39 protein-coding genes (1 of these 39 running past the window's edge) are annotated in these 47,430 nt (G+C 61.9%); 20 read left to right on the top strand and 19 right to left on the bottom strand.

The genetic code is table 11. From position 1 onward, the window contains the following. From DFO47_RS16305 to DFO47_RS16240, 14 genes are all read right to left on the bottom strand, one after another. Positions 1-863 (bottom strand): Gfo/Idh/MocA family oxidoreductase (locus DFO47_RS16305; protein WP_133832314.1); only part of this gene is annotated, 863 nt, incomplete at its 3' end. Positions 864-2,284: 1,421 nt separating this feature from the next. Further along, the gene (locus tag DFO47_RS16300; protein WP_133832313.1) at positions 2,285-6,238 is read right to left on the bottom strand and encodes a Tat pathway signal protein; all 3,954 of its coding nucleotides are present in this window, start codon (positions 6,236-6,238) and stop codon (positions 2,285-2,287) included. A gap of 127 nt (positions 6,239-6,365) precedes the next feature. Then, positions 6,366-7,994, bottom strand: a complete 1,629-nt coding sequence (locus DFO47_RS16295; protein ID WP_133832312.1) for a hypothetical protein — start codon at positions 7,992-7,994, stop codon at positions 6,366-6,368. Between the two features lie 47 nt (positions 7,995-8,041). Continuing rightward, positions 8,042-8,980 (bottom strand): carbohydrate ABC transporter permease, encoded by a 939-nt coding sequence (locus DFO47_RS16290; RefSeq protein ID WP_133832311.1) that lies wholly within the window; start codon positions 8,978-8,980, stop codon positions 8,042-8,044. Continuing rightward, entirely contained in the window at positions 8,977-9,849 is an 873-nt protein-coding gene (locus DFO47_RS16285; protein WP_243835509.1) for an ABC transporter permease subunit, read from the bottom strand. The genes DFO47_RS16290 and DFO47_RS16285 overlap by 4 nt, the downstream gene beginning before the upstream one ends. A gap of 296 nt (positions 9,850-10,145) precedes the next feature. Next, positions 10,146-12,074 carry a beta-L-arabinofuranosidase domain-containing protein gene (locus DFO47_RS16280; RefSeq protein WP_133832309.1) on the bottom strand — a complete coding sequence of 643 codons (1,929 nt, stop codon included), beginning with the start codon at positions 12,072-12,074 and terminating at the stop codon, positions 10,146-10,148. Positions 12,075-12,149: 75 nt separating this feature from the next. After that, positions 12,150-13,103: a BadF/BadG/BcrA/BcrD ATPase family protein gene (locus tag DFO47_RS16275; protein WP_133832308.1), complete on the bottom strand. Its 954-nt coding sequence runs from the start codon at positions 13,101-13,103 to the stop codon at positions 12,150-12,152. Positions 13,104-13,154: 51 nt separating this feature from the next. Then, on the bottom strand, positions 13,155-14,408 hold the full coding sequence (gene manA, locus DFO47_RS16270; protein ID WP_133832307.1) for a mannose-6-phosphate isomerase, class I: 1,254 nt from the start codon (positions 14,406-14,408) through the stop codon (positions 13,155-13,157). Positions 14,409-14,513: 105 nt separating this feature from the next. After that, entirely contained in the window at positions 14,514-16,613 is a 2,100-nt protein-coding gene (locus DFO47_RS16265) for a glycoside hydrolase family 36 protein (protein WP_133832306.1), read from the bottom strand. 3 nt (positions 16,614-16,616) lie between these two features. Continuing rightward, positions 16,617-17,597, bottom strand: a complete 981-nt coding sequence (locus DFO47_RS16260; RefSeq protein WP_133832305.1) for a hydroxyacid dehydrogenase — start codon at positions 17,595-17,597, stop codon at positions 16,617-16,619. A 65-nt stretch (positions 17,598-17,662) separates the two neighbouring features. Next, entirely contained in the window at positions 17,663-18,508 is an 846-nt protein-coding gene (locus DFO47_RS16255) for a sugar phosphate isomerase/epimerase family protein (RefSeq protein WP_133832304.1), read from the bottom strand. Positions 18,509-18,541: 33 nt separating this feature from the next. Beyond that, positions 18,542-19,414, bottom strand: coding sequence for a carbohydrate ABC transporter permease (locus tag DFO47_RS16250; protein ID WP_133832303.1), 873 nt, complete (start codon positions 19,412-19,414; stop codon positions 18,542-18,544). Continuing rightward, positions 19,404-20,366, bottom strand: coding sequence for a sugar ABC transporter permease (locus tag DFO47_RS16245; protein WP_208294423.1), 963 nt, complete (start codon positions 20,364-20,366; stop codon positions 19,404-19,406). Before DFO47_RS16245 ends, DFO47_RS16250 begins: the two co-directional genes overlap by 11 nt. Beyond that, positions 20,363-21,640 (bottom strand): extracellular solute-binding protein, encoded by a 1,278-nt coding sequence (locus DFO47_RS16240; protein ID WP_133832302.1) that lies wholly within the window; start codon positions 21,638-21,640, stop codon positions 20,363-20,365. The genes DFO47_RS16245 and DFO47_RS16240 overlap by 4 nt, the downstream gene beginning before the upstream one ends. A gap of 103 nt (positions 21,641-21,743) precedes the next feature. Between DFO47_RS16240 and DFO47_RS16235 the strand changes: the two genes are divergently transcribed. Both DFO47_RS16235 and DFO47_RS16230 read left to right on the top strand, forming a co-directional pair. After that, on the top strand, positions 21,744-22,421 hold the full coding sequence (locus tag DFO47_RS16235; RefSeq protein ID WP_133832301.1) for a DUF624 domain-containing protein: 678 nt from the start codon (positions 21,744-21,746) through the stop codon (positions 22,419-22,421). A 39-nt stretch (positions 22,422-22,460) separates the two neighbouring features. Beyond that, a complete protein-coding gene (locus DFO47_RS16230; RefSeq protein ID WP_166651738.1) occupies positions 22,461-23,531 on the top strand; it encodes a LacI family DNA-binding transcriptional regulator in 1,071 nt (356 codons plus the stop codon). Between the two features lie 205 nt (positions 23,532-23,736). On the opposite strand, the gene DFO47_RS16225 is transcribed toward DFO47_RS16230, so the two are convergent. Beyond that, positions 23,737-24,435 (bottom strand): GntR family transcriptional regulator, encoded by a 699-nt coding sequence (locus DFO47_RS16225; protein WP_133832299.1) that lies wholly within the window; start codon positions 24,433-24,435, stop codon positions 23,737-23,739. 229 nt (positions 24,436-24,664) lie between these two features. On the opposite strand from DFO47_RS16225, the gene DFO47_RS16220 reads away from it, so the two are divergent. The 7 genes from DFO47_RS16220 to DFO47_RS16190 all read left to right on the top strand — a co-directional run bounded on the left by DFO47_RS16220 (position 24,665) and on the right by DFO47_RS16190 (position 31,624). Further along, on the top strand, positions 24,665-25,831 hold the full coding sequence (locus DFO47_RS16220) for a mandelate racemase/muconate lactonizing enzyme family protein (protein ID WP_133832298.1): 1,167 nt from the start codon (positions 24,665-24,667) through the stop codon (positions 25,829-25,831). A 95-nt stretch (positions 25,832-25,926) separates the two neighbouring features. Then, positions 25,927-27,300 (top strand): cation:dicarboxylase symporter family transporter, encoded by a 1,374-nt coding sequence (locus DFO47_RS16215; protein ID WP_133832297.1) that lies wholly within the window; start codon positions 25,927-25,929, stop codon positions 27,298-27,300. 97 nt (positions 27,301-27,397) lie between these two features. Next, positions 27,398-28,345: a phosphoglycerate dehydrogenase gene (locus DFO47_RS16210; protein WP_133832296.1), complete on the top strand. Its 948-nt coding sequence runs from the start codon at positions 27,398-27,400 to the stop codon at positions 28,343-28,345. Between the two features lie 34 nt (positions 28,346-28,379). Next, positions 28,380-29,459: a tartrate dehydrogenase gene (locus DFO47_RS16205; protein ID WP_133832295.1), complete on the top strand. Its 1,080-nt coding sequence runs from the start codon at positions 28,380-28,382 to the stop codon at positions 29,457-29,459. Then, a complete protein-coding gene (locus tag DFO47_RS16200; protein WP_133832294.1) occupies positions 29,456-29,767 on the top strand; it encodes a hypothetical protein in 312 nt (103 codons plus the stop codon). The genes DFO47_RS16205 and DFO47_RS16200 overlap by 4 nt, the downstream gene beginning before the upstream one ends. 16 nt (positions 29,768-29,783) lie before the next feature. Beyond that, complete coding sequence (locus DFO47_RS16195; RefSeq protein WP_243835507.1) at positions 29,784-30,701, top strand: CoA ester lyase; 918 nt, start codon at positions 29,784-29,786, stop codon at positions 30,699-30,701. A 101-nt stretch (positions 30,702-30,802) separates the two neighbouring features. Continuing rightward, positions 30,803-31,624, top strand: coding sequence for a fumarylacetoacetate hydrolase family protein (locus DFO47_RS16190; RefSeq protein WP_133832293.1), 822 nt, complete (start codon positions 30,803-30,805; stop codon positions 31,622-31,624). Between the two features lie 719 nt (positions 31,625-32,343). Here DFO47_RS16190 and DFO47_RS16185 read toward each other — a convergent pair. The 3 genes from DFO47_RS16185 to DFO47_RS16175 form a co-directional block, all read right to left on the bottom strand. Beyond that, positions 32,344-33,186: an SDR family oxidoreductase gene (locus DFO47_RS16185; protein ID WP_133832292.1), complete on the bottom strand. Its 843-nt coding sequence runs from the start codon at positions 33,184-33,186 to the stop codon at positions 32,344-32,346. Positions 33,187-33,374: 188 nt separating this feature from the next. Further along, entirely contained in the window at positions 33,375-34,826 is a 1,452-nt protein-coding gene (locus tag DFO47_RS16180; protein ID WP_018771069.1) for an APC family permease, read from the bottom strand. Between the two features lie 49 nt (positions 34,827-34,875). Then, positions 34,876-35,673 (bottom strand): tyrosine-protein phosphatase, encoded by a 798-nt coding sequence (locus tag DFO47_RS16175; RefSeq protein WP_081620239.1) that lies wholly within the window; start codon positions 35,671-35,673, stop codon positions 34,876-34,878. Between the two features lie 218 nt (positions 35,674-35,891). Here DFO47_RS16175 and DFO47_RS16170 point away from each other — a divergent pair, with 218 nt between their 5' ends. The 9 genes from DFO47_RS16170 to DFO47_RS16130 all read left to right on the top strand — a co-directional run bounded on the left by DFO47_RS16170 (position 35,892) and on the right by DFO47_RS16130 (position 44,258). After that, positions 35,892-36,506, top strand: coding sequence for a TetR/AcrR family transcriptional regulator (locus DFO47_RS16170; protein ID WP_056390044.1), 615 nt, complete (start codon positions 35,892-35,894; stop codon positions 36,504-36,506). Between the two features lie 37 nt (positions 36,507-36,543). Further along, the gene (solA, locus tag DFO47_RS16165) at positions 36,544-37,671 is read left to right on the top strand and encodes an N-methyl-L-tryptophan oxidase (protein ID WP_133832291.1); all 1,128 of its coding nucleotides are present in this window, start codon (positions 36,544-36,546) and stop codon (positions 37,669-37,671) included. A gap of 142 nt (positions 37,672-37,813) precedes the next feature. Beyond that, complete coding sequence (locus tag DFO47_RS16160; RefSeq protein WP_056390041.1) at positions 37,814-38,767, top strand: phosphotransferase; 954 nt, start codon at positions 37,814-37,816, stop codon at positions 38,765-38,767. Positions 38,768-38,862: 95 nt separating this feature from the next. Then, the gene (locus DFO47_RS16155; RefSeq protein ID WP_133832290.1) at positions 38,863-39,261 is read left to right on the top strand and encodes a heme-binding protein; all 399 of its coding nucleotides are present in this window, start codon (positions 38,863-38,865) and stop codon (positions 39,259-39,261) included. Positions 39,262-39,356: 95 nt separating this feature from the next. Beyond that, a complete protein-coding gene (locus DFO47_RS16150) occupies positions 39,357-40,697 on the top strand; it encodes an aspartate aminotransferase family protein (RefSeq protein ID WP_133832289.1) in 1,341 nt (446 codons plus the stop codon). A 52-nt stretch (positions 40,698-40,749) separates the two neighbouring features. Beyond that, positions 40,750-42,147: an aldehyde dehydrogenase family protein gene (locus DFO47_RS16145; protein ID WP_133832288.1), complete on the top strand. Its 1,398-nt coding sequence runs from the start codon at positions 40,750-40,752 to the stop codon at positions 42,145-42,147. Positions 42,148-42,240: 93 nt separating this feature from the next. Further along, positions 42,241-42,492 (top strand): hypothetical protein, encoded by a 252-nt coding sequence (locus tag DFO47_RS16140; RefSeq protein WP_133832287.1) that lies wholly within the window; start codon positions 42,241-42,243, stop codon positions 42,490-42,492. 45 nt (positions 42,493-42,537) lie between these two features. Further along, complete coding sequence (locus DFO47_RS16135; RefSeq protein WP_133832286.1) at positions 42,538-43,644, top strand: S-(hydroxymethyl)mycothiol dehydrogenase; 1,107 nt, start codon at positions 42,538-42,540, stop codon at positions 43,642-43,644. Then, positions 43,641-44,258 (top strand): MBL fold metallo-hydrolase, encoded by a 618-nt coding sequence (locus tag DFO47_RS16130; protein ID WP_133832285.1) that lies wholly within the window; start codon positions 43,641-43,643, stop codon positions 44,256-44,258. Before DFO47_RS16135 ends, DFO47_RS16130 begins: the two co-directional genes overlap by 4 nt. Positions 44,259-44,302: 44 nt before the next feature. Here DFO47_RS16130 and DFO47_RS16125 read toward each other — a convergent pair whose 3' ends face one another. Next, positions 44,303-45,301, bottom strand: a complete 999-nt coding sequence (locus DFO47_RS16125) for an AsnC family transcriptional regulator (RefSeq protein WP_133832328.1) — start codon at positions 45,299-45,301, stop codon at positions 44,303-44,305. 155 nt (positions 45,302-45,456) lie between these two features. Between DFO47_RS16125 and DFO47_RS16120 the strand changes: the two genes are divergently transcribed. After that, entirely contained in the window at positions 45,457-46,992 is a 1,536-nt protein-coding gene (locus DFO47_RS16120; protein ID WP_133832284.1) for a carboxylesterase/lipase family protein, read from the top strand. A gap of 20 nt (positions 46,993-47,012) precedes the next feature. Next, a protein-coding gene (locus tag DFO47_RS16115; RefSeq protein WP_166651737.1) for an MFS transporter crosses the window boundary here: on the top strand, positions 47,013-47,430 show its beginning. It continues 962 nt past the right edge of the window; only the first 418 of its 1,380 coding nucleotides appear in the window; its start codon is at positions 47,013-47,015; the stop codon falls past the right edge of the window.

Raw genomic sequence — 47,430 nt, 5'->3', positions numbered from 1 at the left:
TGGGTGCCGTCCACCTGGAATTCCACCAGTTCGTCGCGGTATACCCGGACGGCCCAGGAGGAGTTGATCTGGCCGATGACGTCGTCCCCGGCCGGTGTCTCGAGTTCGAAGATGCCGTAGGAGGCGTCGTCGGCGGTGGCCTTGTACTCCTTGCCGGCTTCGTCCCAGCGTGCCGGGATGTGGGTGGCGGTCTTGGCGTTGACGCTCTTGACCTTGCCGATGATGCCTTCGAGCACGTAGTTCCAGTGGCAGAACATGTCGGTGGTCATTCCGCCGCCGTCTTCCTTGCGGTAGTTCCAGGACGGGCGCTGGGCCGCCTGGACGTCGCCCTCGAAGACCCAGTAGCCAAATTCGCCGCGGATGGACAGGATGCGGCCGAAGAAGCCTTCGTCCACCAGCCGGCGGAGCTTGACCAGGCCGGGGAGGTACAGCTTGTCGTGGACAACGCCGGCGGTGACGCCGGCTTCCTTGCCGATGCGGGCCAGTTCGATGGCCTCTTCCAGGGTTTCGGCCGTCGGCTTCTCCGTGAAGATGTGCTTGCCGGCCAGCATGGCCTTCTTGAGGGTGGCGGCGCGGAGGCTGGTCATGGAAGCGTCAAACACGATGTCCACGGTGGGGTCCGCGATGACCGCGTCCAGGTCGGTGGTCCATTCGGAGACCTTGTGCTTTTCCGCAAGTTCGCGGATCTTCGCTTCATTGCGGCCCACCAGGATCGGTTCGACCTGCACGCGCGTCCCGTCTTCAAGCGTGAAGCCACCGGCGTCACGGATAGGCAGGATCGACCGCAGCAGGTGCTGGCGGTAGCCCATCCGGCCGGTGATGCCGTTCATGGCAACGCGGATAGGTTTCTTTTCCGAGCCCATAAATCCTCCAGGGTGAGTGAGCATTTTTATTGAGGTGCATAGATGTGGCGCATGAAAGGCGTGGAGAGTCATCTTCGAATCGTTGCCTGCGTTTTGCAGGCGCATCAGTTTGCTACCGACAGACATCATGAGTCAGTGCGGTGATCGGCGGGGCTCTGTGCCGGCATCTCACTGCAAAAATCCGAAAGCTGCCCAAGCCGTTGTCCGCAGGGATGAGCCGGGAAATGCGGAGCTGCCAAGGATAGCTGGTCGCTTGCTTCCCGTTTTGAAACTGGCCGGTTGATCGCAGCCAGGGGCCCTTAGGGCTGTTCCTGCCCGTCGGGACTAGCTGCAAAAGTTCCGGTACTCGGAGAGCTTCTCTGGAACCGCACTACTCCATATCTAGGTGTCGCAGACGGTGTAGCCGCAGGGGACGTCCGGATCGGTTAGCACCTGGTATTCCCCGGGTCCCAGCCGCATTACCCTGAGGCCATGCTGCATTGCTAGTGCATCGGGGATAGCAGCTTCAACGGCAGCACTTAGCGCAGCCTCAAGCGCTGCGACTTCAACGGCTGACACGCGACGAATGGTTGATGTTGTTGAGCTCATTTTTCTCCTGCGGATGAGGGGTGTCCGTCAGCAGTTGGTCCGGCTGAAACGGCGGCCAAGCGAGCCGGAACTTCGTTGCTTGCGCGCTGTATAAGTGGCCGCTGGCTGTCTTTTTTACATAACTGCTTTTCCCCCGATGCCCCTTGGACAAAATTTGCGGCGTGACACTTCAGTCATACGGGCTCCTATGGCCGGTGACGGGAAGTAAGACCAGCTGCGGCGACCGAGCCGCTAACACAGAATATGATATCGATTTCAGAGATGCAAGTCACAATTTTTCGCTTTCGGCGCTTCCGGGTTCACCCGCCCTTCGGCTGTGCCTGGTCAGGATGCTCACCTCCGCGGATCAGCGCAGCGCTCGGATGGCCTCGACGAAGGCAGAGTCTCCTGCGACTGGCCGCCCGAGCACCAAGAGTGGCTGCAGCTTGACCAACCTGGTGGAACAGACCGCACGGTCTTGTTCCAGCCACGGGCAAAGGACGGAAAACCCATGGAAACTATCGAACGCGGAACCGGCTCAGGGACCCTCAAAGCGTTAGAACTTTCGCTGCCAACGGAGAGCGTGCCCTGGTTGTCCTCAATAGCGGCGACGCGACCGCCAGTCCAACGAGAACGGCTTCATCAACGGCGCCGCCTTGAACGTCAGCGCTCATCAGGCTCTGGTCCTCATAAAGGCCTCGTGAAGCCGCGAACGCGAAAGGATTAGCTGAGGCGTGACTGTGACAGTCCGCCTCAGCTAACCTTCAGAACTCAAAACTGACACAGCGCACAAAAAGGCCGGTGGAAATGGCATCATCACCCGTCAACACCGGCCTTCCTGCATCCCAGCAAGATCACGTCCCTTCGCATGCACCCCGGTCCGGGCCGTCAGGAATTCCCAGCAGGAACTCACTGCTACCGACAGACCGGCCGCCTGGCCCCCTGCCAACAACCTTGTACCTGCAAGGCCTTGAGGGCGGGGGCAGGATAATGGAGGTCTGCCACAGACTCTCGCCTGCCAATGACGTGCCATCCTCATCAACACGATAAACATCGAAGACGGTCACCGCCTTGGGTTTGGTCCACATGAGCTGAACGCTCGATCCCCCGTAGGCAGCCGTCAGCACCGGGATGTCCCGCGGAAGGCAGGAGATGCCCACGGCCTCAAACACTGCGTCATCGGTTACACAGACGCCCGCGTGCACAATTTGCGCCATGGGCACTATGTCTAGGGCGGCCCGCTGCCACAACCTGCCATCAGCCGAAGCAAGTGCCGTGATTTGGTGGCCCTCAGCGTCGCGCTGCAGGCGGAGCCACGGCCGGGCAGGAACCGGCAGGCCGTGGACCTCCCGCGTGTAGGGGCTTCGCGTCTGCCCTCCGCCGGCGTCGTCCCCGGGGTTTCCTGCGCCGAAGTCTTCGCGGGTATCCAGGGTGCGTGTGCGCAGCACGAGGGAGCCGTGGTCGAGTCCGAAGAAGACGTAGCGGGACCGTCCTGTCAGGTTCTCCCGCAGCCACACCCCTGCTGTCGTTGCAGCATCGGTTAGACGGGCCGTGACCTGGAACGACCCTTCTGCCAGAGCCGTTGCGGCCGCCACGGCGTCGGCCTCGCCGCGCAGATACAGGTTCGCGTCATCGCCACCGGCAAACCCAGCGGCTGTTACTTCTCTGAATTCATAGCGGTCTTTGACGGCTGTGATCAGGGCAGCAGTCCCCCGCCCTATCAGGGCCGGCTGCAGGCTTGAGCCCCCGGTGCTCGGCAAGGCCGTACACCGCACCGGCTGGGAAGGCAGCCCGGTCCCAAGGGTGCCGTTTGCGGTGACGGTATAGTCAGCCGCTGTCTGGTCGTCGGCGTCAAAAATTGCCGAAGTACCCGGGATTCCTTGGGCCAAAATTTCCGGTTCGGAGTGTCCCCCCGTCCTCGCCACGGTGTAGCTGGACGCTCCTGCAACTGGTTTCCAGCTCAGCCCGATTTTTCCGTGCCCGGGCGTGGCGATGACCGCGGGGACGCGGGCGGGAGGGACAGGCGCACCGGATGGTGACATTCGTATTTTGAGGACGACGGCGGACAACGGCTGAAGCGTCAATTGACCGTTTGCCACGGCAAGACGTGCCCCGCTGACCAAGTCCTGAACGCCGGCTTGGTCGTGTTCGAAGGGCAACGTGACAGCAATGGAGCGCCTGTTTCCGTAGCTGGTCCGGGTGGTGTTGATCGCGATGAAGTACTCCCCCAGGCAGGCGGTGGCAAGCTCCGGATAGGCCGAATAGGGGTTGTCTTCGACGAAGTTGTCGCGCCGGATCTCCCCGGCGCCGTGCTGGGCGGCCACGGGGAGGAGTTCCCCGGTGAGGGCGAAAGGCCGGCCTTCTATAACTTCGTCTTGGGCCTTTTGCCGGTATTCCTCACGGGTTGTGCCGCGGATGGCCACGTAGCTGTTGGTCATGTCGACGTCGGCCTGGAAGTGGAGGAGCTGTTCGGTGCTTCCGTACTGCAGGTGTGCCCTGCTTGCGCCCGACATTCCAGTGTTTCGTTCCAGCAGGTTTGCAAAGAGGTGGGTGTCGCCGTCGCGCGCAGAGACCAGCAAATTGTCGATGTCGACCCACGCGAAGGAGGTGTTGTCCCAGCCCGGCTCAACGCCGAGTTCCTTCAGCTCGTGTGCGGAGAAGGCGTCCAGATGCGCATGGGGCAGGATGCGGCCGGCACCGGTAGACCCGAGAAGGGCTTCCCTGCCTCCGGTGAGGTAGTGGAAGGTTTCCTGGATCCGGAGATCATATTTGAGCTTACGGTCGAGCCAGCGCCGCTGGAATGAGTCAAAGAATTGCGTGTCCAGTAGTTGCTGTTGGGCGTAACCGGTCGCTTCCCTTGCATACTCGCGGTAATCTTCCCATTCCGGTGCGGAGTACCGGTCCGGGTTCCGTGCCATGAATTCTTCCAGCGCCGCGTAGCGCAGGGCGGCGCCGGATTCTTCGTCGGTGCCGTAGGCCGGGCGGCCAGGGTAGTCGCTGTTCCGGTCGTCGATCACCTGCTGCATGAACATGGCCCGGTGTCCCGCCGCTGTTTGTCCCTGATACCGGGTGAATCCCCGCGCGTGCAGGTTCTTCAAGGCCACTTTCAGGATGTCGTCGTTCAGTTCTTCGTCGCCTGAGTGTCCGAGAGTTCGAAAGAACCAGCAGGGGAAGTAGTTTGTTGATTCTCCGTACACTCCGACGTAGCCGTTTTCACGTGTAAGCCCGGCCAGGGTCAGTCCGTAGTAGTGTGGCCCGTACGGCATCCTGCGGACCTGGCTGCCGTCGTCGGTGAGTTTGCTTTGGGCCAGGCCCTTCATGATGATCTGGGCGTAGTCTTCGGTGTATTCGGCGTTGCCGTCGTGATGGAAAAGCGAGTGATGCACCTCCAGTTCGCGGCCGTCGGGTCCGACCAGCACTTCCTCGCCAGGGAACGGCGCTATCCCCAGGAACTCGCGGACGATGTGGTGGCTGCGTTCCTTTCCCTGGTAGAAGGGCGAGCCAATGATGCGCAGCCCTTCGTGCGCTTTCCAAGCACCTTCGTAGGTGTACATCACTTGGTTGTAGATGTAGCTGAGCCGGGAGCGGGCGAAATCAAAGTTTGCTTTCAGGACGCGTTCCCATGCCGCCTTCCGCGTCAGTGGGCCGCCGTCCCAGCCGGTGTCCGCAAGTGAGGTTCTGCCCTCTGTGCTGCCGGTGGAAAATGGCTCCGTCAGAAGAGATTCGAACTCTTCGGAACCGTACACGTCCTGGTCAGCAATCAGGTTCTCGACGATGTACAGCGCCTCACCGAGGGCCGCATAGTAGCCGCCCCAGTCTGATTGGTGTCCCCCCGTTCCGAGCAGGAGGACGTTTCCGTAGTATTCACGGGTGTAGTGGTCGATGGTTGCAAAGATCCGCCGTAGACCCTGCCGCTTATGCTCCTTGCTTGTGGCGGGTGACCATTCCAGCAGGAGCGCTTCGGCATAAAAGCGGAGGTCGTCCTCGTACCTGCTGATCGGCAGCGGCTCGCCCCGATCAGTACGGGCTTCCAGCTCGTTGAAGTGGTTCTTTTGCCACCGGCGGAAGCCGTGCACCATCGCGGTTTCCTGCTCAAGCGGCGCTCGTTTTGGCTTGAGGTAGGAAGGCTGCGGTGCATTGTCTGCTGAGGAGTGCGGGCCGGCCAGCAGGGTTGAGGGGGGCAGTGCAGGGACGGTGTGTGTACCGGCGGAGAAAAACCGACGCGAGATATTGGTGGCCTTTTCAAACCCAGTCTCTCCCGCGAGGGTCCGGTAGGACAGGGCGTATGTCCTCAGGGTGATGTCGACGATCTGCTGCCCGGTGGTTGAAGCCAGCGGAAGCGCGGCGGTCGAATGGAAGAACCGGCCGGGGAGGCCGCCCCGTGTTCCAACGTTGATTGGCTCGTAGTCCCCACCGGTTCGGTACGCTGCCTGCTCGCCGTTAACGAGGACCAGGGTCTTATAGGCCGATGAATCCTCGCCCCAGAACTTGACCGTCAGGTAGTTCTGCTGGAGCGGGTCGACCTTCATCGTGAAGCGCAGGTCTGCGAGCCTGGTCGCTGCCGGTTGAAGCGGCAGTGCTATCCTGGCCGGCTCACCGGGTTGCCCGATGAGTGTCGTGTCAGCACCCGTGGGGAGCACGCGGATGTCAACATCCATGCCATCTTCGATGACGATGCTCGCCTCACTGTTGAGCGCGTGCTCGGCTTCGGATTGTTCGTGGCCGAAGTGTACGAAATCAAGCCAGTGGTCGGGGTGAGCTCCTCCGGTGTCCTGCGCGTGGGCGTTCAGGCCGATGGCGGATGACATGGGGTCCTTTCGGGACTAATAATGCGGATTGGAGTGAATAGATGTTGGCCCGGGTCGCCGTCCGGTGGCCTGGTGCGCGGGAAAGGCCTTCCACGAGACCGTTTCCCGCACGCCGCCTGCGAAGGGCCTACGCAGTGGCGAAGGCTTCCTCGAATTCCTTGCGCGCCTGGTCTCCCCCGGCAGCCTTCCATGCCGGAACCAATTCGGACTTGATCGCCGTCACGGGCTTACGGCCGAGCACCACGTCATTGATGGCGGTAGTGATCAGCGTGTTCAGCTGGGCCTTCTTGTTGCTCCATGTGTCGGAGAAGAGAACAAGGCTGGGGTCATTGATCAGCATGGGTTCCGTCTTGGTCTGGAATTCGTGGATGAGCTTGGTGCCCTCCTCGAAGCCGGGGTTGAACTGCGGTATGGGTGCATTACTGAGGTAGCTGAAGCTGATGCCTTTTTCGGTTTTTGCCAGGTCCGTGGGGGTGATGACGCCGTTTTTGTCTGTCCAGTGGAGGTCCTTGACACCGTAGGTGACGTTGAGGTGTTCCTGGCTGCCAAAGGGCGAAGCCATGTAGTTGGCGATTCGAAGCATTTCCTTGATGCGCTCGGCGTCGTCGGTCTTTGCGAATGCGGTGAAAAACCCGTACGGGCTGCCGGCATGAAGTACGGCTGACTTTCCTTCAGCGGCGGGGGCCACCCAAGGCGCAACCTTGGTGCCAGCTTTGACCGCTGCAGCGTACACACCGGGCCAGCCGGTGGCGCTGCCAAGAGTGGTGGCTACGTTGCGGGCGGCAAAGAGCCGGTTGCCATCCTCCACGGTGATCCCGTCGGGATGTATTGATCCGTCCTGTTTGACCTGGGCGGCCCACGCCAATGCCGCTTCGAACTCTTCGGTTTCGATCTCGTGGGTGAACTTGCCGCCCTCTTCACGCCAGTTGTTTGGAGATCCATTGCCAAGACGCCCGTAGTACGCGGCGGAGAAGGGATTTGAGACGCCCCAGAGAGACTTTCCGGGGTCGGTCACGGCTTTGAGTGCCTTCCGGAGGTCTTCGAGGTTCTTAGGCGCTGCCGTGACACCGGCCGCGTTGAAGCTGTCGGTGTAGGCAAGAATGGGAGCACCGCCCGTCGGCCGCGGGCAGGGGACGCCGTAGATGCCGCCGTTGAAGACGGTTGCCTGCCACGCCTCGGTGGGGATGTTGGCCAGGTTCGGGTAGTCCTTGATGGCATCGCCCGAGACGTGGGTTGTGATGTCGGTGAATTTGGACTTCAGGAGGGCAGGCGTCTGCGGGATCGGGTAGTTGCTGCCGAAGGTGACCATGTCGGGTATTTGGCCGCCGGCGACAACGGTCTGGACTTTCTGCAGGAACGAGTCCGCAAGAGTGGTCTGGACGTCCATGTCTGCGTTCAGCTCCTTGTTCATGAACTGCCAGTATTTGTTCTGCTCTTTCGCGGTTCCGACCGCTCCAAAGGTCAGGGTGAGGAAGCTGAGGCTATTGCCGTTGCCCGGGGCAGCCGCCACGGTCTTCCTCAGATTATCGAGGGGATACTTGAAAAATCCGGCCTGGATCGCGGCGCCCTTGCCGGGCAGATCCGCCTCAACCAGGGAAGAGGGAATATAAGCGGGGAGGGCCACTTTACTGTTGGCAGCAGTGTTGCCGGTGGAGGAACCACCGCTGCAGCCGGAGAGAAGCCCGGTCCCAACTGCTCCTCCCAGCAGGACGGCTGCGCTGAGGAACCCACGTCGGGATGGTTTGAGTGCTGTCATGTTATTTCTCCTTTGAAAAGTGATGCGGGCCTGGCCCGAAGCGGGGGTCAGCCCTTGACGGCTCCGGTGAGCATGCCTTTGGCGAAGTGTTTTTGCAGGAAGGGGTAAACGATCAGGATGGGCACGATGGAAACCACAAGGATGGCCATCTGCAGTGCTGCCTGTGGAGGTGGTACGGAGCCGTCGAGGGACTGCTGGTAGGTCTGGCCCTGCACAACGAAGGTGCGCAGAACGAGCTGTAGAGGCCATTTGGAGTTGTCGTTGAGATAGAGGACGGCGTTGAAGAAGGCATTCCAGTAGCCCACTGCATAGAAGAGGGAGACCACGGCGATCACAGCACGGGACAACGGCAGAATAATCTTGTTAAGGATGGTGAACTCCGAAGCGCCGTCAATCCGTGCACTGTCGATAAGTTCCTGTGGGATGTCCATAAAAAAGGACCGCACAACGATCACATTAAAGGCGTTCACGCAGACCGGAAGGATCAGTGCCCAGTAGGAATCAATCAGCCCGAGTTCTTTCACCATCAGGTAGGACGGAATCAGTCCCGGAGCGAAGAGAAGGGTAAAGAGGACGGTCATCAACAGCGGTTTCGCGCCCAGGGTCTTGGGCCGGGCCAACCCGTATGCGAGGGCCACGGTCGTCACAATGCTGATGAATGTGCCGACCAGGGTTACCCCGGTGCTGACCAGCACTGAGCGGGTGACAACCCCGCCGGAGAATATTTGCTGGTACGCGGCAAAAGTAGGCTCGGTAGTCCACAGGACGAATCCGCCGGCCTGCCGGACCGTCTCCTCATTGGACAGGCTTGTTGAAATCACCGCAATAAAAGGCAGAATCACCAGCACGCAGGCGAGGGTCAGGACGACAGCCTTCAGAGCTTGCACGGCCGGGCTCGGCCTGCCCATCCACATCGGACGCTCGGTACCGGCAAGTCGCCGCTCCCGCGCCGAGGCCTTGCGCTGGGTAAGAGTGGAATTGGTCATGATTGGTATACGCCCCTTTCGCCGAACATGTGGGCGATTTTGTTGGCTCCGAGAACCAGGGCCAGGCCCACGATTCCCTTGACCAGTCCTACTGCCGCGCTTACACCCCAGGCGCCGCCGATGACGCCGTTGTTGAATACGTAGGTATCCAGTACTTCCGAAACTTCCAACCCGACGTGTTGCTGCTGGAGGATGATTTGCTCGAACCCGACCGTCAGGGCGTCGCCCAGACGGAGGATGAGCAACAGGATGATCAGCCCGCGCAGTCCAGGGAGCGTGACGTGCCAGGTTCGGCGCCAGGGGGAGGCCCCGTCCACTGCGGCCGCTTCATGTAGGGACTGGTCGATTCCAGCCAGCGCCGCCAGGAAGAGGATGGTGGCCCACCCGGTGTCCTTCCAGATCACCTGGGATGTGATCAGGACCTTGAAGAGGTCCGGGTTGCCGATGATTGACACTGTAGCCATGTCCGCCGAGCGGAGCATGGAGTTCAGTAATCCGCCCCCGCCGAGCATCTGCTGGAATATTGCCACAACGATGACCCACGACATGAAGTGCGGCAGGTAGAGGATGCTCTGGACCCATTGCTTGACCCGATTGGAAATGAGGCTGTTCAGGAGCAGGGCCAGTGCGATAGGTGCGGGGAAAACCAGCACCACCTGGAGCAACAGGATGATGAGCGTGTTACCCAAGGCCCTCATGAATGCGGCGTCGCCGTTGAAGAGAACGGTAAAGTTCTCGAATCCCACCCAGGGGCTGTCCCAGATGCCAATGAACGGCTGGTAGTCCTTGAAGGCAATGACGTTCCCGAGGAGCGGCACGTAATGGAAAGCCAGGATCAGCAGAATGCCTGGTGCGGCGAGGAGCAACAAGGGCCAGTCGGTGCGAAACCGCGCCCTGAAAGTGCTTTTAGTCCTGGCGGGGCCACGAGCCTCGGCTTGTGGACCTGGCCCAGTTTGCTGATCCTGCGTCCGCGCCGGATCAGCCAAAGAGCTGGTTTTAATGTTGGACATAGTTCCTGACGCCTTCGTTGGAGACGGAATTTGCTGAGCGGGGGGACGCGGCCCTGAGCGTCGAAGGAAAACTTCCCGCTGAAATCGATATCACAAACTACGCTAGAGCAGGCCGGTGTGTTGTTCAAGTCACACCGGCCTGCGTTACGTGTTTGTTAGGCAGTGTCCTGGGTGTGTGCCGGGATCCATATCCTCATGGTCGAGCTGCCGCGTTCGGCCCAGGAGTGGTAAGGCACCAGCGCCGCTTGAGCGCTGCCAGCGGCCACCGCCTCATCCTGGCTTATGAAGGGCCAGGCGAGGCTGGACTCTCCGCGGTGCAGTCTTACCAGCCGCACGGTGACAGTGCCGTCCTGTTCGCCGAGGCCTGCCGTTGTGTCTATTTGGGCGTCGGAGAGTTCCCAACCGGATGGGAGGTCAATGGATTCCAGTGCGAAGACTTCGGGGCCGCGTTCGATGGCCACGCAGCCTCGGACAGCGTCAATCCGGTCATCGGGCCAGGAGAACCTCGGGTTCATGGGAAGGTCGAGGGTGATTTGCTGGCCGGGCCGGAAAGCCCGGGTAACTGTGACCGTTCCGGGGTGGGCAGGCCTCGTGTCCTCGCCGGCATCCAGCGTTGCGCCGGTGGCCCAGGCCGGAACCCGCAGACTGATGCTGACGGGTGTATCGGGCGCGTCCGCCACGGTCAGCTTGATTCGTCCCGTTGCCGGGTAGTTTGTTTCTACGTCCAGGATCAGGGCACCGGTGGCCAGTTCGGCGCGGATGCGGCCTGCCGCATACTGGTGGATCTGCATTCCGTCGGCGTTCGTGGTTGCCACATAGGAGCTGAGGCTGGCCAGGGTCCGGGCGACGTTGGGCGGGCAGCAGGACACTTCGAACCACGCTTCGCGGCCGCTGGAGCCTCCCCGGATGCAAACACCGTCTTCGTTCAGTGGCGCCTCCCCGGCGGTGGTGCGCTGATGCAGGGTGTTGGCGTAGAAGAAGGACCTGCCGTCGGCGGAGGGCGAGGTCGCCACAATGTTGTAAAGCGTCCGCTCAATCAGGTCCGCGTATTGCGGGTCGCCGGTTGCCAACAGCAGGCGCCAGCTGAACATGATGGAGGCGACGCCAGCGCATGTTTCGCAGTACGACCGGTCCGGCGGGAGCACGAAGTCTTCCCCGTAGGCTTCGTCCATGTGGTGAGAGCCCATTCCGCCCGTGATGTAGGTGCGGCGGGCGACGGTGTTTTGCCACTGAAGCTTCAGGGCGTCCAGGAGTTCGGTGTCGTTGGTTTCAACCGCAACGTCGACGGCGCCGGCGGCGAGGTACAGGGCGCGAACGGCATGGCCGCGCAGGACGGTGGCGGCGCGGACGGGCATGTCGTCCTGCCAGTAGGCCCGGCCAAATTCAAAGAGCGGAAGTGTTCCGGTGCCTCTGCGTTCGATGAAGGTCTTGGCCTGGTCCAGGTAGTGCCGTTCATCGGTGACCCGGTAGAGCTCCACGAGGGCTACCTCGATTTCGGCGTGCCCGCATACTTTATCCAGTCCGTCGGGCCCGAACATGGTGCAGACGTGGTCGCCAAGTTTTCGGCCAACGTCCAGGAGTTTCGTCGACCCGGTGGCGCGGTAGTTGGCTACTGCGGCCTGGATTAGGTGGCCGAAACAATACAGCTCATGGCCCCACTTGAAGTCGGAATAGCGGGGTTGCTGCCAGGGCCGGCCGAACAATGTGTGGAGGTATCCATCAGGATCCTGGGCTTTGGCGAGCTTGTCGATGAAGGAATCCAGGACCTTGCTGAGGTCCGTTTCGCCTGAGCGGGCGTGTTCCCAGGACATGGCTTCGATCAGCTTATAGATTTCCGAGTCGGCGAATTCCCGTCCCCGGTGCTCGTACTTTTCCTTCGCAGCAGCGTTCTCAAGGTTGCCCAGCCAGTCAAGCCGGGTGACCCAAGAGACCGCATGGGGGATGATGGCGGCGCGGTTTAGTTCCTGGCGTTCCCCCCAGAATCCTCCCGAGAGCGACACCGCCGGCAAGGGCAGTGGCGATAGAACACCTGTTGAGGGGGCGACCGGGAAAGCGTCGGCTGCGGGGACGTTAACTGATTGCACGAGGGCCTCCTTGCCCGCTTCATGGCAGCGGGCGAAATTTCGAGAACGTTTGAGGAGTGAGAAACAGCGGTGGGGCTAGTCCAGTCGCGCCAGATGTTCCGCGACGAGTTGGGTGACCCCGAAGACAGGATCTTGGTCAACACTGCGAACATCACTTATCCCGGCCTTGGCCAAGGCTTCACGGAAAGCTGATTGAAGCTGCATTACATGCATGCCAAGACCCCCGCCCAGAACGACGGGTCCCGTGATGCCCAGTTGAGATAGTGTCTGCGCGGTCATATCAGCGAGATCCTGCCCTGCACGCTCGAGCATCTTCTGGCTGGGGAGGTGCCCAGCATCAGCGGCATCCACTACCAGACGTGCCTGCTGCGCCCAGTACCGGCGTCCTGTAGCCGCCGAATGGTACAGCGCAATCAATTGATTTGGATGATCCAGATCGCAAGCGCGTAAAAGGCTGCGGGTGAGGGCGTCCGCTTCGTAGCCCTGGTTCATTCTGCGCAGGCTGTGGCGGACAGCTTCCCGGCCGAGCCAGTATCCGCTTCCTTCGTCTCCCAGCAGGTAGCCCCAGCCCCCTGCCCGTGCTTCGACTCCGCGCGGATCGCGTCCCCAGGCCGCTGACCCCGTCCCGGCGATGACGGCGACGCCGCTGCTGACACGGCCTGCTGCAAGCAGCAACCGCGAGTCGTGGACGACGCGGGTCAGGGCTTTGGGTGCGAAAGGTGCGATGAGAGCTTGTAGGGCTTCGGCATCGGATTCCGTGTCGATTCCGCCGGCACCGGCATATACCTGCCCAACGTCTCCATACCCGATATCCGCGAAAATCTCCGCTAGGTTGGCGCGGGCAGCTTCCCGGTTGACGTTCTGGACGTTCGCACTGCCGGCGATACTTTCAGCGACGGGCACGCCATTTTCGAACCGTACGCCGTGGGTCTTGGTTCCACCAATATCCAATCCGATCAAGGCTGCCGCTGCGACGTTGGTCGTTTGGATCCCCTCGGCTGTGAACAGGGAGTTTGTTGAGTGGGTCATTTCACGCCTGACGTGGTCGTAAAGGGAACGGTCATAGGTAAGGCCAGGCCGTTAATGTGGCACTGGTTCATGGATCCCTATGGTGGCCACGAAGGCGACCAGCGGCTCCTTAGCGCCTGCCCTCAAGGTCACAGGGTTCTCCTTGGCGCCGAGAAAAGCGGTGTCGCCTTTTCCCAATTCCAATGTCTGCCGTCGTGCTTCGACCACGCCGCTGCCGGAGGCTACCAAGACAATCACCGGAACCCCTGCCGGAAGCTCCGGGTGCCGGGTTCCAGGTTCCAGCTCGATCCTCTGCAATTGGAACTCGTCGAAGGGAGGCTGCCAGATCAGGTGCCCTTTTGCGGGAGAAGTTGTGGCGAGTCTTGGAACGGGCAGGGGCGTGAAGACAACTGTTCTCAACAGTTCGTCGACGTCGATGTGTTTGGTGGTCAGTCCGCCGCGCAGCACGTTATCCGAGGAAGCCATGACTTCTATGCCCAGGCCGTGCAGGTAGGCGTGAATGTTTCCGGCCGGCAGGTATACCGCTTCGCCTGGACGCAGGGAAACCCTATTCAGCAGGAGGGATATCAGGACCCCGGGGTCCCCCGGGTACGCTTCGTTGAGCATCAGCGCCGTCTTCATAGCCGCCGCGTGGGGGCCCTCGGGAATGCTGGAGGCCAGCATCAGTGCCACGGCGCTAACCGTCCCGGAGACTTCATCGCCGCCCCTGATCAGCCCGGCGAAGGCTTGCTGGATGGCAGTTGGTTCATCTGGGCGGGCAAGCGTGGAGCTTAGGTGGGGCAGGAGCCTGGGGACGTCAGCCCCTGTCTCCTGGAAAAATGTCACGAGCGTATCGACAATCTCTTTGGCCTCGGTTGCGGACCGGAACCCGCACAAAGCCTCGAAGTCCGTCAAGGCCAGAATCATTTCCGGCTTGTGGTTGGGGTCTTTATAGTTGCGTGTCGGGGCATCTTTGGGAACACGGAGGGCCTCTTCGGCTGCAAAGCCGGTTGCGGCCTGTTCCCGGGTTGGGTGCACCTGAAGTGACAGCGGAGATTCAGCAGCCAGGACCTTCATTAGAAATGGCAGTGCATTCCCAAAGGCGGCCCGGCTATCCGGCCCCAGCAGACCTTCCGGGTCAGCATCTATCAGCTCATCCAGGCGGGCGTGACCGCGGTTTAAGAGTGCCACCGACGGCGCTCCCGGGTGGGCGCCCATCCACATCTCCGCTTCGGGAGCACCTGACGGGCGGCGGCCAAGGTAGTCGGCGATGAGTGTCTTGGATCCCCAGGCGTAATCCCTGACCCTGTTGTTCAGTTTGTACATAGCTTCTTTCTCCCGAGTCAGGAATCGCAAATGCTTCGACGAAACCGGCGGCGGGGCTATCAGCTATCGAGCAACCGGTGCCGACACGTCCCCGAATGCCCTTTTCTAGGCAGCCTGAACGGTGAAGGTCGCCGCGTACGGATGTCGGCTGCCCGTCGTGTCAGTGAGGAACAGGTACCCGGATGGGTCCCACTTTGTCTCGAAACCTCTACCCGATACCAGCCAGCGAATCGTGATGTCCTGCCCGGTCCAGCGAGGCAAATGCAGGGTGAACTCGTTCTGCTCGTGACCGCGCTGCCATACGGTTACCAGGTCCCTTTCGGAAGCCCGGAGTCCCACGGATAGCCACTGGTCATCCCAGAGGGGTATTCCTGAGGGATAGAAGGCGCTGGACGCTTCGATTTCCGGAAGTAGTGCCTTGTGGACCGATACGGCTTCACGTACCAACGCAAGCTGACCCGGCGTCATCCGGTCGAGGAAGCCCGAGAGGCACATCCGGCCGAGCATTCCGGTTGCCATGGTGAAGCGGATTTCATCATCGCCCATCCCGGGTTGTGGGTAGGACCAGTGTGCTGCCTGCTCCGGCAGGACACTGACGAAGGCATTGGCGGCGATGGGCGGGTATCGGAGCAGGTCCTGCTGGTCGGACGTGGACTGAAGATCCAGGCGGGACAGAAGAGCGTAGTCCTGCCGCATAGCCCCCGAAGCGCAATTTTCGATCGTCACCAGCGGGTGCCGGGTTTTTATCCCGTCGAGCCAGTCAAGGTAGGCGCGGTTGTGCCCGAGCAGGCCGGCGCCGGTGGAGTTGGCGCCGACGTCTGTTCCTGGGCCGGCCGTGATGTTGTAGTCAAGCTTGAAATAGCTCACTCCGAAGTCGTGGACGAGCCGGTCCACGGTCTGGTCCAGATGTGCCCTCGCGGCCGGGTGGCGGAAGTCCAGGTGGTACCTGCCGTGCTCCACCACGCGAGTACCGTTGCGTTGCAGGAAGGCCGCGTCGGGCAGCGCATCAGCCATGGGGCTGCGGACTCCGATGACTTCAGGCTCAAGCCAGATGCCCACGCCCATGCCATGGAGTCCAATGGCGTCGGTGACTTCGCTTAGCCCGTTGGGAAAGCGGCCGGCGCTCGGCTCCCATTCCCCTACCGCGTCCCACCAGTCTGTCCCGTCGTCGTACCAGCCTGCGTCGATGCAGAACACGTCTGCACCGGCCGACTTGGCACTCTTGATCAGGGGCAGGAGCTTTTCAGTGGTGGGGTCACCCATGAGGGTATTCATGAAATCGTTGTAGATTACTGCCGGTCCGGTGGTCACGGGGGTGCCACGGAGTGCCCGGCGGTGTGACGTCATTTCAGCGAGTGCACCCTGAAGACCGTCGTCGCTGACAGCCAACGAGGCAGGAACTGACGTGAACGCCTGGTCTGGCTGAAGCAGGTGCAGCCACTGGTGCTGGTCGTCGGTGGGCCCCAGCAGGGCCAGGTTGGCGCCTCGGCGTGTCTCGCTCAGCTCCCACGCCCACCCGCCGTTGTGTTCTACCTGCCACATCCAGCACCACCTGTCGTCGTCGGCGTCCACCAGGGCTCCTGTCGGCAGAGGTCCGCCCGTTGACCACGATGATGTTGAGGCGCGGATCAGATGCCCCCGCTGGTCTTGGTCGTGGAAACCGAGGTTCAAATCCGGAAGCACGCTCCGCAGGGGCTCCAGGGTCCACTGGTTCTCCCCCAGCCACTGGGACGACCCGGAGGCAAGGCGCAGGGCGGCCGGGTCCACTGCCCGCCCGCCGGTAAGGAGCGGCGCGGCAAAGGAGGTGACCGCCTGCAGCTGGACAGGCTCTTGCCCGGTGTTGCGCACGGTGGTGACGGCTTGGACGGCCCGGACGCCTGCGGCTGCCCTGAACACGACGTCGGCCTCGATTCCGGTTTCGTCGTCACGCTGCTGCACGGTGAGGGTGTGCCAGTGTGCGTCTTTGCCGGTTTGGTGGCCTGTGTACCGGAGCCGGGCCCCGATGGCCGACTCACCGTAACGTTGGCTTGTCCTGGCCCTGCCATGTTGCACGGTCAGGATTTCAACCAGGGCAGGTGCAGGCTCGAAGAGAGTGCCTGGCTCATCTCTGGGATCAAGGGCGGCAACACTGACCGGATGGTCGGTGCCCGTGCGAAGAGCCAGATGAAAAGTGCCGTTGGTCCAGGAGATCGAATTGGTGACCATGTGCTAAGCCATCCTTGCCAGGTCGGACAGGCCGACGGGAAATTTCGGGGGCAGGCCTGCCGCGTAGCGCTCGACTTCCTCCAGTGCGTACGCGGTCATCCTGTGCAGCTCGGTGCCCATCGAGCCGGCGATGTGCGGTGTCAGCAAGACGTTGGGCAGAGTAAACAGGCGGTCACCGGCAGGCAGCGGTTCCGGACTGGTTACGTCGAGGTAGGCCGTGATGCGCCCTGCCTCCAATTCCTTGGTCAGCGCGGTCTGATCGACGAGCTCGCCGCGTGCTGTGTTGATCAGGGTTGACCCGTCCCTCATGGCCGCCAGCTGCTTGGTTCCGATCATGTGGGTGGTCTCCGGGAGGAGGGGGGCGTGCAGTGAGACGATGTCGCTGCAAGCCATGAGTTCATCAAGATCTACCAGCCGGGCCCCGAGCTGCCGGGCCTCTGACGCTGAGATCGTCGGGTCGTAAAGTGCTATGTCGAAGTCGAACGGCTGGAGGCGCTCCAGGACGAGTCTGCCGATCGTGGAAGCACCGACGATTCCGACAGCTCGTTCGTAGTTGCCGCAGTCCGGGAACTCCGCCTCCCTGTCGATCTTGATTTGCCGCTGGGAGTAGAGGCGGCTGGCTGTGATGGCGGACTTTCCTGCCAGGAGCACCAGCGCCAAGGTGAACTCGGCGACCGGGAGGGCATTGGCTTCGGCCGCTGTTGTTGCGGTGATCCCCCTGTCCCAGCAATCGGGCAGGACGTGGCCTTTGATGCTCCCGCCGGCGTGGGCAATGAGTCGAAGCCGCGGCATGCGGTCCAGGACGGTGGCGTCGATGCGGGGGGAAAACCATCCGGTGATCAAGACATCGAGTTCTGCCAGGACGTTGTCCGGGACAGTGGAAAAGTCCTGGATGACGTGGCTGAAGTCGCAGTCTCCAATGGCTTCAAGGCGTGACCTCAGGCGCTTGGAGAAAAGTGCATCCCGCAGGGCTGCGTCCTGCATGGCAAGCCCGATTCTGGGGCGGAACTTTGCCGGTTTGAGCTGTCCTTTGCTGTGTAGTGCCGCGTTCATCGGTCTCCCCCAGGCCAGTGCCGGTCCAGCCACGTGCGGGCTGATTTCAGTGCTACATCCAGTCGGGCCGCCTCTGGGTGCCAGGCTTTTTCCCATTCGAGGGTGATAGTTCCGCGATATCCCTTGTTGACCAACAGGCGGCCAAAGTCCTCAAGGGGGAGGTTTCCCTCTCCCAGGGGGACCGGCGTGCTCACCGGCAGCATGGCGTCCTTGATCTGCACGTTGGCGCGGCCTGCCGTCAGCCACGGCTCGAGAGCAGTCCAGGTTGCCTCCAGAGACTCCCCTGTGCGCCATGGGTGCAGAAGATCCCATACCACCCCGATGTTGCCTTCAACCTTTTCCAGGATCCGAGAGATGTCTGTCCCGGTGGGATGTGAATCATGCGTCTCCAGAGCAGGCAGCACCCCCAACGACTGTGCGTAACCGGTTATGGAGTTGAGCCTCCGGGCTGCGCGCTGGTCCACCTCGTCTCGGGGTTCTATCAGGACCGGAGGTGCGGTGAAGGAGCCCTGGGCGGTCTCGGCTCCCGGGAAGATCCGGATCATTGGAGCGCCGAGATCACTGGCGAAGTCCAGCGTCTGGATGAGTTCGGCGATGACCGCGTCGTCGTCGGTGGTCGCTGCCACCCTGACGTAACTTGCAACGGCTGTGACCTTAACGCCGGCGGCTTCGATGTCCTGGCGCAGTGCTTGCCTGGCTGCCGGTGACAGGGACGGGTCGGCGGGTTCCCCCGGGGCGAGCCGCAGTTCGATTCCAGAAAAGCCGGTGGCCTGCAGCCAGTCCAGCACGACCGGCAGGGGTGTTTCGGGTGCGCCCAGGGTGGAGGCCGACGGCGTGATCATGTGTTTCCTTGTGTAGGGCGGAAGATGAAGGGTTCAGCCTTTGAGTCCGGCGCTGGCCATGCCTTCGACGAACCTGCGCTGGGCGAAGATGAACAGGATGATCATCGGCAGCGTTGCAAGGGTTGCACCGGCCATCAGGTAGGGCCATTGGACGTTGAGGGGATCCTGGGAGAAGATCGCCAGTCCCACCTGCAGGGGTCGCAGTTCGTCTGAGTTGGTGACGATCAAGGGCCACAGGAAGCTGTTCCACGCGGCCTCTATTTGGAAGACGCCGATTGTCACCAACGCGGGCTTGATCAGGGGCGTCATGATCCGGAAGAAGATTCCGAATTCTCCGAGCCCGTCCACTCGTGCAGCATCGGCAAGTTCCGAGGGGAGGGTGACATAGAACTGGCGTGCGAGGAAGGTGTACAGCGGCGCGATGGCCAGCGGGATAATCAAGGCCCACCAGGTGTTCAGCCAGCCGGTGCCGCCCTGGCCCAGAATATCGTTTCCGCCGAAGAACGGAATGGACTTCACCAGCAGGAACAGCGGGACCAGCACGATCTGGAACGGGACCATCATCAGGGCAATGAAATAGTTCAGAAGCCCCTTGGCCCCCCGGATCGGAGCCTTCGCCAGGGCGTAACCTGCCATGGTGCAGAACACCAATGTCAGGGCCGTCTCACCGACGGTGAGAATAAGGCTGTTCCAGAAGTAGCGCAGGAACGGTGCGGCGCCCATCGCTTCGACAAAGTTGGACCAGTGGAATTGCGTGGGCAGCCAAGAGAAGGTGCTTACTTCGCCCGTGGATTTCAGCGCCGTCAGTATCATCCAGATGAAGGGGCCGATCATCAGCACCGAGCCCAGGAGGAGTACCGCGTAGAGGACCACTCGACCGGCTGTGAGGTTATTCCTACGACGCATCCTGGTTCTTCCTTTGCGAACGGCCGCCCAGGTAGATGAAGGCCGCGATGAGTACGAGCATGATGACCGTTTCGGCGGACGCGTAGCCCAGCCGGAGGCCTTCGAAGGCATTGTTATAGATGTCGAAGGTCAGGACGGTTGTGGAGTTGACGGGGCCGCCCTTGGTCATGACGAAGACGAGGTCAAACACCTGGAAGGTCTGCACGATGGCGGTGATGAGGACGAAGTAATGTGCGGGGCCGAGGGCCGGCCAGATGACGTTCCGGAAGACCTGCCAGCGGTTGGCGCCATCGAGGTTTGCTGCCTCCAGCAGTTCCTTTGACACGCCCTGGAGGGCGGCCAGGTAGACAATCATTTTGGCGCCGAGCCCTTGCCAAATGCCCACCGCCATCAAAGCCGGCAAAGCCGTGCCCGGGTCATTGAGCCACTCCGAGCGGGCCAAGCCGAAGAGGCTCCCGACCGCGTTCGCCAGGCCTGCACTTGGGTGGTAGATCCACAGCCAGACCGAGGCTACGGCCACAGTGGCGGTGACCACGGGCAGGTAGTACACCGTGCGGAAGAAGCCCAGCCCGCGGATTTTCTGGTTCAAGCCCAGCGCGATCAGCAGGGCCAGGACCATGGCCAGGGGGACGACGACGAGGGTGTAGGCGATGGTGTTCCGAAGAGCTGCCTGAAACCGGGTGTCCTGGAAAAGCTCCACATAGTTTTCAGTTCCGATGAGTTGCCAAGTGCCCGAGAAGTCGTAGTTTGTGAAACTCAGGAACAGTGCAACCACTGCCGGGACTGCAAGAAAGAATGTGGAGTGCAATAGTGCCGGGGCCAACAGCCACCAGCCGGCGCGGGACTGCTGGCGCGTCAGGCGTGAGCCGTCGCGCCCGGCGGGGCGCGCGGCACCGGGATTGCTTCCCCGCGTCGCGCGCACCGCTGGCTTCGTTTCTTTGATGGTGCTCACTTTGACTGCTGCTCCAGTGCAGAAAGTGTTTCCTGTACCGACTTCTTACCCAGGAGAGCGTCATCGAGGCTGGTGCCGAACGTTCCACGCAGCTCGAGCCAGTTGGCCGCTCCGCCTTCAAATTTGGCGTCGCCCAGGTTTGCCGCAACGAAGGTGCTGGCAGGGTTGGATTTCACGACATCCGAGTCAGCTGCATCCTTGGCAGCGGGGACAGCGAAGTTAAGGGTAGCAATGCCGGATTCGGCCTCAGGCTTGCTCAGCTCCTGGATAAAGTCCCAGGCGGCAGACTTGAGCTTGCTGCTCTTACCCACGGAGGCAAGCTGCCCGCCGGTGAACATCGAACCTTCCTTGTCTTTCAGGTTGAAGTAGACCAGGTCGTCACATACAGCCTTGCCGACACCCTTATCGGAGCAGTCGATGTAGCCTCCGGTGAATCCCATGGCGGCTTCCCCGGTGTTGACGAGCGGAGACTTTGCCGCGTTCTGCGCGCCATACTTTTGCACGTTGTTGACCATGCTCTGCATCCACTCGAGGGCCTGAGTGCCCTCAGAGCCGGAGAATTGGGGATTTCCGTCGGTGTCGTACAGCGGCTTGCCCAGTGATCCGAGCAGGGCGACGAAGTCCTGGCGGTAACCGCCAGGTCCTGCCCAGAAGTCGAAGCCGGCCTGGGTGATGTTGCCGGCCGCGTCCTTGACCGTCAGCTTCTCCGCTGCCGTCTTGATTTCGTCCATGGTGGTGGGCGGCTTGGTCGGGTCCAGGCCTGCCTTTTCAAACAGTGACTTGCGCAGAGCCAACGGCTTCGGGCCCGCGATTAGCGGAACAGCGTAGACCTTGCCCTTGAACTCGGCGGCCGGAACAAGAGCCGGATTGGTGGACTTGCCGAGCGAATCGGCCGTAGCGCCGAATGAGGAGAGGTCCTCGAACACGTTCTTGGCGGCGAAGGGCGGAACCCAGCCGATGCCAGTCACCAGGACGTCGTACCCCTGGCCACCTGCAATAGAGGTGGAAATCTTCTGGTTCAAGGTATCGAACGTGGCGAAGTCAGGTTCGACCGTGACCTTGGGGTATTTCGCGTTGAATGAAGAAACTACTTTGTCGAGAGCTGCTTTGCCCTCGTTGCTGGCCGGGTAGCTCGGAACCAGAACACGGAGCGTGCCGGTAACTTCAGCCGGGTTGGATGCCGGGGCCGTTGATGCTCCACCGGAACCGCAGGCGCTGAGGGCCAAGCTGCCGGCGACCGCCAGCGCGAGAAATCCTGCACGTCGACGTGCCATATCAATCCTCCTGAATTAGCCATCCGACGGTGGATAGCGTGTGCATCGAGTGTATGATATCGATATCAGAGATGCAAGTCACAAGTGTTCGTTTCCTGATTAGATGGACGCTGAAGGCTTCCTGCCAGCAACGAAGCTGCTTAGTAAGGATGGTTACATGGAACAGCAAAGAAGCCGACCCAAGGGAGCGGCCGTTCTGACCGGGCTCGAAGTGGTGGGCGAGGTCCTATTGCTGCAGATTCTGTTCCTGCTGTTCAGCCTTCCTTTGGTGACTGTTCTGCCAGCTGCGGTTGCCCTTCAACGGGCATTCCGGCAGGTCATACTCGAAGACAAGCCGGGCGCGACGCGCCGCTTCTCCAGAGAATTTGCGTGGGCGTGGTCGAGGGTGGGCCTTCCTGGGGCGCTGGCCGTGATCCTTGCAGCCGCCGCAGTGTTTTCCATTCTCTTTTGGCTGTCCACTCCGGGACTGCTCGGGACGGTGGCCCTGTGCATCATCGTTCCTCTCTGCGGTGTCGCTGCTGCCATCCACCTCGCCCTGCTGGCGGCAGCCATGGAAACGGATCCCAGCACCACCCGCCGCAACCTGTGGGACGCGTCGCTCAAAATCGTCCTTACGAAACCCTTGCCGCTGGGCGCATGTGTCCTGGCACTGGCGACATGGGGGATCCTCGCCCTGCGCGTGCCTACACTGATTCCATTGGGCAGCGGCCTCGTGCCGGCCTTGCTGGCGTGGCTGTTGATCAGGAAGCGAGTAAGCGCCCGCACCGGCCTATCCGGTTAGTCAGTCGTAACAGACGCTACCCCTACAACGAGGATGGACATGAAAATCGCCAAAGACTCCCGCAAGCCAGTCATTGCGGATGTGGCACGCCTTGCGGGGGTTTCAGTGCCAACCGTCTCCCGGGTGCTGACGGGAAACATCCCCGTGAGCCAAGGACTGCGGGACCGCGTCGAAGCTGCCATAAAGGAACTGAACTACCGGCCCAGCTCCCTTGCCCGCACTTTGAGAAGCGGCGAGCGGACGATGATCGCGATTTTCGCAGCAAGTACGTCAGCCTACGGTTATGCCAACACCTTGGCCGGGATCGAAGAAGCCGCGCAGGCAGCAGGGTTCTCCGTTGTCATCTCGGCAGTGAGATCCGCTGATGAACCAGACGTAAAAGCAGCGCTGGAAGCAACACTCCAGCAGCAGCTCGCCGGTATCATCGTTCTGGACTTCGACCCCTCAGCAGCAGAGGTCCTCAAGCAACTGCCAACCACCGTCCCGACCGTGGCGGCCTCCGGATTCCCAGTAGGCCAGCCGGGTTTCCCGTACGCCTTCATCGATGAGTACGCCGCCGGCCGGCAGGCGACAGAACACCTGCTACAGCTTGGGCACCACACCGTCCACCACCTCGGCCTGTTCCCGCTCACCCAATTTTCCGGACGGTACCAGGGATGGCACGACGCCCTTGTCGATGCCGGCATAACGCCACCACCTGTACTTGAAGCATCCCGCTCTGCCCGGTCAGGATACGAACAGGGGCTCCGAATCGCCGCGGATCCTGACACGACCGCGATCTTCTGCTCCAACGACGGTCTAGCCGTCGCTGCGCTACGTGCCCTTCATGAAAAAGGCGTGCGGGTGCCGGAAGAAGTTTCCATAATCGGCTGGGACAACCAGCCCTTCAGCGAATTCACCTGGCCGGCACTGTCAACAGTCTCACCCGACTTCAAGGACCTGGGCCAGCGGGCCTTTCAGCTACTCCAGCAACGGCTGTCTGCCACTGAGACTGTTCGGGACTCAAAGGTGAGGCCAAAGCTCCTGCTCCGGGAATCAACAGCAACACCAACTGTTCGCACGAAACCCGAGATAGACAATTATCCAGGGAATGCCCGCGCGGACCGCTAACTACTGCAAAGAGCCGGCGACAGAAGAACCTTCAAACTGATGTCGGTCGAGCACTAGCCCAACAGCCTTGAACTCCTCGATGACCTGGCTGTCACCCTGAATGCCGCGCCCAAGCGAGTTCCGCACCGTCGGTCAGGAAGACCCTCAGGCTGAATAGCCGTGCCGGACAACAGCCACCTCAGCGGCCGAAGGGAAGTCGCCTATGCTAGGCAGTTTTCTCCAGGGACACCGACTGGACGGTTTCGCGTTCCTCCAGGGCTCCGGTGACCGAGGCTGTGAGGCTGTTGGCAATGTGGGTCCGTGCGAGGTCGGCCGCGCCGGGTCCATCTCCGGCGATCACGAGCTCGAGTATCTGGTGGTGCTGGTTCAGGTCGATGGTCCGGGGCTCATCACCGGAGGGAAGCTCCAGACCGATGCGGCGGTACCGATCGGACTTATCCCAAAGATCGTCCAGGAGCTTGATGAAGGTGGCGTTGTGGGAAGCGGTGTAGACGGCCCGGTGGAAGTCGCGGTGCACCGTAATGGCATCCTCACCCCATACCCGCGTTACAGGCAGAAGCTTCTCCGCTGCTGCACGCATTGCTGCGATATCAGCGTCCGTCCTGCGGGCTGCTGCCAACTCCGTTGCCGATGGCTCAAGTGACAGGCGGACTTCAAGGAGTTCGCGCGCTTCCGCGGCACTCATGCTCGCCACGCGGGAATCCCGGTGCGTGTCCATGACGATCAGGCCTTCGCTGGCGAGCCGGCGGATCGCCTCACGCAAGGGAGTTATGCTCATCTGCATGCTGTCCGCCAACTCGTACTGGGAGATGCGCGAGCCGGGGGTTAGGCCACCGGAGAGGATCAGCCGGCGGAGTTCGCTGTACGCCATACTGCCTTTGCTTGAAAAGACGTTTGTGGTCATCTGCCGCTCCGAATCTCTCGTCGGGACGTTCGTCCCCTGACTAACCTGCTACAAGACATCTTATAAGAAATTCTGAATGTGGGCTTGTGCTCCCCATCACGTCTGCGCTAGCCTTGAACCCAAGACCTTATAAGATATTTGTTCGAGCGTTCCCCTCGTAAACCCAACGCCTGGGCTTCGCTAAATTTCAATCTTATAAGATATAAGATCCAACAGGAGAAATTCAAAGATGAAAATTGTTTCTGCCCACGTGGGCACCATCCCCATCAGCTCGTCCATCCGGAACGCATTCATTGACTTCACCAAGATGGACTGCACCATCATCGCCCTCGTCAGCGATGTGTTCGTCGATGGCAAGCCGCTGGTGGGTTACGGGTTCAACTCCAACGGCCGCTACAACGCTACGGGCATCCTGCAGGACCGCATCCTGCCGCGCCTGCTGGACGCTCCCGCCGAGGACCTCATGGATCAGAACGGCGAACTTTCGCCGGAAAAGGCGTGGGACATCATGATGTCCAACGAAAAGCCCGGTGGCCATGGGGAGCGTTCCGTTGCTGTGGGTGTAGCCGACATGGCCCTGCATGACCTGGCAGCAAAGATCGCCGGTGTCCCGCTGTACCGGTGGATCTCGGACCACTACGGTGACGGCAACCCCGACAAGGACGTCTTCGTCTACGCCGCCGGCGGCTACTACGCACCCGGCAAGACCCTTGAAGACCTCCAGAACGAAATGCGCGGCTTCCTCGCCCAGGGCTACAACATCGTCAAGATGAAGATCGGCGGCGCCGACCTGGCCGAAGACCTTCGCCGCATCGAAGCCGTCATCGAAGTCCTGGACGGCGACGCATCCCGCCTCATGGTGGACGTCAACGGCAAGTTCGACCTGGACACCGCCCTGGAATACGGAAAAGCCATCGATAAGTACGGACTGTTCTGGTACGAAGAAGTCGGCGACCCGCTGGACTACGCACTCAACGCCACACTCTCCGAGCACTACAGGAACCCCATCGCGACCGGTGAGAACCTGTTCTCCCTCCAGGACGCACGGAACCTGGTCCGCTACGGCGGCATGCGCCCGGACCGCGACTTCATCCAGGTCGACCCGGCGTTGAGCTACGGCCTCACCGAATACCGCCGGATCCAGGACATGCTGGCCCAGCACGGCTGGTCCTCCCGCCGCTGCATCCCGCACGGCGGACACCAGTTCTCCCTGCACATCGCCGCAGCCCTCAAGCTCGGCGGCAACGAGTCCTACCCCGGCGAATTCCAGCCCACCGGCGGCTTCACCGACGACGCAGTCGTCGTCAACAGCCGCGTAGCCCCCGGCGACCTGCCCGGCATTGGCCTGGAAGGCAAGGCCGAGTTCTACAAGGTCCTGCGCGGCCTGCACGAGTAAACCACCCACACCTGCCTGGTCCCGGGCAGCAGAACTGCCCGGGACCAGGCAACCACCCCTAACTTCTCTGTCTGACGTGCAAAGGAGCACCCAAGATGTCTTCCCACACTGTGCAGGACCACCAGCATTCCCCACACCAGCCCAAACAGTCGTCCCGGTTCGGGCGTCTGATCCGTGAACTCTGGTTCCAGGTACTCCTCGGAGGAGTCCTCGGCATCCTCGTAGGCATGTTCATCCCGCAGGTCGGCTCGCAGCTGACCCCGCTCAGCGACTGGTTCATCGCCCTGGTCAAGATGATCATCATCCCGGTCGTCTTCTGCGTCGTCACCCTCGGCGTTGCGTCCATGGACAGCCTCCGCAAAGCAGGACGAATCGGCATCAAGGCCCTGGGTTACTTCATCGTCCTCTCCCTCATCTCGATGCTTATCGGCCTGCTCGTCGCCAACATCTTCCACCCCGGCGACGGCATGAACATCGACGTCTCCAAGCTGAACGCCGACAAGATCCCCGGCGCCGGCAAGAGCTTTGACGGCATCGAGTTCGTCAACAGCCTGATCCCCACGTCATTCTTCGGCGCCCTCACCAGCAGCGCCATCCCGGCCGCCCTCCTGGTCTCCATCGTCTTCGGCGCAGCACTGAACCTCTCGGGCGAATCCGGTGTCCTGCTCACCGGCGGCATCCGCGCCCTGTCCACCGTCGTGTTTCGGATCGTTGGCTGGCTCATGCGCCTGGCACCCATCGGAACCTTCGGCGCCCTCGCCGCTACAGTAGCCAAATACGGGGCCACCAGCCTTCAGCAGCTCGGCTTCCTCATCCTGCTCTTCACCGCCACCTGCATCGTTTACGTCCTCGTCGTTCTTGGCATCATCGCCCGGACCTGCGGCCTGAACATCTTCACCGTCATGCGCTACTTCAAAGACGAGCTCCTGATCGCCCTGGCAACATGCTCCAGCGAAGCCGTACTCCCGCAGGTCATGAAGAAACTCGAAAACATGGGCGTCGGCAAGCCAACCGTCGGCATCGTCATCCCGTCCGCGTTCTCCTTCAACCTCGACGGATCCGCGATCTACCTCACCATGGCATCCGTCTTCCTGGCCCAGGCCGTCGGGATCCACCTCTCCTGGGAACAGCAGCTGGCCATGGTCGGCATCATGATGATCTCCAGCAAGGGAACAGCCGGCGTCGCCGGCGGAGCCTTCATCGTGCTCGCCGGCTCCCTGGGAGCCGTCAGCGCGATCCCCACCGCCGCCCTCGCCCTCATCGTCGGCGTTGACCGCCTCCTGAACGAAGGCCGCGTCTTCATCAACGTCATCGGCAACGTGCTGGCAACAGTCGTCGTCGGCAAATGGGAGAAAGACTTCGACCTGGCACAGGCCCGCAACGTGATCCACGCATCGGGTCGAAAGAAGAACGAACTCCCGGCAAGGACGGCCGACCACGTCGAGACCGAGACGGTCGACGCCCACTAAACCCTGTCAGGGCCGCCTCTCTCCCGGGGGCGGCCCTGACCCGTGTGCACTTCACCCAGCACCAGCCCACCGCTATACCGACGAGGAACACCACACCATGACGCGGCGCATACTCATCACTACCGACTACCTGCACGCCGGAGATGCCGTCGACCACCTCCTACGCGACCATGGCTTGGAACCCGTCTACGCACCGTCCAGAGGCTCACGGTCCCTTGAGGAACGTCGCTCACTGTTCGACGGCATCTCCGGAGCCATCCTCGCCAGTGAACCCGTTACCGCCGACATGCTCGCTGATGCGTCCTCCCTCAAAGTCATCGCACGCAGCGGCGTCGGCTTCGACTCCATCGACATCCAGGCCGCTTCCGCCGGAGGAATCAAGGTCTGCAACGCTCCCGGAACAAACCACCACTCCGTCGCCGAACTGACCATCGGGCTGATCATCATGGCTGCACGCCGCGTCACAGAGGTTACGAATGCCGTCCGGCAACGCCACTGGCCGCGTGAAGCCGGCCACGAACTCCGCGGCTCCACGTTGGGCATCATCGGCTACGGGCCCAGCGGACGGGCCACCGCGAACCTCGGGGTCGCCCTCGGCATGAACATCCTCGTCAGCACCGCCCACCCAGACCCCCGGAACACTGCGGTCCGGTTTACCGACCTCGACACGGTCATCCAGGAATCCGACTACCTCTCCCTGCACACCCGGGGAGGCCAGGCCACCGGACAGCTCATCAATGCCTGCCGGCTGCAAGCAATGAAACCCACTGCCGTGCTCATCAACACCGCGCGGGGCTCACTCGTGGATGAAGACGCACTGGCCAAAGCATTGTCCGACGGCACCATCGCCGCAGCTGCCTTGGACGTTCTCGAAAGGGAGCCCCTCCCCGACGACAGCCCTCTTCGGGGCCTGGACAACGTGCTCATCACCTCCCACCTCGCCGGGCAAACCGTCGAAGCCCGTGCCCGGGCTGGGCTCGCAGCCGCCCACGCCGTCATCGACGTCCTCGAACACCGCGAACCGGCACACCAGGTCAACCACTAAACCCCATCGAGCGAACAGTAAGAAGGATCCCTGAATGTCGACATCCCACCGCATCGCAATCATTCCCGGCGACGGAATCGGCACCGAAGTCGTACCCGAAGGGCTGCGCGTCCTGGACGCTGCAGCCTCAGCCTTCGACCTCAACCTCAAATACGAACACTTCGATTACGCCTCGGCGGACTACTACACCCGGCACGGCAAGATGCTGCCCAACGGGTGGTTCGAGGAACTGACCCAGTTCGATTCCATCTTCTTCGGCGCGGTCGGCTGGCCCGACGTCGTCCCAGACCACGTCTCCCTGTGGGGAAGCCTCCTGCAGTTCCGCCGCCACTTCGACCAATACGTCAGCCTCCGCCCCGTCAAACTTCTTCCCGGGGTGCCCAGCCCCCTCACCGGCCGGGTCCCGGGCGACGTCGACTTCTACGTCGTACGGGAAAACACCGAAGGCGAATACTCCAGCATCGGCGGAAAGATCTTCGAAGGCACCGACCGCGAAACCGTAGTCCAGGAAACAGTCATGACCCGCACCGGCGTGGACCGAATCCTCAAATACGCCTTCGACCTCGCCCAAAGCCGGCCCAAGAAACACCTCACCTCCGCCACCAAAAGCAACGGCATCTCCATCACCATGCCCTACTGGGACGAACGCGTGGAGGAGATGGCCAAAGGCTTCTCCGATCTGAAGGTGGACAAGTACCACATTGACATCCTGGCCGCTAACTTTGTCATGCACCCGGACTGGTTCGACGTCGTCGTCGCCAGCAACCTCTTCGGCGACATCCTCTCCGACCTCGGACCGGCGTGCACCGGAACCATCGGGATCGCCCCCAGCGGCAACATCAACCCCGAACGCCGCTTCCCCAGCCTCTTCGAACCCGTCCATGGCTCCGCGCCGGACATCGCCGGCAAGGGCATCGCCAACCCCATCGGCCAAATCTGGTGCGCCGCAATGATGCTCGACCATCTCGGAGAGCCCGAGGCAGCAGCCGCCATCACCACCGCCATGGAAACCGTCCTGGCCCGTGGACCCAAGGCACTCACACCGGACATGGGCGGCAACGCAACCACGAAGGAACTGGGCAACGCAGTGGCAGCAGCGCTGACCGCATCATGACCCCCTCGACCGTCCCCAACAACGGCCGCACACCCGCCTTCGAAGAGCGAATCATGCTCCGCCAGCACCTCCACTGGCGACGGCTCATCGGAGCGACTGTTCAGATCCGCCAGCACGGCCAACTCATCCGCACCGGAACCGTGGATGACGCCATGGCGGACTCCACAGCGCTCTGGATCGCAGGCGACGCCGCCCAACCACGCACCATGTACGAAGCTGCACACGAGATCGAGGTGTGGGCCCACCCGGAAGAAGCCGAAGACGGGACCTGCTACCGGATGACATCGACAGCACCATCACATAACTGACTTAGCACGGAGACCCATGACGCAGCCCACCTACATGCCCCAAAGCACCGAAGACACCTCCTACTCCACCCCGGTGCTAAGCAATGTGTTCCCGGGCTTCATCCCGGAACGCAATATTCCCGCAGAGATCGCCCGTTCGTGGCTGCTGGTCAATGCCATGAAGCCGGAGCTCTTTGACCAATCGGCCGTCTCCCGCGCCGATTCGATCATCCTGGATATTGAAGATGCCGTGGACCCGTCGCAGAAGGACAAGGCCAGGACCAATGTGGTGGACTGGCTGACCGCCGGCGGCCAGGCCTGGGTCCGGATCAACGACGCCACCAGCCCGTTCTGGGCCGATGACCTCGCGGGCCTGCGCGGCACCCCGGGCCTGCTCGGCGTCATGCTCGCCAAGACCGAATCCGCGGACCAGGTCACGGAGAGCTTCCACCGCATGGACGGCAAGACCCCCGTGATCCCGCTCGTGGAATCCGCCCTCGGCATCGAGGAAGCCAACCACATCGCCAAGGCCCAGGGAGCGTTCCGCCTGGCCTTCGGTTCCGGCGACTTCCGCCGCGACACGGGCATGGCCGCCACCCCCGAGGCCATGGCCTACCCGCGGGCCAAGCTCGTGGTCGCCAGCCGCGTGGGCAACCTGCCCGGCCCCATCGACGGCCCCACCGTCGGCACCAACCACCCCATCCTGCGCGAACAGACCGGCATCACTGTGATGATGGGCATGACCGGCAAGCTGTGTCTCGCGATCGACCAGACGCCAGTCATCAACGAGGTCATCAGCCCCACCCCGTCGGACGTCGCCTGGGCCACCGACTTCATGAACGACTTCGAAGCCAACGGCCGCGTTATCCGCGACGGCTCCGACCTGCCCCGCCTGGGCCGCGCGGAAAAGATCATGAAGCTCGCCGTCGCCTTCGGGGTGCAGCCGGCACATTAACGCCCGCGCCGCCGCCCGCGTGGGCGGCCAAGGCGAACAACCACGCCCTTCGCACGTCCGCCCACTGCCGTATCAGCAACCAAGATCTGAAGAGAGAACGAATGGCCTACGCAAACTACCGATACAAGGGTCACAACTACCTTGGCGAAGTTCACGGCGAATACCTCATCCCGCTGGCCGGGCTCACAGACATCGGACCGGAAACATCCGCCGATCTCCTTGCCAGTGCCGCCCGCCTGAGGGAATTACGGGTTCCCCTATCCGAAGTCACCCTGCGCGCGGCGTCACCAAAAGCCGGCAAGATCCTCTGCGTGGGCCTGAACTACAAAGACCATGCCGACGACACCAGCACGGCCACCTTTCCCGTCCTCTTCCCCAAGTACACAACCACCCTCATAGGACCTGCCGACGACATCATCCTTCCCCCGGAATCCACCCAGGTCGACTTCGAGGGCGAACTCGCCGTCATCATCGGCAAGACAGGCCGCCGCATCACCGAACAGAACGCCATGGACCACATCCTTGGCTACTGCGTCTCCAACGACATCACCATGCGCGACTTCCAGAACAAGTCCCACCAATGGCTGCAGGGCAAGATCTGGGACAACACCACCCCGCTCGGCCCGCACATCGTCACCCCGGCAGAAACCGACATCTGCAAGGCCGGCATCAGCACCACCCTGAACGGGGAAGTCGTCCAAAAATCGGACCTCTCCCACCTGATCTTCAGCATCCCCACACTCATCGCCACCATCTCCGAATTCACCACCCTGGAACCAGGGGACGTCATCCTCACCGGCACACCAGCCGGAGTCGGATACCGCCGTGACCCCCAACTGTTCCTCAAAGACGGCGACTCCGTCACCGTGACAGTCGAAGGGGTCGGCAGCATCACAAACACCTTCAGGGCAGAAACCACCTGATGCATACCCTGTGGAATTTGCCGATAAGTGCGGCGTTCTATGTTTAGCCGGTGTCGATAGTTCTTTCTGACGAAGATGCCGGGGCAGAGCTGACGCACGGACGTTAGGTGCCCCGCGCTTCCTAGATGTTCGTCGGCCGGCACCATAAGGCCACACTTACAAAGCAGACATAGGTGTGGACACTGTCAACACCCAATTTGGCAGGACAAACCTCGGGGCACGACTCTCGCACGCACGCCCTAAGACCGACTCCCAGGGACGCCCTATAGCGAGATCGCCGAAGTCATGTCGTCCCCACTCCCCTGAGCCATGAATGAGTGTTGGACAACCACGCCCAACCAGACAGCACCCGAACGAGGAACCATATAACCCACTTCAGCAGGCGGAAGGACCACCAGCCAGCGTCCCGAGCCCGCCACCCACACACCTGAATAGGCCATCGCGGCGGCCAGGCGACAGCCCGCGACCCAACCCGTCAGACGACGCGACCGCAAGCTTTGTCAACACGTCAAAGCAAAATCGCCTCTGACGAGGGAATACGTCGTGCCCGTGGTGGGACTCGAACTACATTCTCGCCCTTGCAAACACTGGGAACCCGCGAAAACATCGGAAATACGGGCGCATTTGGAGGCAGTACGGGATAGTCCGGGACCAGGAGTGTGGACAAAGTCCACACTCCTTTTCCAATTAACTCGTGAAAGACGGGCTGTAGTGGTTAGTCAGGGAATCGCTTGCATCGCCGGGGTGGGTCCGTCGGCGCCAGTGGTGCAGATACTGACCCGGGGGTCGAAGGCGATGGCGCCGGGCTCGACTGCGATCAGTCCCCCATCCACCGGGATCGTGGCGGCGTTGACGTACGAGGCCTGATCGGAAAGCAGCCAGGCAATGACATCGGCGACCTCGGAGGATGCGGCCGGGCGCCGGCTTGGGACGAACGCTGTGGCGAGGCTATAGGCTTCCTCGCGATCGATGCCGCTGTGTTCAGCGAAGTCGCCCATCTCCATGTCGGCCATCTCTGTCCGGGTCCAGCCTGGGCATACTGCGTTGGCGCGCACCCCGCGCGGTCCGTAGTCGACGGCCACGGACTGCATCAACATGGCAAGGCCGGCCTTCGTGGCATCGTAACCGGCGATTCCAGCGGTAGCCCGAATTGCGGCCGCCGAGGCCACCCCTACGATCGAGCCGTTGGCTTTGATCAGGTGCGGCAAGGCGGCACGGACTAGTAGGAAGGGCCCGGTGAGGTTGGTGCTGACCATGGCGTTCCAGTCTTCATCGGACAGCTCGCCGGCACTGCCGGCACGGACAATTCCGGCATTCAGAACCAGGCCGTTGATGGTGCCGAATTGATCCACGGTGTCCTCGACCAGCCGTTCCATATCGGAAACCGAAGCGACGTCTGCGACAATAGCGTGGGCGCCGGTTGTTTCAGCGACCTTGGCGATAGCTTCCCGCCGGCGTCCACAGATGACAACTTCCCACCCTTGGCCCCGGAGTGCTGCGGCGGTGGCGGCTCCGATTCCGGTTCCTCCGCCCGTAATAACTGCAACTGGTGTGGGGGTCATTTGGATCTCCCGGTTCTGTTTCGGAGTGTGTGCTGTTGCCGTCTCATGAAGGACTAACCCTTCGACTTAAACAAGGGTGCGGCGTACCTTTGCGCGTCATTCTGGTGGCTTCAATGCCGAAATGCTTTCCCCATCGACGATGGCGGATACCTTGCTGCCGCCAGAGGGGCGGCAGCAAGGTATCCGCGTCAGATTACTTCTTTGGCGTAGTCGATGTCGCGTCTGCTCCTGCCGAAAACCAGGCCGCCAAGCATCGCGGCGGGAATGAGGACGAGCAGCCATTTCGCGGCAGCGTTGTCAGGCCCAATGAGGGAGTCGTAGTTCTCGACCGTCACGTAGCCGATGTAGGAGAGGATCAGGGTGGAGAGAGTGGGTGCGATCTTGGTCGCCCAGATACTGGTGTTGTCTTTGGTCCGGAAGAAGAACACGACGATGGATACGGACGCCACGATGAGGATGGTGATGAAGGCTGCCGTTGCCAAGGCGCTGAACCAGGCGAACACGACGGTCAGCGGATCTGCGCCGAAGACCAGGAAGGCAACCACGACGATGCCGACGGCCACGCCGTTGGCCAGGGCTGCGGTGGCGGGACTCCCATCCTTGGAAACGGTGGCCAGCCTGGCCGGCAGGACTCCGGCACGGCTGAGGGCGAAAAGGTAGCGGGCGAACATGTTCATCAGGCCCAGCAGCATGGCGAGGTAACTGGTCACGACGAGAACCTGCATGGCCATGCTCAAGACGCTCCCTCCACTTTCGGAGGCGAGGTTGAAGATGAATCCCGCAGGGTCATCCGTTGCCGCCTGTTGGATGTTGTCCACCCCGATGGCCCCTCCGATAACCCAGATGGAGAGCGTGTAAAAAATTCCGACAAAGGCAATCACGGCGTAGAGGGCCCGCGGGATCGTCTTGCGGGGGTTGATTGCTTCTTCAGAGAAAACCACGGTTGCTTCGAAGCTGGTGAAGCACAGGAAGGCGAACAGCAATGCAATGCCCAGGCCCGGGCTGAAGAGGTTTTCTGGCGTGAAGCCAGAGAATGTGAAGACTCCTGGCCCCTTGCTGGCAACGAGCACGATAACGAGGGCAGCCACTACGAGCGTTTCACCAATGATGAGGACGGCCAAGAGTCGGATGCTCGTGTCGACGCCCCGCATAGTGAGTGCCGTGGAGATCAGAAGCAACGCGACAATCCAGACGAGCGGGGGCACGGAGAGTCCCGTGATGCTCTCCAGCAACTGCCCGGCGAAGACGCCGAACTGCGACCAGAGCCCGACCTGCAAGCTGAGGTACATCAGCAGCGCCAGACCAGCTCCTGCCGTGGCCCAGGGTGTACCTAGGCCTTTGGCGATGTAGGCGACGAAGCCGCCGGCGTTGGTGACATACCTGCTCATGCGCAGGTATCCGACGGCGAAGAGTGCGATGAGCAGGGCAGCGATCGCGTAGATCAAGGGGGCTGCCGGTCCAACCGCAGCAAAGACCACGGGACCGGTGCCCACGACGGCTGCCATGGGGGCCGCCGCTGCGATGACGAAAAAGGCGATGGCGAAGACGCCGAGTTTATTTGAGCGGAGATGGCCTGCTTGCGGTGGGACAGGTGTGCTGGACGGCGTCGTTGCCGGCAACTCGCTGACATTATCAATCATGGGTTTTCTCTTTCGGGCAGATAATGGCCGTAGCCGTGGTCGGGCTTCCTCAGACGAGGAGCCGTGCCTTGAGTTTGTTTGTGAGCGCCGGAGTGATGCCGAGTCCGTCTTCCAAGTAGGAGTGACGTGATCCCCAGGCGTGCTCCACGCTGTGCCATGCGGCTTCGAGGTACCCTTGCCGCGCTTCCAGCAAGGGTGTGATGACTGTTCGCAGGTGCCTGTCGATGGGCGCGACGCTGCCTGCGGAATCTCTGATGAGGTATTGGTTCTCCGGCAATGAACTCTGAACGTAGTCTTCGAGGATTGCGGTTTCAGGTACTCCCAGGATGGTCAAAAGGATGGCTATTGCCCATCCGGTTCTGTCCTTCCCTGCCGAGCAGTGGACGACGACAGGCAGCTCAACTCGAGCCAATGACTGAAGGAAATTGGCAAATACCGATGGGTTGCCGGCTATGTCACGGGCATAGAGCCGGTGCATTACCTCTTCAGCCTCCGCAGCAGTCAGCGTCCTGCCAAGCTCGCTCACGCGACCTTCGCGAACCGCAGACCACAGGCACGCGTCCCTGCTGTCTTGAGCCTGAAGTGGCGTTTGTACAGCCGTTAGCGCAGGCACGCAACGGTCTTCGGCGTCGGATTCCCAAGGACTTCGCAGATCCATGAAGTGCAGGCGTGCCGCCTCCAGCCTCTGACGGTCCAGGGCTGTCGAGTATCCGAAGTGTCCACTCCTGTACACCATGCCTTCAGCCACACGGGATCCTCCGTGCGCTGGCAGTCCCCCGAGGCTTCGGAAGTTCCGGACGCCCTCAAGGGAGTTAGGGCCAGCCAAGCCTGGTGTGACCTGTTTCATACATAAAAGGTAAACACTGAATGTTTCGTACTGCAATAGAACACGTTAAATGTTTGTTGCATGACTAGTTCAGAACTTAGGCATAGTGTTCAATGTTTTCAACCGCATCGGAGCGGCCGCGTACCTCTTCTTCAAAGTTTGCACAGACTGTTCACTTTTAGGATCTGATGTGCAATCATGTGAAGCAGATCACCAGCACCCCACACGAAGGACCAGAAATGAGTGCCTCCAACAAGCCCCTCTCCCTTCGGGAACGCAACCGCATGAGAACCCGCGGCGACATTCTCGACACCGCAGCTGAGCTGCTGAGTTCGGAGGGGTACGCCTCTACCGCGCTCGAGGTCCTCAGCCAGCAGGCGGGTATTTCGAGGGGCACCATTTATGCCCACTTCCCCGGCGGAAGGGACGAAATTGTCCGCGAAGTTTATCTGCGGATCGCCGACGCCGTGTACGTACGAGGGATCAGCTTGCGGGATCCCCTGACGGACCCCGGCGCAAGAATCACGGCGCTGGCCACGGCGTTGGTGGAGGCGACAAAGGAGCCCAAGGGCCGGTTCTACGGGGTGATGGGACCGGACCTGGTGTCAGCACTATCGGACGTCATGGGCTCGACTTCCCGCTCTTTCGAAGAGCTCATTGCGCGGGATCTGAAGGATGCCAAGGACAGCGGCACCTTGCCGGAGGACGCACCGACTGAGGCCTTGGCTGCAACGATAACCGGGGCGATCCGCGCTGCCGGGGCTGCTGCAGCACGTGAGCCGGCGAACGCCGGGCCAGCGGTCGCGGCTATCCGGTTGCTCATGGACGGACTTCTAGTACGAGCCACTGTCTGACCCGCCAAGGGTCCGAAAACCACTAACGGAGGAATTTGTGTCAACACAACACTACGACGTCATCGTCATTGGATTGGGCCCCTGGGGCTCATCGGCGGCGTGGCACTTGGCAGCCCGCGGCAAGTCCGTGCTCGGCCTGGATAAGTTCGCACCACCGCACATGCACGGTTCGCACGGAGGCGCCACACGGCTGGCCCGGCAATCCAGCAGTGCAGGAGCCCAGTACACCACCTTCACAAAGCGGACCTTTGAGTTGTGGGACGAGTTGGCCGCGAAAACCGGGACCCGGCTGTTGGAACGTTCGGGAACTGTGTTCGTCGGCGAACCCGGATCAATGTGGTTCGACAAAACGGTGGCCTCCCTAAGCGCGTCCGATTTTGAGTACGATGCCCTTGACGCGTCGACGGCACGGAAGCGGTTCCCTTGGGCCACCATTGGTGACGACGAAGTCGCCGTATGGGAGCCAAACGGCACCGTTGCCCTCGTCCACCCCGCCATCAAGGCCCTGCAGTCGGAGGCTCGCCGGCTCGGCGCAACCCTGCGCACGGGAGAAGCGGTTCAAGGCTGGGATGAGAGCGCTTCGGGCATCGTCGTGAGCACCGATCAGGGTAACTACTCGGCCGACAAGGTCGTCGTCACCGTGGGTGCCCGCGCCAACCATTTGACGCAACTGGATCTGCCCTACAAGGTGGACCGTCAGGTGCTGGCCAATTTCCGCCAGGACGGGCTACCGAAGGCGGCCATCTACTTCGCCAAGCCCCCAGGATCGGACGAGGCACCGGCTTACGGTTGCTCCGAGCCTAACGGTGAATGGAAGTTCTCTGTCCCCGGGAAGGGAAACTGGATCGACCCCGAGGACCTTAGTCAGGACCTCAGGCCCGGAGACCTCGAACGGATCCAGGAAGTGCTCAGCGCCAGGCTCCCGGACATCGACACCAACCCGGTATCGACCACCGTATGCATGTGGTCTGAGGTGGAGGACGGCCATTGGGTTATAGGTGGACACCCGGAGTCGTCCGATGTCGTCATAGGCACCGGAGACATGGGCCGCGGGTTCCGCTATGCAGCGGTTGTTGGTGAAATGCTGGCCGATCATGTCGACGGCATTTCCCGCCCCGAAACAAACCTGTTCCTGCCTTCACGCTTCGCCATAGCAAAGGCGTAAACAGTGACACCGGCAGACGTCCTGACCGCACCGTTACAGAGCTTGTGGGAGCTCGTGAAACAGTGCGAACAGTGCAGCCAGGACAACCTCCGACCCCAACACAGTGCACCTGCATTCGAACATCGAAGGACATCCAATCCTAATGACCATCGTCCCTGATACCGAAATCACCAGCATTGAGGCGGTGCTTTCGACGAACCCAGACTGGGCTGGCTGTCACGTCACCGCACATTCCCTCTCCGGCGGCCAGGCCCATAAGAACTACCTCGTCGAGGACGGTTCCCGTCGTTGCGTCGTCAAGCTCTGGAACAACTACTGGGAAACGGTAGGAGTTCTGCCCGCCGCCCACGTGGTTCTGGAAAACACAAGAATTGCCGCCGAGATCGGAGTGGGCGCGCCCGTCATAACAGTCTCAAACGAACCCTTGGCGCTGGCTCTCGACTTTGTTCCGGGAGGCCACCCGAGGCTAAGCGAGGACGATGACTCCGTCACCCGACTCGTCCCTGCCCTTCACCGGCTTCATCACTCCGGCCGCCGGTTCCTCAACGACATCAACCCCTTCAACCTGGCCCGACAAAGGATGGAGGCCGCCAAAAGACAGGGTATCGAGCTGCCGCCCGGAACGTCAGCCATCCAGGCCCTGATGGACCGCCTGGAGACCGTCCTGGCCCTGGATCCTTCCCAGTTTGTTCCCTGCCATCTGGACATTTGGGATGCAAACATCATCAAGGACACCTCCTCGATGACCTACAACATTATCGACTGGGACCTCGCCGGCAACTCGGACCCGTGCTACGAGATCGGATTTATTGCAGCGCAAAACGGATTCGGGAAAGAGAGGGCACAGGCACTCTTCGAAGCCTATTTCGGCAACACTGACCCAGTAAAAATGGCCCGCGCCAGGCTCTTCATGGCGGTGGCCCATTGGTCCAACAGTGGACTGTGGATCACCGCAATGGGCAACGCTGCGCCCAACGACGACGCCGACTACGCAGGGGAACTGCGTACATGCTGGGAAGGGCTGATCACCGAAATAACAGCCCCTGACTTCCCTGACTTAGTAAAGGCAGCCGCAAAACCGGCAGCTCTCGTCTAACACCCCCCGTCGCGCGTTAGCGCCTAACCAAGGCTGGCTCTACACCAGTCGATACAACTACGCCCATAAACAGGAAAAAGATTTCGGAGCAACAGATGAACGACATCACACAGCAAGAAGCACACAAGATAGTTGAAGCGGCACGAGAGGCAGCCCTGGCCTCGGAAACCCTGATGAACATTGCCGTTGTAGACGCTGGCGGAAACCTCAAGGCCTTCACCCGCATGGACGGTGCGTGGCTCGGCAGTATCGACATCGCCATCAAAAAGGCACGCACGGCCCGTTACTTCGACATGCCCACCGGAGACATCGGCTCCATCTCGCAGCCCGGCGGACCGCTGTTCAACATCGAAGTGTCCAATGGCGGCCTGATCACCTTTCCCGGAGGCATCCCACTGACCAAAGACGGGGTGACCGTCGGCGCCATCGGTGTCAGCGGCAGCACCGTGGAAAACGACCACCTGGTCGCTACTGCCGGCGCCCAAGCCCTCTAACCGGTTGCCGGGGCCGGCCATCGACCGTCCGACCCCGGCAACACCCACCGACTCATGTTCCGGACTCAAATCCGCACCAACGGCCAAGGACAGCAATGACACTCGAAACAGCCACAGAACCGGCACCCGACGCACTCCTCCAGGAAGGTCTCATTAACCGCCGCGAACGCACCATCGGGCGCCACTCCCCGCTGTTCTATGCCACTCCCCTGGAAATCGTGGCCGGCGAGGGCGTGTGGGTCCACGACGCCACCGGCAAGACCTACCTGGATGTCTACAACAACGTTCCCCACGTCGGACACTCCAACCCCGTCGTCCGCGAAGCAATCACAACCCAGCTGCAGACCGTCAACCTCCACACGAGGTACCTCAACTCACGCGTCGTTGAGTACGCCGAAAAGCTGCTGGCGCTCTTCGATTCCCCCTTGGAGCGGGTGTTCTTCACCAATAGCGGATCAGAAGCAAACGAGCTCGCGCTGCGAATCGCACGGCAACACACCGGCAACACCGGCATCCTTATTTCGGACCACAGCTACCACGGCAACACCACGACCCTTGCCGAATTGACCACCGGCCTCCAGGTCAAAGAACCCCTCGGCGCCCACGTACGCCCCATTCGTATTCCGGACGCAGCAGGGCTGACGCCGGCTAAACGAAAGCGCCTCCTCCAGGAAGCGCTGCGCGACGTCGACGCAGCCATCTCCTCGCTCCAGGCCGAAGGCTACGGCGTCTCAGCCATCCTGTATGACCCGCTGTTCTCAACCGAGGGACTCCTGCAGACCCCCGACGGCTACATCGAGGCAGTCACCGACCGGGTCCGTGCTGCCGGAGGACTGATCATCGCGGACGAGGTCCAGTCAGGCTTCGGACGGACCGGCAACCACATGTGGGGCCACCAGGCTTTCGGCACCACCCCTGATCTGGTGACACTTGGCAAGCCGATGGGCAACGGCCACCCCGTAGGTGGCGTCATCACCACGCACGCACTGATGGAGGAATTCGGGGAAAACAACACCTACTTCAACACATTTGCTGGAAACCCCGTTTCGTCGGCAGCCGGCCTTGCTGTGCTCCAGGTCATGGAAGAGAACGGGCTTGTTGAAAACGCACACCAACTCGGCAAGTTCATCTCTGACGAACTCGCAGCCCTCGCCAAGGGCAACCCCAGGATCAAGAGCGTCCGCGGCAGGGGCCTCTTCTTTGGCCTTGAAATCGTCAATCCCGACGATACGACGCCGGACCCCGCCGCCACCAAGGCACTCACAGAAGAGATGCGTTCCCGCGGCGTTCTCATCGGAAAGATCGGTCGCCACGAAAACGTCCTCAAAATGAGGCCACCGCTCGTCTTCGAACTCGAACACGCCCAACACGTGATCGAGCAACTCCGTCTGGCACTGGAAACACTCGACGGCCCTACTGATCAAAACCAATGGTGACCATCCCGGATTCACGCGGAACAACAACTAACCACTCAATGAGGAGAATGCCATGAACACCACACCCGTCCTGACCGAGGGCTCCGTTGCTGCCCGGACCATCTTCAATCCCGCCACCGGTGAACCCGTCGGAGACGCCCCGGTGCATACGGTCGCGGACCTGCAGCACGCCATCGACGTGGCAGTCGCCGCCCAACCGGCGTGGGCCGAGCTCGGCCACGAGGCACGGTCCGCTGCACTGTTGAAGGCCGCCGACGCCATCGAAGCCCGCGCCGAAGACCTCGCCCAGCTGCTTTCCCGCGAGCAGGGCAAACCGCTGAACGGCCCCAACGCCCGCTTCGAAGTCGGCGCCTGCGCCGCCTGGCTCCGCGCCGCCGCCGCGACACCCCTCGAAGCCGAAACCCTCGTCGATGACGGCGAAACACGCGCCGAACTGCACTACCGGCCCATCGGCGTCGTCGGGGCCATCGGGCCGTGGAACTGGCCCATGATGATCACCGTCTGGCAGGTCGCCCCCGCCCTGAGAATGGGCAACGCCGTAGTGGTCAAACCCTCCGAACACACCCCGCTCAGCGTGCTTGCCCTCGTTGAAACCATCAACGAAGCCCTGCCCGAAGGGCTCCTCACCGTAGTCTCCGGCGGACGCGATGTAGGCGAGGCCCTCGCCTCGCACCCCGCCATCGGGAAGATCATGTTCACCGGCTCCACCGCCACCGGCAAAGCGATCATCAAATCCTCCGCGGACACCGTCAAGCGGCTCACCCTGGAACTGGGAGGAAACGACGCCGGCATCGTCCTGCCCGACGCCGACCCGAAGGCCATCGCCGAAGGCCTGTTCTGGGGCGCCTTCATCAACACCGGCCAAACCTGCGCCGCCCTGAAACGCCTCTACGTCCACGACGACATCTACGACGCCGTCTGCGACGAACTCACCAACGTGGCCAAGGCCATGCCGATGGGTAACGGCCTGGACGAAAACAACGTCCTCGGACCGCTGCAGAACAAGGCACAATACGAAATCGTCGCGAACCTCGTGGAGGCCGCCAAAGCCTCCGGAGCCCGCGTCCTCCTCGGCGGAAACCCGGACACCGACCAGCCCGGCTACTTCTACCCCACCACCCTCGTGGCCGACATCGACAACAACAACCCACTCGTCGCCGAAGAACAATTCGGCCCCGCCCTGCCCATCATCCGCTACAGCACCATCGACGAAGCAATCCAGAAAGCAAACGCCCTCGACGTCGGACTCGGCGCCTCCGTCTGGTCCTCAAACCCCGCAACAGCCCGCAACGTCGCCGCCCGAATCCAAGCAGGTACCGTCTGGATCAACAAACACGGCGCCGTCGACCCACGCATCCCCTTCGGCGGCGCAAAACAATCCGGCTACGGCCTCGAATTCGGCGTCGAAGGACTCAAACACCTCGGCGTCCCCCAGGTAATCAACGGCTAAAACACCACTGACTGGTGGGGGCACCGCCGCAGGCGGTGCCCCCACCGCGGAGGCCAAGGCTAAGGGCCGCACGCTAGATACAGCGACCCAGTAGTGCCAATCGACATTGCGGAGGATTACTTGAACCGCCACACCCGTGCAGTTGAGGTAGAGGACTGGTCCATGCTCCGGGCCGGCGACAGGGTTGCCGTCTCAGAAGACCTCTTCTACCAAGACGGGCTCCAAGTAGAAGAAACAGCAGCAGAGATAGGCGTGATCTGGGTCCGCAGAATCTCCAGTGGTGACCGCCAGCTTCTCAGCGTCGGGGCCCACAGAATCTGGCATCTCGACACTAAAGACATCTGATCCGCCCCGGTTCAACAGCAAGAACGCAAACGAAGGTGCACATTCATGGTTCATAAAGTCCAAGCAGTTGTGGTTAGGGAGAAGGACGCTCCGGTGTCGTTGGAGACCATCCTGGTCCCGGATCCGGGGCCGGGGGAGGCGCTGGTGGACATCCTGACCTGCGGTGTCTGCCACACGGATCTGCACTACAAGCAGGGCGGTATCGGTGATGACTTCCCTTACCTGCTCGGGCACGAGGCCACCGGGGTTGTCAGTGCCGTTGGCCCCGATGTGACCCAGGTGGCCCCTGGGGACCGGGTGATCCTGAACTGGCGCGCGGTCTGTGGGGAGTGCCGTGCGTGTGCCAAGGGCCAGCCGCAATACTGCTTCAATACGCACAACGCCACGCAGAAGATGACCCTTGAGGACGGCACCGAGCTTTCGCCTGCCCTGGGCATCGGTGCTTTCGCGGAAAAGACCCTGGTCGCTGCCGGGCAGTGCACCAAGGTGGACCCGGAGGTTGATGCTGCCGCGGTGGGCCTGCTGGGCTGCGGCGTGATGGCAGGCATCGGTGCCGCGATCAACACCGGAGAGGTCAAGCGTGGCGAGTCCGTGGCAGTGATTGGCTGCGGCGGCGTGGGGATCGCCGCGATCGCGGGCGCGAAGCTCGCGGGGGCGACCACGATCATCGCCGTGGACATCGACGACAACAAGATCGGGATGGCCAGGTCCCTCGGTGCAACCCACGGGGTCAACTCCAAGCAGGAGGACGCCGTGGAAGCCATCCGCGCCCTCACCGGAGGCCACGGAGCGGACGTGGTGATTGACGCCGTCGGCCGGCCCGAAACCTACAAGCAGGCGTTCTACGCCCGCGACCTTGCCGGCCGCGTGGTGCTGGTGGGTGTTCCGACGCCGGAGATGACGCTTGAACTGCCGCTGCTGGACGTCTTTGGCCGCGGCGGCTCGCTGAAGTCCTCCTGGTACGGCGACTGCCTGCCCTCCCGCGACTTCCCCATGCTCGTCTCGCACTACAAGCAGGGCAACCTGGACCTGGACGCGTTCGTGTCCGAGCGGATCACGATCGACCAGGTGGAAGAGGCCTTCGAACGGATGCATGGGGGCAAGGTGCTGCGCTCCGTCGTCGAGGTCCAGCCGGCCGGGGCGTCCGCATGAGCGTCACCATCGAGAACCTGGTCACCTCCGGAACTTTTTCGCTCGACGGCGGCACCTGGGACGTGGACAACAACGTCTGGATCGTGGGCAATGACGAGGAATGCATCATCATTGATGCGCCGCACGACGCAGCGGCGATCATCAACCAGGTCCGCAGCCGGAAGGTGAAGGCCATCCTGCTCACCCACGCGCACAACGACCACATCGGTGCCGCGCGTGAGGTGGCGGACGCCCTGGAGGCACCGATCCTGCTGAACCAGGAGGACCTGGTGCTCTGGGAGCAGGTATACCCGGACGCCAAACCGGACCGCTACCACTCCGATGGCGACGTGTTCCAGGTGGGCGGGGCAACCCTGAAGGCAATCCACACACCCGGCCACTCGCCCGGGTCCACCTGCTTCCACCTGGAAAGCGAGGGAACGGTCTTCACCGGGGACACCCTGTTCAACGGCGGCCCGGGTGCCACCGGGCGGTCCTACAGCGACTACCCCACCATCCTCGCCTCCATCCGCGAACGGCTGCTGACACTGCCCGCCGACACTGTGGTCCGCACCGGCCATGGGGACAACACCACCATCGCCGCCGAGCAGGAAACGCTGAACACATTGGCGTAGTGCCTGGGAGTCGTGTTGCCACAGCGGCCACGACGGCAAACCTGTCAGGAGCTGTACCCGCCGAGGTCTTCGCCGAACGACAACGCCATCGTTCCGCTGCGCTTCAACGCGTCTACCACCACGGCAGGCTCGATGGCCTGCGCCCGCGTGGCCCACTCAGCCCCTTTTAGATAGGTAGAAAGTGCTGCGCGGCTTGGAAATACGGCATCGACAACAAGCTGGAAGTCACCGGCGAGGACCGCGGCATACCGCACTGACGAAGAAGGAAGCATTTCCGCTTCCACACGGTCCAGTTCCGGAAACGGCACCTTGACCCACAGAAGAACCTCCACCGGCAAACCGAGCAGCGCAGGCTCGAAGACCGCACGGATGAACAATGTGCCCTCGCGCCGCATCCGCTCCACCCTGCGCTGGGCGGTCTGCACTGAGAGCCCAGTGATACGCGCCAGTTCCTCATAACTGGCGCGGCCATCGCGTTCCAGTGACCGGAGAATCTGCCGGTCCTCTTTGCCCAACTGCTCCACGTGCTCCAGGGCGGTGGGAGCCTCCGAGTACCGGGTTCCGCCCATCGCCTCAATCTCCGCCGGCGTCAGGACGCCGGGATTCCACTGATGCATGGTCCTGGGATAGCTGAGGACCGGATACGTGGCGGCCGACCTCACCCCCGGGATGCTCCCTATGTCCCTGATGAGCAGCTCTGCAAACTTGGAAGCAGGGCTGGAAAACTCCGCCGCACAATCCGCCGAACCGGTGAGGATGTAGGTGTACAAGGTCTCCGGCCGTCGCGCGAGGGCCGCAGCGGCTATTCCTGCTGAGCCCGGATTGCAGGCAACCTTCAACACAAACTGTTCCAGATGCCTGAAGCGGCTCGGATTCGGCAACGCGCGTATCCGCACCCGCCCGTCCCGGAGGAGCTCGGAGCCCCTCCGCGCCACCGTCCGTTCGGCCTCCCCCAATGATGCGGCCACTTTCGCCCACGAGGCGCGCCCGTCTACCTGGAGGGCGCCGACAATCCGCTGGTCCAGCTCATCCAGCACATCCATTTCCCGCTCCCTTTTACGACTTCTTTGTCACCTCCAACTCTAGACTTTCCGCCAGACCTTTGGCTGATTCTTCCACTTATCCAGAAATCATTGTCGGAAACACGTGACCCAGCACACGATTGTTGACGAAGTCGATACCTAGTGAAGGAAAAGCAATGACAGGCACAGTCGCAATGACGCGCCAGGGAGCAGTTCGCGGGGTCACGAACGATGGCACCATCAGCTGGCGCGGGATACGGTACGCCGCTCCCCCGACCGGAGCCCTGCGGTGGCAGGCTCCCCAGCTGGCAGAGCCGTGGGAGGGCATTCTGGACGTGACCACGTTTCCAACGCGTGCCCCGCAGGTGCTCGCGGCCGAGCTCGTGCCGCCTGGCGGGGCAACGCCGTCGGACGATGACGCGCCCATGGGTGAGGACTGCCTCTTCCTCAACATCACCGCACCGAAGCAGTCGGCAGACTCGCCCTGTCCGGTTCTGGTCTGGTTCCACGGCGGCGGATACACCTGGGGATCAGGAGCCAACTTTATCGGCGACGGAACAGCCCTCGCCCTCGAAGGCACCATCGTGGTCACCGTCAACTACAGGCTGGGGGCCCTCGGCTTCCTCAAGCTGGACCACCTCCTCGGCGAGCAGTACGCCTCGTCGGCGAACGCAGGCCTACTGGACCAGATCGCTGCACTGAAATGGGTCCGGGACAACGTGGCCGCATTCGGGGGAGACCCTTCACGCATCACCATCGCCGGTGTTTCCGCCGGGGCCAAGAGCGTGGTCAATCTGATGGCCTCGCCAATGGCCGAGGGCCTGTTCCACCGCGGAATCATTCAAAGTGGCGGCGAGCACCTCAACACCCCCAAAACCGCAGAGCAGGTCACCGCTGCACTGCTTCGCACCCTCGGCCTTAGCCCTGCGGATGCCACGGAGCTCCTAACGATGCCCGTTGAGACAATCCTCGCCGCACAGCAGGAGATTGCCGCCGGCGTCAGGGCAACCTGGGTCTGGCGCCCAACCGTAGACGGACTCGTTCTTCCCGAGGCCCCGGTCCACGCCTTCGCCAAGGGCCGCGCCAAGGGGATCAACATCATGGCCGGCGTGACAGCCAACGAGGCCGGAAGCTACAACCTCGCCGACCCGTGTGCATCGCAACAGTCACCACGCGTCCTACAGGAGATCTTCGGGGACGAAGCAGAACAAGTGCTGGACATTTACCGGAGCGCCTTCCCAGAGGCGGACGAGCGCCGCCTCCACTGCGCCGTGCTGGCGGACGAACGGTACGGCATCCCCACCATTCGGCTGCTCGACAGCCAGTCCGTACACGCGTCCTGCTGGCGTTACCGCTTCGATGCTCCAAGCCCCGGCGCCCCCAAGGAGAAGTGGGGGTTCCATGGCGCCGACGTTCCCTTCGTCTGGGACATCGGACTCGAAGCGGCAGAACCGGCGTTACAGACTCTGGCAACAGGAATCCGGCAAGCGTGGACAACCTTCATCCACCACGGAAAACCCGAAAGCGAGAATCTGCCCTTCTGGCCGGAATACCGGCGAACAGAACGGTGGACAATGTTGCTGGACACCACCCCAACAGTGGTCCCGGACCCCCGGCAGCAACAACGGCAGGCATGGGAATCGACAGAGTGGCAGCCCGACACCTGGTGGACATTCCCCGCCCTGCATCCAGCACACAACACAACCCACTGACGAGTGAAAGAGTCCGTACAATGACGTCCACCCACAACACAGCTTCCGAAGGCACCGGGGACCTGCCAACCACCCTCTACAAGAAACTCGCCTGGCGGATTCTGCCCCTGGCCTCCATCTGTTACGCCGTGGCCATCATCGACCGGGTCAATATCGGCTTCGCAAAACTCGAAATGAGTGCCGACATCGGTCTCTCGGCAGCGGCCTACGGGCTCGGCGCCGGCATCTTCTTCCTCGCCTATATCTTCTTCGAAGTGCCGAGCAACATGATCCTCGAACGCGTCGGCGCAAAAATGTGGATCGCCCGCATCATGGTCACCTGGGGCGTTGTCACCATCGCTACCGGCTTCGTCCAAAACACTGAACAGTTCTACATTGCCCGGATCTTCCTGGGTATCGCAGAGGCCGGCTTCTACCCAGGCATGGTCTACTTCCTAT

The sequence above is a fragment of the Arthrobacter sp. AG258 genome (assembly GCF_004364695.1).
In the GTDB taxonomy this organism is placed as follows: domain Bacteria; phylum Actinomycetota; class Actinomycetes; order Actinomycetales; family Micrococcaceae; genus Arthrobacter.
Note: the sequence above shows the minus strand (reverse complement) of the source record. Positions and strands in the feature narration are given on the sequence as shown.

Excerpts from the sequence above, each read along its gene's own strand:
- DFO47_RS16295 (WP_133832312.1), bottom strand. The coding sequence starts at position 7,994 with ATGACAGCACTCAAACCATCCCGACGTGGGTTCCTCAGCGCAGCCGTC.
- DFO47_RS16235 (WP_133832301.1), top strand. The coding sequence starts at position 21,744 with ATGGACGCTGAAGGCTTCCTGCCAGCAACGAAGCTGCTTAGTAAGGAT.
- DFO47_RS16300 (WP_133832313.1), bottom strand. The coding sequence starts at position 6,238 with ATGTCATCCGCCATCGGCCTGAACGCCCACGCGCAGGACACCGGAGGA.
- DFO47_RS16145 (WP_133832288.1), top strand. The coding sequence starts at position 40,750 with ATGAACACCACACCCGTCCTGACCGAGGGCTCCGTTGCTGCCCGGACC.
- DFO47_RS16170 (WP_056390044.1), top strand. The coding sequence starts at position 35,892 with ATGAGTGCCTCCAACAAGCCCCTCTCCCTTCGGGAACGCAACCGCATG.
- DFO47_RS16185 (WP_133832292.1), bottom strand. The coding sequence starts at position 33,186 with ATGACCCCCACACCAGTTGCAGTTATTACGGGCGGAGGAACCGGAATC.
- DFO47_RS16160 (WP_056390041.1), top strand. The coding sequence starts at position 37,814 with ATGACCATCGTCCCTGATACCGAAATCACCAGCATTGAGGCGGTGCTT.
- DFO47_RS16275 (WP_133832308.1), bottom strand. The coding sequence starts at position 13,103 with ATGACCCACTCAACAAACTCCCTGTTCACAGCCGAGGGGATCCAAACG.
- DFO47_RS16180 (WP_018771069.1), bottom strand. The coding sequence starts at position 34,826 with ATGATTGATAATGTCAGCGAGTTGCCGGCAACGACGCCGTCCAGCACA.
- DFO47_RS16220 (WP_133832298.1), top strand. The coding sequence starts at position 24,665 with ATGAAAATTGTTTCTGCCCACGTGGGCACCATCCCCATCAGCTCGTCC.
- DFO47_RS16215 (WP_133832297.1), top strand. The coding sequence starts at position 25,927 with ATGTCTTCCCACACTGTGCAGGACCACCAGCATTCCCCACACCAGCCC.
- DFO47_RS16260 (WP_133832305.1), bottom strand. The coding sequence starts at position 17,597 with ATGCAGGACGCAGCCCTGCGGGATGCACTTTTCTCCAAGCGCCTGAGG.
- DFO47_RS16200 (WP_133832294.1), top strand. The coding sequence starts at position 29,456 with ATGACCCCCTCGACCGTCCCCAACAACGGCCGCACACCCGCCTTCGAA.
- DFO47_RS16290 (WP_133832311.1), bottom strand. The coding sequence starts at position 8,980 with ATGACCAATTCCACTCTTACCCAGCGCAAGGCCTCGGCGCGGGAGCGG.
- DFO47_RS16195 (WP_243835507.1), top strand. The coding sequence starts at position 29,784 with ATGACGCAGCCCACCTACATGCCCCAAAGCACCGAAGACACCTCCTAC.
- DFO47_RS16125 (WP_133832328.1), bottom strand. The coding sequence starts at position 45,301 with ATGGATGTGCTGGATGAGCTGGACCAGCGGATTGTCGGCGCCCTCCAG.
- DFO47_RS16130 (WP_133832285.1), top strand. The coding sequence starts at position 43,641 with ATGAGCGTCACCATCGAGAACCTGGTCACCTCCGGAACTTTTTCGCTC.
- DFO47_RS16135 (WP_133832286.1), top strand. The coding sequence starts at position 42,538 with ATGGTTCATAAAGTCCAAGCAGTTGTGGTTAGGGAGAAGGACGCTCCG.
- DFO47_RS16120 (WP_133832284.1), top strand. The coding sequence starts at position 45,457 with ATGACAGGCACAGTCGCAATGACGCGCCAGGGAGCAGTTCGCGGGGTC.
- manA (WP_133832307.1), bottom strand. The coding sequence starts at position 14,408 with ATGTACAAACTGAACAACAGGGTCAGGGATTACGCCTGGGGATCCAAG.
- DFO47_RS16190 (WP_133832293.1), top strand. The coding sequence starts at position 30,803 with ATGGCCTACGCAAACTACCGATACAAGGGTCACAACTACCTTGGCGAA.
- DFO47_RS16155 (WP_133832290.1), top strand. The coding sequence starts at position 38,863 with ATGAACGACATCACACAGCAAGAAGCACACAAGATAGTTGAAGCGGCA.
- DFO47_RS16240 (WP_133832302.1), bottom strand. The coding sequence starts at position 21,640 with ATGGCACGTCGACGTGCAGGATTTCTCGCGCTGGCGGTCGCCGGCAGC.
- DFO47_RS16250 (WP_133832303.1), bottom strand. The coding sequence starts at position 19,414 with ATGCGTCGTAGGAATAACCTCACAGCCGGTCGAGTGGTCCTCTACGCG.
- DFO47_RS16265 (WP_133832306.1), bottom strand. The coding sequence starts at position 16,613 with ATGGTCACCAATTCGATCTCCTGGACCAACGGCACTTTTCATCTGGCT.
- DFO47_RS16225 (WP_133832299.1), bottom strand. The coding sequence starts at position 24,435 with ATGACCACAAACGTCTTTTCAAGCAAAGGCAGTATGGCGTACAGCGAA.
- DFO47_RS16210 (WP_133832296.1), top strand. The coding sequence starts at position 27,398 with ATGACGCGGCGCATACTCATCACTACCGACTACCTGCACGCCGGAGAT.
- DFO47_RS16205 (WP_133832295.1), top strand. The coding sequence starts at position 28,380 with ATGTCGACATCCCACCGCATCGCAATCATTCCCGGCGACGGAATCGGC.
- DFO47_RS16255 (WP_133832304.1), bottom strand. The coding sequence starts at position 18,508 with ATGATCACGCCGTCGGCCTCCACCCTGGGCGCACCCGAAACACCCCTG.
- DFO47_RS16150 (WP_133832289.1), top strand. The coding sequence starts at position 39,357 with ATGACACTCGAAACAGCCACAGAACCGGCACCCGACGCACTCCTCCAG.
- DFO47_RS16230 (WP_166651738.1), top strand. The coding sequence starts at position 22,461 with ATGAAAATCGCCAAAGACTCCCGCAAGCCAGTCATTGCGGATGTGGCA.
- DFO47_RS16175 (WP_081620239.1), bottom strand. The coding sequence starts at position 35,673 with ATGAAACAGGTCACACCAGGCTTGGCTGGCCCTAACTCCCTTGAGGGC.